Origin of the sequence: Streptomyces javensis (assembly GCF_039525925.1) — a bacterium.
Lineage (GTDB): Bacteria > Actinomycetota > Actinomycetes > Streptomycetales > Streptomycetaceae > Streptomyces > Streptomyces asiaticus.
Genome location: NZ_BAAAIF010000056.1, coordinates 1 through 57,671, shown reverse-complemented (window position 1 = coordinate 57,671; position 57,671 = coordinate 1). Strand labels below are relative to the sequence as shown.

The 57,671-nt window shown below is 70.9% G+C and carries 44 protein-coding genes and 2 tRNA genes (1 of these 46 running past the window's edge); 18 read left to right on the top strand and 28 right to left on the bottom strand.

The window, feature by feature from the left end:
• The 5 genes from ndk to ABD329_RS35110 all read right to left on the bottom strand — a co-directional run.
• Positions 1 to 188, bottom strand: partial view of a nucleoside-diphosphate kinase gene (gene ndk, locus ABD329_RS35130; RefSeq protein WP_198275450.1) — the 5' end (the start) only. Its footprint begins 226 nt before the window's first position; only the first 188 of its 414 coding nucleotides appear in the window; its start codon is at positions 186 to 188; its stop codon lies off the left edge, out of view.
• Positions 189 to 262: 74 nt separating this feature from the next.
• Positions 263 to 616 carry a DUF4233 domain-containing protein gene (locus ABD329_RS35125; protein WP_037945949.1) on the bottom strand — a complete coding sequence of 118 codons (354 nt, stop codon included), beginning with the start codon at positions 614 to 616 and terminating at the stop codon, positions 263 to 265.
• A gap of 1 nt (position 617) precedes the next feature.
• Positions 618 to 2,123, bottom strand: a complete 1,506-nt coding sequence (gene folC, locus ABD329_RS35120; protein ID WP_198275449.1) for a bifunctional tetrahydrofolate synthase/dihydrofolate synthase — start codon at positions 2,121 to 2,123, stop codon at positions 618 to 620.
• Positions 2,124 to 2,177: 54 nt separating this feature from the next.
• Positions 2,178 to 3,638: a peptidoglycan D,D-transpeptidase FtsI family protein gene (locus ABD329_RS35115; RefSeq protein ID WP_198275448.1), complete on the bottom strand. Its 1,461-nt coding sequence runs from the start codon at positions 3,636 to 3,638 to the stop codon at positions 2,178 to 2,180.
• Between the two features lie 250 nt (positions 3,639 to 3,888).
• Entirely contained in the window at positions 3,889 to 6,576 is a 2,688-nt protein-coding gene (locus ABD329_RS35110; RefSeq protein ID WP_198275447.1) for a valine--tRNA ligase, read from the bottom strand.
• A 118-nt stretch (positions 6,577 to 6,694) separates the two neighbouring features.
• Here ABD329_RS35110 and ABD329_RS35105 point away from each other — a divergent pair, with 118 nt between their 5' ends.
• From ABD329_RS35105 to ABD329_RS35095, 3 genes are read left to right on the top strand one after another with little or no spacing between them, the layout of a single operon-like run.
• Positions 6,695 to 7,630, top strand: a complete 936-nt coding sequence (locus ABD329_RS35105) for a hypothetical protein (protein ID WP_198275446.1) — start codon at positions 6,695 to 6,697, stop codon at positions 7,628 to 7,630.
• Positions 7,631 to 7,683: 53 nt separating this feature from the next.
• The gene (locus ABD329_RS35100; RefSeq protein WP_198275445.1) at positions 7,684 to 8,673 is read left to right on the top strand and encodes a hypothetical protein; all 990 of its coding nucleotides are present in this window, start codon (positions 7,684 to 7,686) and stop codon (positions 8,671 to 8,673) included.
• Positions 8,674 to 8,731: 58 nt separating this feature from the next.
• On the top strand, positions 8,732 to 9,574 hold the full coding sequence (locus ABD329_RS35095; RefSeq protein ID WP_198275444.1) for a hypothetical protein: 843 nt from the start codon (positions 8,732 to 8,734) through the stop codon (positions 9,572 to 9,574).
• Between the two features lie 132 nt (positions 9,575 to 9,706).
• On the opposite strand, the gene clpX is transcribed toward ABD329_RS35095, so the two are convergent.
• From clpX to ABD329_RS35070, 5 genes are all read right to left on the bottom strand, one after another.
• A complete protein-coding gene (clpX, locus tag ABD329_RS35090; protein WP_037945935.1) occupies positions 9,707 to 10,993 on the bottom strand; it encodes an ATP-dependent Clp protease ATP-binding subunit ClpX in 1,287 nt (428 codons plus the stop codon).
• A gap of 181 nt (positions 10,994 to 11,174) precedes the next feature.
• Positions 11,175 to 11,831 carry an ATP-dependent Clp protease proteolytic subunit gene (locus ABD329_RS35085; RefSeq protein ID WP_037945933.1) on the bottom strand — a complete coding sequence of 219 codons (657 nt, stop codon included), beginning with the start codon at positions 11,829 to 11,831 and terminating at the stop codon, positions 11,175 to 11,177.
• Positions 11,832 to 11,892: 61 nt separating this feature from the next.
• Positions 11,893 to 12,495, bottom strand: a complete 603-nt coding sequence (locus tag ABD329_RS35080; protein WP_171072767.1) for an ATP-dependent Clp protease proteolytic subunit — start codon at positions 12,493 to 12,495, stop codon at positions 11,893 to 11,895.
• Positions 12,496 to 12,784: 289 nt separating this feature from the next.
• On the bottom strand, positions 12,785 to 14,221 hold the full coding sequence (gene tig, locus ABD329_RS35075) for a trigger factor (RefSeq protein WP_198275443.1): 1,437 nt from the start codon (positions 14,219 to 14,221) through the stop codon (positions 12,785 to 12,787).
• 155 nt (positions 14,222 to 14,376) lie between these two features.
• Positions 14,377 to 14,453: transfer RNA gene (locus ABD329_RS35070), tRNA-Pro, on the bottom strand.
• A 179-nt stretch (positions 14,454 to 14,632) separates the two neighbouring features.
• Between ABD329_RS35070 and ABD329_RS35065 the strand changes: the two genes are divergently transcribed.
• Positions 14,633 to 14,706 (top strand) — tRNA-Gly (locus ABD329_RS35065).
• Positions 14,707 to 14,859: 153 nt separating this feature from the next.
• Here ABD329_RS35065 and ABD329_RS35060 read toward each other — a convergent pair.
• Positions 14,860 to 15,054: a hypothetical protein gene (locus ABD329_RS35060; RefSeq protein ID WP_037945927.1), complete on the bottom strand. Its 195-nt coding sequence runs from the start codon at positions 15,052 to 15,054 to the stop codon at positions 14,860 to 14,862.
• 616 nt (positions 15,055 to 15,670) lie between these two features.
• Here ABD329_RS35060 and ABD329_RS35055 point away from each other — a divergent pair.
• Positions 15,671 to 16,852 (top strand): acyltransferase family protein, encoded by a 1,182-nt coding sequence (locus tag ABD329_RS35055; RefSeq protein ID WP_344317411.1) that lies wholly within the window; start codon positions 15,671 to 15,673, stop codon positions 16,850 to 16,852.
• A gap of 89 nt (positions 16,853 to 16,941) precedes the next feature.
• On the opposite strand, the gene ABD329_RS35050 is transcribed toward ABD329_RS35055, so the two are convergent.
• The 3 genes from ABD329_RS35050 to ABD329_RS35040 form a co-directional block, all read right to left on the bottom strand.
• Positions 16,942 to 19,473: an ABC transporter permease gene (locus tag ABD329_RS35050; protein WP_198278857.1), complete on the bottom strand. Its 2,532-nt coding sequence runs from the start codon at positions 19,471 to 19,473 to the stop codon at positions 16,942 to 16,944.
• Positions 19,470 to 20,288, bottom strand: coding sequence for an ABC transporter ATP-binding protein (locus ABD329_RS35045; RefSeq protein WP_198278858.1), 819 nt, complete (start codon positions 20,286 to 20,288; stop codon positions 19,470 to 19,472). Before ABD329_RS35045 ends, ABD329_RS35050 begins: the two co-directional genes overlap by 4 nt.
• 193 nt (positions 20,289 to 20,481) lie before the next feature.
• Positions 20,482 to 21,624, bottom strand: coding sequence for a PP2C family protein-serine/threonine phosphatase (locus ABD329_RS35040; RefSeq protein WP_198278859.1), 1,143 nt, complete (start codon positions 21,622 to 21,624; stop codon positions 20,482 to 20,484).
• A gap of 128 nt (positions 21,625 to 21,752) precedes the next feature.
• Here ABD329_RS35040 and ABD329_RS35035 point away from each other — a divergent pair, with 128 nt between their 5' ends.
• Positions 21,753 to 22,985, top strand: coding sequence for a GNAT family N-acetyltransferase (locus tag ABD329_RS35035; protein ID WP_198278860.1), 1,233 nt, complete (start codon positions 21,753 to 21,755; stop codon positions 22,983 to 22,985).
• A 4-nt stretch (positions 22,986 to 22,989) separates the two neighbouring features.
• Here the strand turns inward: ABD329_RS35035 and ABD329_RS35030 are convergent, their stop codons facing one another.
• Positions 22,990 to 23,799, bottom strand: a complete 810-nt coding sequence (locus tag ABD329_RS35030; protein ID WP_198278861.1) for an Fpg/Nei family DNA glycosylase — start codon at positions 23,797 to 23,799, stop codon at positions 22,990 to 22,992.
• Positions 23,799 to 24,287, bottom strand: a complete 489-nt coding sequence (locus tag ABD329_RS35025; protein ID WP_198278862.1) for a ribose-5-phosphate isomerase — start codon at positions 24,285 to 24,287, stop codon at positions 23,799 to 23,801. The genes ABD329_RS35030 and ABD329_RS35025 overlap by 1 nt, the downstream gene beginning before the upstream one ends.
• Before the next feature lie 181 nt (positions 24,288 to 24,468).
• Here ABD329_RS35025 and ABD329_RS35020 point away from each other — a divergent pair, with 181 nt between their 5' ends.
• Positions 24,469 to 25,941, top strand: coding sequence for an amino acid permease (locus ABD329_RS35020; protein ID WP_198278863.1), 1,473 nt, complete (start codon positions 24,469 to 24,471; stop codon positions 25,939 to 25,941).
• Positions 25,942 to 26,065: 124 nt separating this feature from the next.
• Here the strand turns inward: ABD329_RS35020 and ABD329_RS35015 are convergent, their stop codons facing one another.
• Both ABD329_RS35015 and ABD329_RS35010 read right to left on the bottom strand, forming a co-directional pair.
• A complete protein-coding gene (locus ABD329_RS35015; protein ID WP_086879868.1) occupies positions 26,066 to 26,899 on the bottom strand; it encodes a hydrolase in 834 nt (277 codons plus the stop codon).
• A gap of 127 nt (positions 26,900 to 27,026) precedes the next feature.
• Positions 27,027 to 28,175 carry a DUF5937 family protein gene (locus tag ABD329_RS35010; protein ID WP_198278864.1) on the bottom strand — a complete coding sequence of 383 codons (1,149 nt, stop codon included), beginning with the start codon at positions 28,173 to 28,175 and terminating at the stop codon, positions 27,027 to 27,029.
• 113 nt (positions 28,176 to 28,288) lie between these two features.
• Here ABD329_RS35010 and ABD329_RS35005 point away from each other — a divergent pair, with 113 nt between their 5' ends.
• Genes ABD329_RS35005 through ABD329_RS34995 form a run of 3 tightly spaced genes read left to right on the top strand, consistent with a single transcriptional unit; the run spans position 28,289 to position 31,385 of the window.
• Complete coding sequence (locus ABD329_RS35005) at positions 28,289 to 29,302, top strand: Bug family tripartite tricarboxylate transporter substrate binding protein (RefSeq protein WP_344317410.1); 1,014 nt, start codon at positions 28,289 to 28,291, stop codon at positions 29,300 to 29,302.
• Entirely contained in the window at positions 29,299 to 29,868 is a 570-nt protein-coding gene (locus ABD329_RS35000) for a tripartite tricarboxylate transporter TctB family protein (protein WP_246619035.1), read from the top strand. The genes ABD329_RS35005 and ABD329_RS35000 overlap by 4 nt, the downstream gene beginning before the upstream one ends.
• A 2-nt stretch (positions 29,869 to 29,870) precedes the next feature.
• Positions 29,871 to 31,385, top strand: coding sequence for a tripartite tricarboxylate transporter permease (locus tag ABD329_RS34995; RefSeq protein WP_198281094.1), 1,515 nt, complete (start codon positions 29,871 to 29,873; stop codon positions 31,383 to 31,385).
• Positions 31,386 to 31,480: 95 nt separating this feature from the next.
• On the opposite strand, the gene ABD329_RS34990 is transcribed toward ABD329_RS34995, so the two are convergent.
• A complete protein-coding gene (locus tag ABD329_RS34990) occupies positions 31,481 to 32,422 on the bottom strand; it encodes a methyltransferase domain-containing protein (protein WP_246619034.1) in 942 nt (313 codons plus the stop codon).
• Between the two features lie 89 nt (positions 32,423 to 32,511).
• The gene (locus tag ABD329_RS34985) at positions 32,512 to 33,294 is read right to left on the bottom strand and encodes a class II aldolase/adducin family protein (protein ID WP_198281092.1); all 783 of its coding nucleotides are present in this window, start codon (positions 33,292 to 33,294) and stop codon (positions 32,512 to 32,514) included.
• 154 nt (positions 33,295 to 33,448) lie between these two features.
• On the opposite strand from ABD329_RS34985, the gene ABD329_RS34980 reads away from it, so the two are divergent.
• A complete protein-coding gene (locus tag ABD329_RS34980) occupies positions 33,449 to 35,485 on the top strand; it encodes a ricin-type beta-trefoil lectin domain protein (protein WP_344317409.1) in 2,037 nt (678 codons plus the stop codon).
• Positions 35,486 to 35,599: 114 nt separating this feature from the next.
• Here the strand turns inward: ABD329_RS34980 and ABD329_RS34975 are convergent, their stop codons facing one another.
• Positions 35,600 to 36,241 (bottom strand): superoxide dismutase, encoded by a 642-nt coding sequence (locus tag ABD329_RS34975; protein WP_037945901.1) that lies wholly within the window; start codon positions 36,239 to 36,241, stop codon positions 35,600 to 35,602.
• Between the two features lie 183 nt (positions 36,242 to 36,424).
• Between ABD329_RS34975 and ABD329_RS34970 the strand changes: the two genes are divergently transcribed.
• Both ABD329_RS34970 and ABD329_RS34965 read left to right on the top strand, forming a co-directional pair.
• Positions 36,425 to 36,847, top strand: coding sequence for a hypothetical protein (locus tag ABD329_RS34970; protein WP_198277099.1), 423 nt, complete (start codon positions 36,425 to 36,427; stop codon positions 36,845 to 36,847).
• Positions 36,844 to 39,045 (top strand): tetratricopeptide repeat protein, encoded by a 2,202-nt coding sequence (locus ABD329_RS34965; RefSeq protein ID WP_198277098.1) that lies wholly within the window; start codon positions 36,844 to 36,846, stop codon positions 39,043 to 39,045. The genes ABD329_RS34970 and ABD329_RS34965 overlap by 4 nt, the downstream gene beginning before the upstream one ends.
• On the opposite strand, the gene ABD329_RS34960 is transcribed toward ABD329_RS34965, so the two are convergent.
• Positions 39,046 to 40,473, bottom strand: coding sequence for an amino acid permease (locus ABD329_RS34960; RefSeq protein ID WP_198277097.1), 1,428 nt, complete (start codon positions 40,471 to 40,473; stop codon positions 39,046 to 39,048).
• A 254-nt stretch (positions 40,474 to 40,727) separates the two neighbouring features.
• Between ABD329_RS34960 and ABD329_RS34955 the strand changes: the two genes are divergently transcribed.
• Positions 40,728 to 41,321: a biotin transporter BioY gene (locus ABD329_RS34955; RefSeq protein ID WP_198277096.1), complete on the top strand. Its 594-nt coding sequence runs from the start codon at positions 40,728 to 40,730 to the stop codon at positions 41,319 to 41,321.
• A 103-nt stretch (positions 41,322 to 41,424) separates the two neighbouring features.
• Here ABD329_RS34955 and ABD329_RS34950 read toward each other — a convergent pair whose 3' ends face one another.
• Positions 41,425 to 42,060 carry a mycothiol-dependent nitroreductase Rv2466c family protein gene (locus tag ABD329_RS34950; RefSeq protein WP_164428820.1) on the bottom strand — a complete coding sequence of 212 codons (636 nt, stop codon included), beginning with the start codon at positions 42,058 to 42,060 and terminating at the stop codon, positions 41,425 to 41,427.
• Between the two features lie 170 nt (positions 42,061 to 42,230).
• Between ABD329_RS34950 and pepN (ABD329_RS34945) the strand changes: the two genes are divergently transcribed.
• Complete coding sequence (gene pepN / locus ABD329_RS34945; protein ID WP_198277095.1) at positions 42,231 to 44,876, top strand: aminopeptidase N; 2,646 nt, start codon at positions 42,231 to 42,233, stop codon at positions 44,874 to 44,876.
• Positions 44,877 to 45,052: 176 nt separating this feature from the next.
• Positions 45,053 to 46,078, top strand: coding sequence for a hypothetical protein (locus ABD329_RS34940; RefSeq protein WP_198277094.1), 1,026 nt, complete (start codon positions 45,053 to 45,055; stop codon positions 46,076 to 46,078).
• A 17-nt stretch (positions 46,079 to 46,095) separates the two neighbouring features.
• On the opposite strand, the gene ABD329_RS34935 is transcribed toward ABD329_RS34940, so the two are convergent.
• Entirely contained in the window at positions 46,096 to 47,838 is a 1,743-nt protein-coding gene (locus tag ABD329_RS34935; protein ID WP_198277093.1) for a TIGR03767 family metallophosphoesterase, read from the bottom strand.
• A 337-nt stretch (positions 47,839 to 48,175) separates the two neighbouring features.
• On the opposite strand from ABD329_RS34935, the gene ABD329_RS34930 reads away from it, so the two are divergent.
• The gene (locus tag ABD329_RS34930; RefSeq protein WP_198277092.1) at positions 48,176 to 49,201 is read left to right on the top strand and encodes an aspartate-semialdehyde dehydrogenase; all 1,026 of its coding nucleotides are present in this window, start codon (positions 48,176 to 48,178) and stop codon (positions 49,199 to 49,201) included.
• Between the two features lie 148 nt (positions 49,202 to 49,349).
• Entirely contained in the window at positions 49,350 to 51,920 is a 2,571-nt protein-coding gene (pepN, locus tag ABD329_RS34925; protein ID WP_198277091.1) for an aminopeptidase N, read from the top strand.
• 291 nt (positions 51,921 to 52,211) lie between these two features.
• On the opposite strand, the gene ABD329_RS34920 is transcribed toward pepN (ABD329_RS34925), so the two are convergent.
• The 4 genes from ABD329_RS34920 to ABD329_RS34905 all read right to left on the bottom strand — a co-directional run bounded on the left by ABD329_RS34920 (position 52,212) and on the right by ABD329_RS34905 (position 57,395).
• Complete coding sequence (locus ABD329_RS34920; protein ID WP_309142717.1) at positions 52,212 to 53,939, bottom strand: tetratricopeptide repeat protein; 1,728 nt, start codon at positions 53,937 to 53,939, stop codon at positions 52,212 to 52,214.
• 51 nt (positions 53,940 to 53,990) lie between these two features.
• Positions 53,991 to 54,965: an acyl-ACP desaturase gene (locus tag ABD329_RS34915; RefSeq protein ID WP_198277090.1), complete on the bottom strand. Its 975-nt coding sequence runs from the start codon at positions 54,963 to 54,965 to the stop codon at positions 53,991 to 53,993.
• Between the two features lie 271 nt (positions 54,966 to 55,236).
• The gene (locus ABD329_RS34910; RefSeq protein WP_014060726.1) at positions 55,237 to 55,479 is read right to left on the bottom strand and encodes a hypothetical protein; all 243 of its coding nucleotides are present in this window, start codon (positions 55,477 to 55,479) and stop codon (positions 55,237 to 55,239) included.
• Between the two features lie 161 nt (positions 55,480 to 55,640).
• Complete coding sequence (locus tag ABD329_RS34905; protein ID WP_344317407.1) at positions 55,641 to 57,395, bottom strand: alpha-L-fucosidase; 1,755 nt, start codon at positions 57,393 to 57,395, stop codon at positions 55,641 to 55,643.
• Positions 57,396 to 57,671 lie beyond the last annotated feature (276 nt).

The following is a 57,671-nucleotide window of genomic DNA, read 5'->3' as shown; positions in this document are numbered from 1 at the left end:
AGCGGCTCGTAGAACGGCTTGCCGACGTGCTCGGCGTAGTGCTGCTCGAGGACCTCACGGTCCAGCCGGCGCAGCTCGAGGGCGCTGATCGTCCAGTCCGCCTTCTTCTCGATCCGCCCCAGAATCTCGCCCACCAGTCCACGTCGGACGGCGTCGGGCTTGAGCAGGACGAGCGTGCGCTGGCTCACGGTGGGGGCTCCTTCGGGAAAAGACCTGCGGCGGGGCTGTGAGGCAGAGGCTACATGGGGGAACGAGGGCCACGTCACGCAGTGTCAGGCGAGGCGGCCGAGGACGCCGCGAACCGCGCCTTGGCCTCGTCGACCTTGCGGCCGAAATGGACCGAGGCCCACCACAGCGCGGCGAAGACCGCCCCGAGGAAGAACATGGTGGGCACCACGAAACCGCTCAGCACCAGCCCGATCTGGAGGGCCCAGCCGATCTGCACCGCACCCGGACGGCTCAGCAGCCCGCACAGCAGCACACACAGCCCCATGGCGATTCCGCTGACCGTCCAGACGGTGCCCGTGGACAGCCCGGACGTCTTCATCGCGACCAGCCCGGCGAAGCCGATCACGAAGAACTCGCCGATGAGGGTGGAAGCGCACAGCGTTCGCATATCAGCCCTTTCCCAGGAGGAGCCGGGCCTCGCCGACCGTGATCACCGACCCGGTCACCAGAACGCCCGCTCCGGCGTATTCGCCCTCTTCCTCCGCCAGGGTGATGGCGGCCTCCAGAGCGTCGTCCAGCCGCGGCTCGACCTGGACCCGGTCGGAGCCGAAGACCTCGACGGCGATCGCGGCCAGCTCGTCCGGGTCCATGGCGCGGTGGCTGGAATTGCCGGTCACCACGACCTCGGCGAAGATCGGCTCGAAGGCTTCCAGCAGACCGCGGACGTCCTTGCCGTCACTCGCCCCGACCACCCCGATCAGCCGGCTGAAGTCGAAGGACTCGGTGACCGCCGCCGCGGCGGCACGGGCGCCCGCGGGGTTGTGCGCGGCGTCCAGCACCACGGTGGGGCTGCGGCGCACGACCTCCATCCGGCCGGGCGAGGTCACGGAGGCGAAGGCGGAGCGGATGGTGTCGATGTCGAGCGGACGGGCGTGCTGGGAGCCGACGCCGAAGAACGCCTCCACGGCCGCCAGCGCCATCGCCGCGTTGTGCGCCTGGTGGGCGCCGTGCAGCGGGAGGAAGACATCGGTGTACTCCCCGCCGAGGCCGCGCAGGGTCAGCAGCTGACCGCCGACCGCCACCTCCCGGGACAGCACACCGAACTCCATGCCCTCACGGGCGACCGTGGCGTCCACCTCGACCGCGCGCTTGAGCACCACCGAGGCGGCCTCCACCGGCTGCTGCGCGAGCACCACGGTGGCGTCCTGCTTCACTATCCCGGCCTTCTCGACGGCGATCTGCTCCGGAGTGGTGCCGAGCCGGTCGGTGTGGTCCAGCGAGATCGGCATGATCACCGCGACGCCCGCGTCGATCACATTGGTGGCGTCCCAGGAGCCGCCCATGCCGACCTCGACCACCGCGATGTCGACCGGCGCGTCCGCGAAGGCCGCGTACGCCATTCCGGTGAGCACCTCGAAGAAGGACAGCCGGTGCTCCTGCTGGGCGTCGACCATCTCGATGTACGGCCGGATGTCCTGGTACGTCTCGATGAACCGCTCGGCGGAGATCGGCGCCCCGTCCAGGCTGATCCGCTCGGTGATCGACTGGACATGGGGGCTGGTGTAGCGGCCGGTGCGCAGCTCGAAGGCGCCCAGCAGCGACTCGATCATGCGGGCGGTGCTGGTCTTGCCGTTCGTACCGGTGATGTGGATCGACGGATAGGCCCGCTGCGGCGAGCCGAGGATGTCCATCAGCGACTCGATCCGCACCAGCGACGGGTCCAGCTTGGTCTCCGGCCAGCGCCGGGCCAGCTCGCCCTCCACCTCCCGCAGGGCGCGGTCCACCTCGGGGTCGGCCGGGCGGGCCGGGATGCCGTCCCCCTGCGGCGGCCCGGACTGCGCACGCAGCGTCCGGCTGCCGGCCTCGATCACCGCCAGATCGGGGTCGCGGTCGGTCTCGGCTCCGATGATCTCTTCGAACTCATCGGACTCGTTCTGGGGGCGCTCCTCGCTCACGCCGACCAGTCTACGAGGGAGGGGTGACAACCCGGCCCAGCGCCATCCCCACGGTCACGAGCCGGTATCGGCCAATGCCGCCTTCATCATCGACTTGGCGATCGGCCCCGCAAGACCGCCGCCGGAGATGTCGGCGCGGGCCGCGTCGCTGTCCTCGACCACCACCGCGACCGCGACCTTGTGGCCGCCGCCGGCGTCCGCGTAACTGATGAACCACGCGTACGGATTGGCACTGTTGTTCTCACCGTGCTGGGCGGTGCCGGTCTTGCCGCCCACCGTCACCCCGGGGATCTTCGCGTTGGTCCCGGTGCCCTGGTCGACGACCGTCCGCATCGCGGACTGGAGCTCGGACGCGGTGTGCTCGGACATCGCCCGGCTGTAGGTCTTGGCCGAGGTCCGGTCCAGGGCGGACGCGCTGCCGTCCGTGGTCCGGTCGACCTCGTACGGGGTCATCAGCTTGCCGTCGTTCGCGATGGCCGAGGAGACCATCGCCATCTGGAGCGGAGTGGCCGTCACATCGAACTGCCCCATACCGGTCAGGGCCGTCTGCGAGTCGTTCATCCCGCTCGGGTAGGTGCTCTTCGCGGCGCGCACCGGGATGTCCAGCTTGGCATCGTCGAAGCCCAGCTTCTTGGCCTCCGCCGCCACCTTGGACTGGCCGAGGTCCACGGCCATCTTCGCGAAGACCGTATTGCACGAGTACTGCAAAGCGGTGCGTATGTTCGCGTTCTCGCAGGGCGCCGACCTGTTCTCGTTGTGCATGTCGGTGACCGTGCCCGGCAGCCGGTACGGATCCGGGCTCTTGGTCGGCTCGTCCACCGACGAGTACAGCCCGTTCTCCAGCGCCGCGGCGGCGACCAGGACCTTGAAGGTCGAGCCCGGCGGGTACGTCTGGCGCAGCGCGCGGTTCAGCATCGGCTGCTTGTCGTCCTTCTGGAGCGCGGTCCACGCCTTCTGGTCCTCCGTGGAGGAGCCCGCGAAGGTGCCGGGGTCGTACGAGGGGGTGCTGGCCAGGCCCAGGACGGCGCCGCTGGTGGGGTCGATCGCCACGGCCGCGCCGGTCTTGTTCCCCAGCCCCTCGTAGGCGGCCTTCTGCACGGCGGGGTTGATCGTGGTGATCACGTCGCCGGGCTTGGACCGCTCCCGCGTCACCGCCTCGAGCGGGTTCTTCAGCCGGCTGTCGGAGCCGTCGAGCACCTGCCGCTCCAGGGCCTCCACCTGAGTGCTGCCGTAGGACTGGGAGGCGTAGCCGGTGATCGGCGCCCAGAGCTTCCCGTCCGGGTAGGTGCGCTTGTACTTCAGGTCGCCCTTGGTGGCGGCCGAGCCGGTGACCGGCTTGCCGCCGGCGATGATGTCGCCCAGCGGCCCGGCGTACTCGGAGATCGCCACCCGGGCGTTGCGCGGGTCTTCCCGGAGACTCTCGCCTCTCGCCAACTGCACATAGGTGGTCCAGGCGAGCAGGGCCAGGACGAGCAGCAGCGAGAACACCGATGCCCTTCTCAGCGGCTTGTTCATGGAGGGGGAGCTCCTTCCGGGACGTACGGCCGGATAACTCCCTGAAGGCAGTGTTTGGTTCCCGGTGGGGCATTGCTGTGTGGTGCCTGTGAGGCGTCTGTGGGGCTTCTCCGGGGCGCCTGTGGCACATCGCACACACCGGTCGCGCCGCGGCGCCCCTGCCGGATTCCGGCGGGGGCGCCGCGGTGCGACCGGTGCTCCTCGGTGGTCGGCCCTTGGCCCTCGGTGGTCAGCCCTTGGTCCTCGGTGGTCAGCCCTTGGGGAGGGCCGCCAACTGGGCGGTGATCCGGGCGATATCGGCATCGGCGGTCGCCTGCCGGGTGCGGATCTTCTCCACGACATGGTCGGGGGCCTTGGCCAGGAAGCCCTCGTTGGACAGCTTCGCGGTCGTCTGCGCCTTGTCCTTCTCGGCCGCGGCGAGGTCCTTGGCCAGCCGCTTGCGCTCGGCCTCGACGTCGATCGCGCCGGACAGGTCCAGGGCCACGGTCGCGCCCGCCACCGGCAGCGACGCGGTGGCCGTGAAGTCCTCACCGGCCGGCTGGAGGCGCAGCAGGGAGCGCATCGCGTCCTCATGGGCGGCCAGCGAGGTGCCGGAGAGCTCGAGCCGGGCCGGGACCCGCTGACCGGGCTGGAGGCCCTGGTCGGCGCGGAACCGGCGGACCTCGGTGACCACCTGCTGGAGGTTCTCGATCTCCCGCTCGGCCGCCTCGTCCCGGAAACCGCTGTCGCCCGGCCAGTCCGCGATGACGACGGACTCCTGGCCGGTCAGCGAGGTCCACAGCTTCTCGGTGACGAACGGGACCACCGGGTGCAGCAGCCGCAGCGTGACGTCCAGGACTTCGCCGAGGACGCGCCGCGCGGCGTCGGCCTCCGCGCCGCCCTTGGCGAAGGTGGTCTTGGACAGCTCGACGTACCAGTCGAAGACCTCGTCCCACGCGAAGTGGTAGAGGACGTCGGAGAGCTTGGCGAACTGGTAGTCCTCGTAGTACGCGTCGACCTCGGCGACCACCGCGTTCAGCCGGGACAGGATCCAGCGGTCGGTGGCCGACAGCCGCTCGGGGGCGGGCAGTTCGCCCTCGACCGTGGCGCCGTTCATCAGCGCGAAGCGGGTCGCGTTCCAGATCTTGTTGGCGAAGTTGCGGGACGCCTGGACCCAGTCCTCGCCGATCGGGACGTCCACGCCGGGGTTGGCGCCCCGGGCCAGGGTGAAGCGGACCGCGTCGGAGCCGTACTGGTCCATCCAGTCCAGGGGATTGACGACATTGCCGAACGCCTTCGACATCTTCTTGCCGTTCTCGTCCCGCACCATGCCGTGCAACGCGATGGTGTGGAACGGCGGGGTGCCGTCCATCGCGTACAGGCCGAACATCATCATCCGGGCGACCCAGAAGAAGAGGATGTCGTAGCCGGTGACCAGGACCGAGTTCGGATAGAACTTCTCCAGACTCTCGGTCCGATCGGGCCAGCCGAGCGTGGAGAACGGCCACAGGCCGGAGGAGAACCAGGTGTCCAGGACATCGGTCTCCTGGTGCCAGCCCTCGCCGCTCGGCGGCTGCTCGTCCGGTCCGACGCAGACGACCTCGCCGTTCGGCCCGTACCAGACCGGGATCCGGTGGCCCCACCACAGCTGGCGCGAGATGCACCAGTCGTGGAGGTTGTCGACCCAGTCGAAGTAGCGCTTCGACATGTCCTCCGGGTGGATCTTCACCCGGCCGTCACGGACCGCGTCGCCCGCGGCCTTGGCCAGCGGGCCGACCTTGACCCACCACTGCATGGACAGCCGCGGCTCGATGGTGGTCTTGCAGCGCGAGCAGTGGCCCACGGAGTGGGTGTACGGGCGCTTCTCGGCCACGATCCGGCCCTCGGCGCGCAGCGCGCCGACGACGGCGCTGCGCGCCTCCAGCCGGTCCAGACCCTGGAAGGGACCGTGGGCGGTGATGACCGCGTGCTCGTCCATGACGGTCAGGTTCGGCAGGCCGTGCCGCTGACCGATCTCGAAGTCGTTGGGGTCGTGGGCCGGGGTGACCTTGACCGCGCCGGTCCCGAACTCGGGGTCGACGTGCTCGTCGGCGACGACCGGGATCCGGCGGCCGGTGAGCGGCAGTTCGATCTCGGTGCCGACCAGGTGGCGGTAGCGCTCGTCGTCGGGGTGGACGGCGACCGCGGTGTCGCCCAGCATCGTCTCGGCGCGGGTCGTCGCGACGACAATGGAAGTGCCCGCCCGTCGCCCGCCACCACCCTCAACCGAGGCGCTGCGCGCCGCCCCTTCTTCCAGGTCGCCGTACCGGATCGAGACGAGCTCGCCGTCATCGTCGTCGTACTCCACCTCGATGTCCGAGATGGCCGTAAGACAGCGCGGGCACCAGTTGATGATGCGCTCGGCGCGGTAGATCAGCTCGTCCTCGTAGAGCCGCTTGAAGATCGTCTGGACGGCCTTGGAGAGCCCCTCGTCCATGGTGAAGCGCTCGCGGTTCCAGGCCACGCCGTCGCCCAGGCGCCGCATCTGGCCGGAGATCTGCCCGCCGGACTCGCTCTTCCACTGCCAGACGCGCTCGACGAACGCCTCGCGGCCCAGGTCGTGGCGGGAGACGCCCTCCTTGGCCAGCTCGCGCTCGACCACGTTCTGCGTGGCGATACCGGCGTGGTCCATCCCCGGCTGCCAGAGCGTCTCAAAGCCCTGCATTCGCTTGCGCCGGGTGAGCGCATCGATGATCGTGTGCTCGAAGGCATGGCCCAAGTGGAGCGAGCCGGTCACATTGGGGGGCGGGATGACGATGGTGTAGGGCTCTTTGTCGCTCTTCGCGTCCGCCTCGAAGTAACCGCGCTCTACCCAGCGCTCGTACAGCGGCCCCTCTACATCGGCCGGCGCGTACTGGGTCGGCAGTTCGGGGTGGCTGTTCGGCCCGCTCGCGGGGCGCTGCGAAGAGTTCTCGGTCACGCCCGCAGTCTAAAGGGCCGCGGCCTTCCGTTACGAACCCGTTGTGGCCCCGGCGCCGAGGCGCCCGAGGGCGTCGGGAAGGATGTTTGGTACCTGTCATGCGCATAAGGAGAGGCACATGAGCCATCAGCAGCCGCCGCCGCAGCCCGGCCCCTATGGGGGCCAGCCAGGGCCGTACGGCGCCGGTCAGCCTCCCGTGCCCAATCCGTACGCGCAGCAGCCCGGTCCCTACGGACAGCCGCCGCAGCCGCCCCAGCCCGGCTACGGCTACCCCGGGCAGCCGCAGGGCCAGCCGAACCCCTACGGACAGCCGCCGAACCCGTACGGCCAGCCGCCCCAGCAGGCCCCCGCGCCCCAGCAGGGCCCGGGCTACTACGGCGGGCCCCAGACGCCGCCGCCCCCGGGGCCGGCGGCCGGTGGCAACGGTAAGGGCAGGAAGGTGGGTCTCGCGGTCGGCGCGGTGGTGGTCGTGGCGGCGCTGGGGGCGGGGGCGTTCGCGCTGTTCGGCGGCGGCAGCGGCGGCCCGTACAAGCTGACCACGCCCGAGACCGTGGCCTCGGACTACGAGCGCCAGGGCTCGGGCACGGACGACAGCGATCTGTCCGCGGCGGGCCGGAAGGACCTCCAGCAGGTGCCGGTGGTCAAGGACCCGCATCTGGTGGCGGCCGACTACCAGACCTCCGGTAAGGAGATGCTGAAGTTCACCGGCGTATGGGGCGAGGTGACCGACCCGGAGCGGGGCGCGGACCTCGCGCTGGCGGTCATCGTCAAGACGCTCCAGGACAACGGCACCGCGCAGGCCAAGGGCAGTCCCCAGACGTTCTCCCCGGACGGTTTCGACGGGGACGTTTTGAAGTGCCAGTCCATGAAGTTCACCTCGGATCAGGGATCCATGGAGGCCCCCGCGTGCGTCTGGGGCGACAAGGACACCCTGGGCGTCACGGTCATGGCGGATCCGGCGGCCGCGGTGCTCGGTGGTGGCATGTCCCTTGAGGACGCCGCCGGCATCACGGCCAAGGTGCGCAAGGACGCGCGCGTCGAGGTCGAGGGCTAGCCCGCGGTCGGCGCACAGCAACACAACAGCACGATTTCTAACGAGGGATACAGATGAGCTACAACCAGCCGGGCCCCTACGGCCAGCAGCCCCAACAGCCGGGTCCCTACGGGCAGGGTGGAGCGGCCGGCCAGCCCGGCTACGGCTACCCGCAGCAGCCGGGTCAGCCGGGTCCCTACGGACAGCCGCAGCAGCCGCCCCAGCCCGGCTACGGCTATCCCGGGCAGCCGCAGGGCCAGCCGGGCCCCTACGGCCAGCAGCCGAACCCGTACGCCCAGCAGCAGCCGTACGGCCAGCCGGGCATGCCGGGGCCGTACCAGCCGGGCCCGGGCCAGGGCGGCGGCAACAAGAAGGGCCTGGCGATCGCGATCGGCGCGGTGGTCGTGGTGGCCGCGGTCGTCGGCGGTGTCCTGATGTTCAAGGGCGGGGACGACAGCGGTGGCGGCGGTAAGGTCGCCGACGACGGCAAGCGGTACAAGCTCACCACCCCCGCGACGGTGGCCGGCGACTACACCAAGAGCTCCTCCGGCGGGGGCGGGCTCACCTCCTCGGACGCGGATGACTTCGAGAAGTTCGGCGTCACCAACCCCAAGACCGAGAGCGCCGAGTACAAGTCCGGCGAGGGCATGAGCGCCAAGCAGTTGCAGCTCAACGGCGTCTGGGGCGAGGTGAAGGACCCCGAGGCGGTCGTCGACGGCGCCTTCTCGAAGATCGCGCAAGAGGCCGAGAAGGACCCCTCCACCAGCAATGGGATGAAGGCCGAGCTCGTGGGCGACCCCGAGACCGTGACGCCCAGCGGCTTCGAGAACGCCGTGATGAAGTGCCAGAACACCAAGTTCACCCCGACCGGGGACTCCGGCTCCAGCGGCATACCCACCAAGGGCTTCTCGATCCCGATCTGCATGTGGGGCGACAACAGCACGGTGGCCTATGTGGTCGTCTCCGACGCGGCCGCGGCGCTGTCCGGCAAGAGCATGTCGCTCGACGAGGCCGGTGAGATCACCGCGAAGGTCCGCACCGACGCGCGCGTGGAGATCAAGTAGCCGAGCGGGCCGCGCAGTCCACAGGCCACAGCCGATCCGGAGGGGGACCCCCACAGCCATGAGCCACAACCAGCCACCGCCGCCGGGGCCCTACGGCGGCGGACCCGGCCCGTACGGGGGCGCCCAGCCCCATCCGTACGGCGGGGGGCAGCAGCAGCCCGCGGGGCCCAACCCGTACGCGCAGACACCGGGGTACGGCTATCCGCAGGCGCAGCCCCCGCAGGGCTACGGCTACCCGCAGCAGGCGGGTCCCTACGGCCAGCCGCCCTACCCCGCGCCGCCCGCGGCCGGCGGGGGCGGCAACCGCACCAAGATCATCGCGGTGACGGTGGCCGGGCTCGTGGTGGTGGGCGCGATCGTCACCGGCGCCGTGGTGCTGTCCGGCGGTGACGACGGCCCGAAGGCGATGAAGCTGGTCACGCCCAAGGAGCTCGCCGACGGCACCTACACGCTGGACAAGGGCACGGACGACCTCGACAACGAGGGCACCAGCGTGCAGGGCAGCATGCCCGAGGGCGCGACCTCGGTCCTGGCCCAGTACAAGCGGTCGGACGACGACAATTCGGGGCTCGCCTTCTCCGGTATGTACGGCGACATCAGCGACCCGGACACGGTCCGCGACGAGATGTTCAAGGGCTTCGCGGGCGGCGACGGCTCCCCCACGGTGGAGCGGAAGCGCAAGCGGTTCCAGCCGAAGGGCGCTGACGGCCCGTCGGTGGAGTGCGAGGTGGTCAAGCTCTACGACCGGATCTACGCCCCGGCCTGCGTCTGGGCGGAGGAGACGGACGCGGCGATGGTGCTCGACGTCAACGCGGAGAACACCTCGGCGTCCGACGCCGACATGGAGTCCTTCGCCAAGGTGACCGCGGGCATCTACCAGGACACCCGCAAGCCCGCCTGAACCGCCCGCAAAGCGGCCACAGGGCGCGTACGACACGAAGAGGGCCCCGGGGGACCGGGGCCCTCTTCGTATGCCCTCAGCGGGGCGGCTACGCATCCGGCCGCCAGGGGGCGGCTACGCGTGCGGGTGCGGCTATGCGCTCTTCTCGTGCCGCTCGCCCGGCTCGGTGCCGCGGGTGCGGGGCACCAGCGTGGGGTTCACATTGGAGTGCACGACGTCCTCGGTGATGACGACGCGGGCCACGTCCTTGCGGGAGGGCACCTCGTACATCGCCGACATCAGCACCTCCTCGATGATCGCGCGCAGGCCCCGGGCCCCGGTGCCGCGCAGGATCGCCTGGTCGGCGATGGCCTCCAGGGCCGGGCGGTCGAAGTCCAGCTCCACCCCGTCGAGTTCGAACAGCCGCTGGTACTGCTTCACCAGGGCGTTCCGCGGCTCGACCAGGATTTGCAGCAGCGCCTCGCGGTCGAGGTTGTGGACGGAGGTGATGACCGGGAGACGGCCGATGAATTCCGGGATCATTCCGAACTTCACCAGGTCCTCGGGCATGACCTCCTGGAACTGGTCGCTCGCCTCGATCTCGCGCTTGGAGCGGATCGTGGCGCCGAAACCGATGCCCTTGGCGCCCGCCCGCGCCTCGATGATCTTCTCCAGACCGGCGAAGGCGCCGCCCACGATGAACAGCACATTCGTGGTGTCGATCTGGATGAACTCCTGGTGCGGGTGTTTCCGGCCGCCCTGCGGCGGCACCGACGCCGTGGTCCCTTCCAGGATCTTCAGCAGCGCCTGCTGAACGCCCTCGCCGGACACATCGCGGGTGATCGAGGGGTTCTCGCTCTTGCGGGCCACCTTGTCGATCTCGTCGATGTAGATGATGCCCGTCTCGGCCTTCTTGACGTCGTAGTCGGCGGCCTGGATCAGCTTGAGGAGGATGTTCTCCACGTCCTCGCCGACATAGCCCGCCTCGGTGAGCGCGGTGGCGTCGGCGATGGCGAAGGGCACGTTGAGCATCCGGGCGAGGGTCTGCGCGAGCAGGGTCTTGCCGGAGCCGGTGGGGCCGAGCAGCAGGATGTTGGACTTGGCCAACTCGATGCCGTCGTCCCGGTTGTGGCCGCCGTTCTCGCCCGCCTGGACCCGCTTGTAGTGGTTGTAGACGGCGACCGAGAGCGCCTTCTTGGCGGCCTCCTGGCCGACCACATAGCCCTCGAGGAATTCATAGATCTCGCGCGGCTTGGGGAGTTCCTCCCAGCGCACTTCGGAGGTCTCGGCGAGCTCCTCCTCGATGATCTCGTTGCAGAGATCGATGCATTCATCGCAGATGTACACGCCCGGGCCCGCGATGAGCTTCTTCACCTGCTTCTGGCTCTTCCCGCAGAACGAGCACTTGAGCAGGTCGCCGCCGTCACCGATGCGTGCCACGAGGTGCTTCCCCTTCGCCTTGGATCCGCTTTGCTCCGCGGAACCGGGTGCTTGCGCTGCGCTTTCTGCTTCTTTCCCGTGGGCCGGGGCCCTCAGCCCTCTATGACGGTACCTTGCCGGGCCCCCGGTTCGGGCCCCCCTTGGACCTACTCGGTCCAAGGGGGGTGTTTCCACCGAAGATTCAGCCGAGACCGACCGAGGTCTTACGGGTGGAGACGATCTGGTCCACAAGACCGTACGCCAGGGACTCCTCGGCCGTGAGGATCTTGTCCCGCTCGATGTCGTCGCGGATCTTCTCGATGGGCGTCGTGGAGTGCTTGGCCAGCATCTCCTCGAGCTGCGAACGCATCCGCAGGATCTCGTTGGCCGCGATCTCCAGGTCGGAGACCTGACCGCGCCCGGTCTCACTGTACGGCTGGTGGATCAGGATCCGGGCATTGGGCAGGGCCATCCGCTTGCCCGGCGTACCGGCGGCGAGCAGCACGGCCGCGGCGGACGCCGCCTGGCCCATGCACACCGTCTGGATGTCGGGCTTGACGAACTGCATCGTGTCGTAGATGGCGGTCAGCGCGGTGAACGAGCCGCCGGGAGAGTTGATGTAGACCGAAATGTCACGGTCCGGGTCCATCGACTCCAGGCACAGCAGCTGCGCCATGACGTCGTTGGCCGAGGCGTCGTCGATCTGGACACCCAGGAAGATCACGCGCTCTTCGAAGAGCTTGGCGTACGGGTCGTACTCGCGGATGCCCTGGGAGGTGCGCTCGACGAAGCGCGGAACGACATAGCGGGATTCGGCCATCGGGCCGGTGTACAGGCCGCTGCCGGGGAAGTTGCTCATCTGGGTCTTCACCATCCTGTGGCGATCTGAGGGCTGGAGGTCGGCTACGGGACGGCGGGCCTCAGGCCCCGGTGCCGCCCCCGCCCGGAACGCTGGAGGCGGACGTCATGACGTCGTCGACCAGGCCGTACTCCTTGGCCTCGTCGGCGGAGAACCAGCGGTCGCGGTCGGAGTCACGGACGATCTGCTCAACCGTCTGACCGGTGTGGAAGGCGGTCAGCTCGGCCATGCGCTTCTTGGTGTGCAGCAGCCGCTCGGCGTGGATCTTGATGTCCGAGGCGGAACCCGCCAGACCCGCGGAGGGCTGGTGGATCAGGATCTCGGCGTTGGGGAGCGCGAAGCGCTTGCCCGGGGTCCCCGCGCTCAGCAGGAACTGACCCATGGAGGCGGCGAGGCCCATCGCGATGGTGACCACGTCGTTCTGGATGTACTGCATGGTGTCGTAGATCGCCATGCCCGCCGAGATCGAGCCGCCCGGGGAGTTGATGTAGAGGTAAATGTCCTTTTCAGGATCGGCGGCGAGCAGGAGCAGCTGAGCCGTGATCTTGTTGGCGATGTCGTCGTCGACCGGCTGGCCGAGGAAGATGATCCGCTCGCCGAGCAGCCGGTTGTAGACCTGGTCGCCGAGGCCACCGACGGTCGGCTCGCCGGCGGCGGAAGGCATGGTATTCGTCACGTATCCACCTGCTCGTCTCTGACGGCTAACTGGCCGTCTCAGCGTCTTCTTCTGGGGTGTGGGAGCCTGGCCGCCGATGTGGTCGGCGGGCTCGCGAGACTCCCCTGCCCTCGTATCTACGGACCCTAACGCGCTGGTCGGCGGGCGCCATCCCGCATCAGGAACTGTTCGCTCTGAGCGCATGTCCCGGCGCCGGACCGGCGTCGCGGAACACGAACGGGCCCGGACGCGTGCAGACGTTCGGGCCCGTTCGTACGGGCTGTGGAGCGGACCGGGATCAGCTCTCGGCCTTGTCCTGCTTCTCCTCGGACTCCGCGGGCGCCTCGGCGGCCTCCGCCTCGGCCGCGGCGGGCTCCTCGGCGGTCTCGGAGGTGGCCTCGACCGTCTCGCCGGTCTCGTCCTCCTCGTCGTCCAGGTCCACGGTCTCGCCCTTGTCGTCGACGACCTTGGCGGCCTCGACCACCACGGCCAGCGCCTTGCCGCGGGCGACCTCGCCGACGAGCATCGGCACCTGGCCGCCCTCGACGACGGCCTGGGCGAACTGGTCAGGGCTCATGCCGGAGGACTGCGCACGGCGCATGAGGTGCTCGGTGAGCTCCTCCTGGCCGACGGACAGCTGCTCCTTGTTGACCAGCTCGTCGAGGACGAACTGGGTCCGGATGCCCTTCTCGGCCTGCTCCTTGAGCTCGGCGTCGAACTCCTCGGCGGTCTTGCCCTGCATCTCGAGGTACGAGTCGAGGTTCAGGCCCATCTGGCCGAGCTGGTGGTGCTCGAGGTTGTGCTTACGGGTGTTGATCTCGTCCTGGAGGAGCTTCTCCGGGATCGGCACCTCGACCAGCTCCAGCAGGGCGTCCAGCACCTTCTCCTGGGCCTGGGTGGCCTGCTCGAACTTCTTCGACCGCTCCAGGCGGGTACGGCTGTCGCCGCGCAGCTCCTCGAGGGTGTCGAACTCGCTGGCCAGCTGGGCGAAGTCGTCGTCGAGCTCGGGCAGCTCACGGGCCTTGACCTCGGAGACCTTGACCGAGACCTCGGCCTCCTTGCCCTGGGCGGAGCCGCCCTTGAGCTCGGAGGTGAAGGTGGCCTCGCCGCCCGCCTCCAGGCCGGTCACGGCCTCGTCGATGCCGTCCAGCAGCTCGCCCGAGCCGATGGTGTAGGTGACGCCGGTGGCGACACCGTCCTCCAGGACCTCGCCGTCGACCTTGGCCTCGAGGTCGATCACGACGATGTCGCCCTCGGCGGCGGCGCGCTCCACCGGGCTGGTGGTGGCGAAGCGCTCCCGCAGCTGCTCGACGGACTTGTCGATGTCCTCGTCCGAGACCTCGACGGCGTCGACGGTGACCTCGATGCCGGAGTAGTCCGGGATCTCGATCGCCGGGCGGATGTCCACCTCGGCGGTGAAGGTCAGCAGCTCGTTGTCCTTGAGCTCGGTGATGTCGACCTCGGGCTGGCCGAGCGGGTTCAGCTCACCCTCGTTGACCGCGTCGGTGTAGAACTTCGGGAGCGCCTCGTTGACGGCCTCCTCCAGCACGGCGCCACGACCGAACCGCTGGTCAATGATGCGGGCCGGGATCTTGCCCTTGCGGAACCCAGGCACCGTGACCTGCTGGTTGATCTTCTTGTACGCCGCGTCGAGGCTGGGCTTGAGCTCCTCGAAGGGCACCTCGACAGTGAGCCGAACCCGGGTCGGGTTCAGGTTCTCCACGGCGCTCTTCACGGTTCGGTCTCCTTGGGGGCTGACGTGTGGTGTTCAGCTGCGGTGCGCTGTCGCGTCGCAGCGGATTCGCGTCCGGTTAAAAAGACACAGACACGCAGCTTGCATAGTAACCGCAAGCATGTCGGGCCCCACAACGCGATCTTGACGTCTGTGGCTGGTCGGGGTGGCCGGATTCGAACCGACGACCTTCCGCTCCCAAAGCGGACGCGCTACCAAGCTGCGCCACACCCCGTCGGTGCGACACGTAGGGTACATGCCCGCGGACGCCCCGGCTGCCGGTTATTCGACTGGTGGGCAAGGGTGTGCGGGGAACGGTCGGGAACCGCTACGATGCATGCCGTGCCGCGAACCGGGTGATCATGCCTGGGCGGGGGTGTCCGGGAGACCGGTGCATCCGCGTACGCGGCGTGTGCGGGCGTAGCTCAATGGTAGAGCCCCAGTCTTCCAAACTGGCTACGCGGGTTCGATTCCCGTCGCCCGCTCCATGGCTTTCGGCCCGGCCCGGGGTTTTCCCGGAGCCGGGCCGTTCGCTTTCGCGCACACTCGCGCGCGTCACGGGCACCCGCTCCCCGGGACGCGGGGGCGGATGCCTCGGGAGTCGATGCCGGGGGTCGGCGATCGGATGCCGGGGTCGGCGATCAGGGGTTGATGTCGGCGATGGCCTCGGCGGCCGAGTCGAGGAACTTCTGGATGTCCGGTGCGACATTGGACGAGGCGAGCAGGAACCCGAAGAGGATCGCGACCAGGGCCGGCCCCCACTTGACCCGGCCATTGCGGATCATGAACACCAGGATGATGCCCACCAGCAGTACCAATGACAGGGAAATGGCCACAACATCCCACCCTCGGTCGCACACGTCTCACAGGCCCCGGAAGCACGCGACCCCGCACACCCCCGCAGCCACCATCGTGCCATCAACTCCCGCCGCTCAGCAGTGGGGTGGAGCGATAAACGGTCACATGTGCACACGGCACCCACCCCTCCGGTACCCGTCCGGGAACCGTTCATTCAAAGGGTTACGGGTGACACTCCCCACAACTCGGCGAGCCGCCCGAGCGGTGAATTCCGATCACTCCGGATGGCCCCGGGCAGGAATTCGGAATTCACTCGGTGGTCACTCGACAGGGTGACAAAACATCAATGAATCAGACATTCCGCCAGAGCCTCCTGCGGGGCATATGCCCCAATTAAGCGGGATGAAAGCCATCAGAACGGACAGTCTGCGTCCGGATATCGAATGATCGCATCGCTTTGTCGACTCCTCGGTCGACTTACCGGGAACGACTATCGGCCGCGATGCGAAGACTATGAACGGAAAGCAAACTCAACGAGGTTTTACGCAATACAGGTTTCGGCGCTATCGTGCCTCAGATGTTTCACGCTGCCATGACTCCCCCACGCGCGGTGAGGTGTCGGGTGGTCTCCCCCAGTTCCTGGTGGGAGGGCCTGTGACCAACTCCCTGCGCCCGCACGGTTATCAGCGGACCCCGCTCCCCCAGGAGGCGGCGCCCACTCCCCCCTCGCCGCGGGCCGACGAACCAGGGCAGCAGGCGACCACCCCGCCCGCCGCCTCCCCCGCCGGGCAGCAGCCCAAACAGCGGGACGCGTTCTTCGACAACGCCAAGTACCTCGCGATCGTGCTGGTCGCGATGGCCCACTCCTGGGAGCCGCTCACCGACACCAGCCGCACCGCGGAAGCGCTGTACATGGTCGTGTACACCTTCCACATGCCGGCCTTCATCGTGATCTCCGGCTACTTCTCGCGCAGCTTCGACATGCGGCCGGACCGGCTCAAGCGCCTGATCACCGGCATCGCGGTGCCCTATGTGATCTTCGAGGTCGCGTACACGCTGTTCAAGCGCTGGGCGGACGACGATCCGACATATGACTTCAGCCTGCTGGACCCCTGGTACCTCACCTGGTTCCTGATCGCGCTGTTCGTATGGCGGCTGACCACTCCGATCTGGAAGCTGGTCCGCTGGCCGCTCCCGCTCGCGCTCGCCGTCGCCACGCTGGCCGCGGTCTCGCCCGACATCGGCGACGACCTGGACATGCAGCGGGTGCTCCAGTTCCTGCCGTTCTTCATCCTCGGCCTGTGCATGAGGCCCGAGCACTTCCAGATGATCCGGCGCCGCTCGGTGCGGATCGCGTCGGTGCCGATCTTCGCGTGTGCCCTCGTGTTCGCCTACTGGGCGGCACCGCGGATGAACTCGGCGTGGTTCTACCACCGCGACAGCGTCCAGGAGCTGGGTGCGCCGCCGTGGACCGGCCCGGTGATGACGCTCGCCCTCTTCGGCTGCTCGGTCGTGCTCGTCAGCTGCTTCTTCGCCTGGGTGCCACGACGCCACATGTGGTTCACGGTGCTGGGCGCCGGAACGCTGTACGGCTATCTGCTGCACGGCTTCCTGGCCAAGGGCTCCCGGTTCTGGGGCTGGTTCGACGACTACCAGTGGCTGCACAAGCCGCTGGGTGAGATCGCGGTCACGATCATCGCCGCCAGTGTGGTCACCGTGCTGTGCACGCCCCCCGTTCAGCGCGCCTTCCGCTTCGCCATGGAGCCGAAGATGGCCTGGGCCTTCCGTAAGGACCCCGCCGAACAGGCCCGCAGCCGTACGACGACGGCGGCCTAGCGCGCCAACGGCCGCCACGACACGAAGGGCTGGACCGCGGATCCCCACGGGCCAGCCCTTTCTCGGCTCCGGCGCCGGGCCGGCGCCTTTCACGGCTTCGGCGTCGTGCGGCGCAGCGCCGCGCGGGCCGGGAGTGCCGTCGCCGCGAGGCCCAGCGCCACGGCGGTGCCCGCGAAGCCCGCGTAGGTGAGCGGCGGGACGTACGGGTCCTCGCCGGTCAGGCCGCGCATCATCGGCACGAGCGTGGCCAGTGCGATAGCCGTGCCCAGGCCGATGCCCGCCGTGGCCACCAGCAGCGCCTCCCAGCGCACCATCCCGAGCACCTGCCGCCGGGTGGTGCCGATCAGCCGCAGCATGCCCAGCTCGCGGCGGCGGTCCAGCACGGTCATCACCAGGGTGTTGACGGCGGCGACGGCCGCGAAGCCGCCGAGAACGCCCGCCATGACGGTGTTGGCCCAGGCGTTCAGCTTCCGCTCCTCGTCCTGGGCCGCCGCATAGCCGTCCCGGTCCGTGACGTCCTCGCCGAGCCGCCTGCCGAGCGCGGTGGCGACGGCCTTACGGTCGGCGCCTTCGGTGTCCCGCACCAGCACATCGCTGTCGAACGCCGATGTCACATGGCCGGACAGCGCCGTACGGGGCAGCGTGAGCTCGGCGATCCCCAGACCGCGCCCGTAGATCGCGACCACGGTGGGCGAGACCGTCGTACCGTCCGGGAGATGGAGGGCGAGCCGCTGGCCGATACGGGCGTGCGCCGCCTTCGCCAGCAGCCCGTCCACGGCCACCCGGCCCGGTCCCAGGGCGTCCAGGCGCCCCTTACGGACGTCCAGGTCCTGTACGGCCGCCAGGTCACGGCCGCTCCCGGAGACGCCCTGCGCCGACGCGGTCCGCAGCCAGCGGCCGTCGCCCGAGCCCACCGGGACCAGCACCCCGGTGCGCAGCAGCCCCACGGACGCGGCCACGCCCCGTACGGAAGCGGCGCGGGCCGCCGCGCCGGACGGCAGCCCCTCCGGGGCGGAGATCACCTGGTCGGCGACGATGCCCGCCCGCCGCTGGCGGGCGCCCGTGTGGTCCTCACTGGTGTGCATGAAGACCAGGGTCGAGGCGAACGCCATGGCCAGCACGATCGGGGTGATCGCCGAGGCCAGGCGGCGGGCGTTGGCCCGGCTGTTGGCCGAGGCCAGATGGGCGGGCGCCGACCCGGCGCGCAGCGGCAGGCCGATCAGCCAGGCACACAGGCGGGCGATGACCGGGCCGAGCAGGGCCACGGCGAGCATGAAGAGCATCACGACCCCGAGGGCCGCGTTGGCCGCGTCGTCGCCGGAAGCGGAGGCGGCGACGCCGGTCATGATGATGCCGCCGACCAGGGCCGCGACGCCGAGGACCGTACGGATCACACCGGGCCGCAGCCGCTCCACGGCCGCCTCGCCGAGCGCCCGCCCCGGCGGGATCCGCGCCGGGCGGCGAGCGGCCATCAGGCCGGCCAGGAGCGAGGTGAGGAGGCCCGCGCCGACGGCGACGAGGAGCGGGATCCAGGAGACCGAGAGCTCCACGGGCCCGGGGACGGCGCCCTTCGCCTTGAGCTGTCCGAACCACCAGCGGGCGAGCGCGTAGCCGGGCAGCAGACCGGCCGCGCCCGCGAGCGGGGCGACCAGCAGCGCCTCGGCCGCGACGGAGCGGCGGATCTGGCGCGGGGTCGCGCCGATCGCCCGCAGCAGGGCCACCTCGCGGCCGCGCTGGCCAACCGAGAGGGCGACGGTGCCCGCGGTGGTGAAGACGGCGACGGCGGTGGCGATGCCGCCGAAGGAGCCGCCGAGCCCCATGAGCGTCTCCCTGGCGTTCGCGAGCGCGGGCTCCTCGATGGCGCCGCGGCCGCCGCCGGTGTGCACGCGCGGGGAGTGCGCCGCGCCCTTCACGGCCCGCTCCAGTCGGTCGGCCAGCCGGTCGGCGGTGGTGCCGGGGCGGGGGCGGACGAGGACGGCGTCCACGGTGGTGGGATGGCCGCTCAGCGCCCGGGCCCGGTGGTCGGTGAACCACGCCGTAAGGCCGTCGCCGTCGGCGCCGCCCGCCTTACGGGTCACACCGGAGACCCGGAACGTGTGGCGGCCGTCCGGCGCCGTCACCGTGATCCGGCCGCCGACGCCGGTACCCGCCGCACGGGCGGCCCCGGGGCTGAGGACCGCCTCGCCGTCCCGGGGCGCCGCGCCCGAGGCGAGCGCCACCCCCGTGAACGGCGCCGCGCCCCAGCCATGGCCGGTGAGCGCCCCATGGGCGGTGCGGAGCGGGAAGGTCACATCCGGGGCCGCGGCCGCGGCCCCGGGAGTGCGGGCGGCGGTGGCCACCAGGGAGGCATCGAGCCGGGCGCGGTCGGGGACCTGCTCGGATTCGTCCGAGCGGCCGTCGCCGTGGCCGATGACGTAGTGCACCCGCTGGTCGGCGGCGACCACGACCGGGGCGCCCGCATAGCGCTGCGGCGGGACGGAGGCCCGGATCCCGGTCTCCAGCAGGATGCCGCACGCGGACACGATCGCCGCGGCCACGGCCAGGGCGACGAAGGTGCCCGCGAAGGCGGACGGCTTGAAACGGACGGCGGCGCGGGCCAGTCCGTTGGTGAACGGCCTCACCGGACCACCTCCGCGGCCCAGGCCGTGGCGGGGGCCGGAGTGCGGGCGGTGAGGCGGGTTATCCGCTCGGCGATCTCGTGGGCCGGGGAGCGGAGGAGCCGGTCGGCGATCGCGCCGTCGGCGAGGAAGAGCACGCGGTCGGCGTAGCTCGCGGCGACCGGGTCGTGCGTGACCATCACCACGGTCGCGCCCAGCGTGTCCACGGCCTGCCGCAGGAGGGTGAGCACCTCGGCGGCGGTGTTGGTGTCCAGGGCGCCGGTCGGCTCGTCGGCGAAGACCACGTCGGGGCGGGTGACGAGGGCCCGGGCGATGGCCACGCGCTGCTGCTGGCCGCCGGAGAGCTCACCGGGCCGCCGCCGGGCCTGCTCCCCAAGACCGACCTGGGCGAGCACCTCATGGGCCCGGCGGCGGTCGGGGCGGGCGCCCGCGAGCCGCATCGGGAGCAGCACGTTCTGCTCGACGGTCAGGGAGGGGAGGAGGTTGAAGGACTGGAAGACGAACCCGAGGCGGGCGCGGCGCAATGCGGTGAGCTTGTTCTCACTCATTCCGGTGATGTCGGTGCCACCGAGTTTGACGGTCCCCGCGGTCGGCCGGTCGAGCCCGGCAGCGCACTGGAGGAATGTCGATTTGCCGCAGCCGGAGGGGCCCATGACGGCGGTGAAGCTGCCGTGCGGAAGGGCCAGGTCGATGCCGCGCAGGGCGTGGACGGCGGTGCGGCCCCGCCCGTAGCGGCGCTGGACGCCGTGGAGTTCGATGGCATGGGCGTGGTGCGGGGGCGGTGCCGCCGCTGTCTGTCGCCGCTTGCGCAGCCCCATGGTGGTGACCCTTCCGAGGAGTTCGCCCGATTCCCCTCGAACGTACGGATCGCGGCCCCTCGGCAGCCATGACGGCCACCGGCGTATCCGGGGTGGGGCTAACCCCCGCCGGGCGGGCCGATCGGGCCGTAAGGCGTCATGGGGCAGTCCGGCGCGGCCGTAAGGCGGCCGCACCGGCCGCGGAGAGCCGCCCTTACTGGCGGCAGATCAGCAGCAGGGCCCGGTCGTCGTTGACGTCCTTGGCGACCGTCTCGATGAGGTGCCAGGCCGCGCCGTGGAAGCCCGACCCGACATAGCGGTCCGCCTCGCCGGTGAGCCGGTCGATGCCCTCGCTGATGTCCCGGTCGGCGGTCTCCACGAGGCCGTCGGTGAAGAGCATCAGGACGTCGCCGGGCCGCAGCGTGCCCTTGGTGGGGTCGAATTGGGCGCCGTCGTAGACGCCGAGCAGCGGGCCGTCGGCCGACTTCTCCTCCCACTTGCCGGTGCCCGCGCTCAGCTGGAGCGCGGGCAGATGTCCGGCGGAGAAGAGCTCGAAGTCGCCGCTGTCGAGGTCGAGGACGAGGTGGATGGAGGTCGCGAAGCCCTCGTCCCAGTCCTGGCGCAGGAGATAGCCGTTGGCGGCCGGGAGGAAGCCGTGCGGGGGCAGGGAGCCGAGGAGGCCGCCGAAGGCGCCGGAGAGCAGCAGGGCGCGCGAGGCGGCGTCCATGCCCTTGCCGGAGACGTCGGTGAGGACGACCTCGAGGGTGCGGCCGCCGCCGGTGCGGGCGGCCACGACGAAGTCACCGGAGAAGGACTGCCCACCGGCCGGGCGCAGCGCCATCTCGCGGTGCCAGCCGCGCGGCAGGTTGGGCAGCTTGCTCTGGACGCGGATGCGCTCGCGCAGGTCGAAGAGCATGGTGCCGCCGCGCCGCCAGGGCACCCCGACACGGCTGCGGAACTGGGCGATCAGCAGGCCGAAGAAGCCGACGGCGGCGACGACCAGGATGGTGCCGGGGGTGACCCGGGAGGAGGCGTCCTCCTCGGTGTACGGGCCGAGCACCGCGGACTCCACGATCAGGGCCGTGGCGGCCGCCGCGTACAGGGCGAGCAGGCTGGCGGGGCGCAGCAGCAGCCCGCCCGCGACGATGGGCAGGACGAGGGCGGACGGGGAGCACCAGTCGGGCTGGGCGATGGTGCCTCCGGCGATGGCGGGGACGCCGAGGAGCAGCGCGGTCAGGGCGAGCCGGTCGGAGCCCTCGCCCCGGAAGTAGTCCACTCCGGCTTTGCGCACGCCTGTGCGAGCCCGGTGCAGAACTCTGCGCATCCGGGCCCACGGAGTGTCCACGCCGCCATTCATTGCATCGGGACCCTACCCACCCGTTCGGACGCGCGTCGATTCGTGGCGCGTTGAACCACCCAGCCAGGGGGGCAATCGTAAGCGAAATTCGTTCGCGTGTACGGGAAACGGCTGCTAGGGATGGGAATATGAGGACTGAGCTGCGTGTGCTCGACCCATCGATTTGGGATGATTGGTACGGAAAACTGGTACTCGCATTCGGCGGAGTTCCCGAAGCGCCGGAGGAATCCGCGCTCTGGCGGGAGTTGACCGAATGCGAGCGCTCGATCGGCGCCTGGGACGGCGCCGACATCGTGGGCACGGCGGGGCTGTTCAGCTTCCGGCTGTCGGTCCCGGGCGGCGGGATCGTCCCGGCGGCCGGGGTCACGATGGTGAGCGTCCAGGCCACGCACCGGCGGCGCGGGGTGCTCCGGGCCATGATGCGGCGGCAGTTGGACGACATCCGCGCGGCGGGCGATGAGCCGCTGGCCGTCCTGACCGCGTCGGAACCGGACATCTACGGACGGTTCGGCTATGGGGCGGCCACGCAGAACGCCTACGCCGAGATCGACACCACCCGGGTGCGGCTGACCGTCCCCGAAGGCGTGGACGACGTACGGCTGCGCGCCGTGCCCCTGGAGTCCGCCGTCGAGGCGTGCGAGGCCGTCTACGCCCGGCGGGTGCGCACCCGGCCGGGGATGCTCGAGCGGATCCCCGGCTGGGAGCGGGTGCCGCTGCTGGACCCGCCGGGCGACCGCGAGGGGGCGTCCCCGCTGCGCTGTGTGCTGGCCGAGTCGGGCGGCGAGGTCAGCGGCTATGTGCGGTTCGCGGTGAAGCCCGACTGGGATCTGGCCGGGCCGAAGGGCACGGTCGTCCTGCGCGACCTGGAGGCCCTGGACCCGGCGTCCTACGCGGCGCTGTGGCGCTTCCTGTTCGACCTCGACCTGACCTCGGTGATCCGGACCGGTCCCCGCCCGGTCGACGATCCCTGGCAGCTCCTGGTCTCGGACATCCGGCGGTGCGCCGTAAGGCTGCGCGACTCGCTGTTCGTCCGTCTGGTGGATGTGGGGGCCGCGCTCGAGGCACGGACGTACACCACGCCCGTGGAGACCGTCCTGGAGGTCACCGACCCCTTCTGTCCCTGGAACGAGGGGCGCTGGCGGCTGAGCGGCGACGCCAAGGGCGCCTCCTGCGAGCGCACGGACGACGCTGCCGACCTCCGGCTGGGCGTGCGGGAACTGGGAGCGGCGTACCTCGGTGGCGTCTCGCTGACCGCGCTGGCGGGTGCGGGGCGCGTCCAGGAGGTCCGTCAGGGCGCCCTTACGGAGGCCACGACCGCGTTCGCCACCCCGGTCGCCCCGTGGCTGCCCCACGGCTTCTGATGCCTCAGGCGCTCTGGCAGTCAGGGCACCAGAAGAGATTGCGGGCGGCGAGATCGGCGGTGCGGATCTCGCCACCACAGATATGGCAGGGCTGTCCGGCGCGCCGGTAGACATAGACCTCGCCGCCGTGGTCGTCCACGCGCGGCGGGCGGCCCATCGCCTCGGGGGTGTGCTCGGGGCGGACCGTGTCGATCCGGTTGTTCCGCACCCCCTCGCGCATCAGCGCCACCAGATCGGCCCATATCGCGTCCCATTCGGCGCGGGTCAGCGCGCGGCCGGGCCGGTAGGGGTCGATCCCGTGCCGGAAGAGCACCTCGGCGCGGTAGACGTTCCCCACCCCGGAGATCACCTTCTGGTCCATGAGCAGCGCGGCCACGCTGACCCGGCTGCGGGAGATCCGGGCCCAGGCCCGCTCGCCGTCGTCCGCCGGACGCAGTGGATCGGGGCCCAGCCGGTCGTGGATCACCTGCTTCTCCCCGTCGGTGATCAGGGCGCAGGCGGTCGGGCCGCGCAGATCCGCGTACCCCCCGGGGTTCGCCAGCCGCAGCCGGACGGTGTCGGTGGGCGGCGGGGCGGGGGCCGGGCCGAAGGCGTACGTGCCGAAGAGCCCCAGGTGGACATGGACCCAGCCGGTGGCCGCGAAGTCCAGGAAGAGGTGCTTGCCGTGCGCCTCGGCGTGGCGCAGCGGCTGGCCGTCGATCAGCCCGGCGCCGTCGGCGAACTTCCCCTGTGGGCTGGTGGCCCGGACGGGCCGGCCGCCGAAGGTCTCGAGGTGATCGGCGGCCAGCCGGTGGATGGTGTGCCCTTCGGGCATCAGTCGCCTTGCGGATGGTGGGCCGGGATGGGCGGCAGCTCGCCGGTGGCCTCGTAACCGCTGAGCATCTCGATGCGGCGGGTGTGCCGCTCCTCACCCGAGTACGGGGTGTTCAGGAAAATCTCGACAAACTTGGTGGCCTCGTCCTGGGTGTGCATCCGGGCTCCGACGCTGACCACGTTGGCGTTGTTGTGCTCACGGCCGAGGGCCGCGGTCTCCTCGCTCCAGGCCAGCGCCGCGCGTACCCCCTTGACCTTGTTCGCCGCGATCTGCTCACCATTGCCGGATCCGCCGATGACGATGCCGAGGCCCTGCGGGTCGGCGGCGGTCCGCTCCGCGGCGCGCAGGCAGAACGGCGGGTAGTCGTCCTGGGCGTCGTAGATGTGCGGGCCGCAGTCGACGGGCTCATGGCCGGCCGCCTTCAGCCACTCCACGAGGTGGTTCTTGAGTTCGAAACCGGCATGGTCGGAGCCGAGGTACACGCGCATGTACCGAGTGTGTCATGGCCGTGTGACCCGCGCCGCCCAGGGTAGGCATCGCATAAATCTCTGTAATGCCAAAGAACCTCATGAAAACCTCAAGTAACAATCTGGATTCAAAGGTTCAACTGGCCGACCTCCTGAGATTCACTGGCGTCGCTCGTAACGCGAGAGCAAAGGAATCGAGCACATGAGCGCACAACCTGCGACCACGCCGGAGCAGCAGCGGCCCCCCGGCGACCCGGGCTCGCCCGACGGCCTCAAGGCGGGACTCAAGAACCGCCATCTTTCGATGATCGCGATCGGCGGCGTGATCGGCGCCGGCCTCTTCGTCGGCTCCAGTGCGGGTATCGCCAAGGCCGGCCCCGGCATTCTCGTCTCGTATGCCCTGGTCGGCCTCATGGTCGTTTTCGTCATGCGGATGCTCGGCGAGATGTCCGCCGCCAACCCCACCTCCGGCTCCTTCTCCGCCTACGCCGACCGGGCGCTCGGCCGCTGGGCCGGTTTCTCCATCGGCTGGCTGTACTGGTTCTTCTGGGTCGTGGTGCTGGCGGTCGAGGCCACCGCCGGCGCCAAGATCCTGGAGGGCTGGTGGCCGGCCGTCCCGCAGTGGGGCTGGGCGCTGATCGTGATGGTGGTGCTCACCGCGACCAACCTGGTCTCGGTCGGCTCCTACGGTGAGTTCGAGTTCTGGTTCGCCGGGATCAAGGTCGTGGCGATCGGCGCGTTCATCGTGGTCGGCGGGCTCGCGGTGTTCGGGCTGCTGCCGCATTCGGACAACGAGGGCGCGGGCCTGGCCCACCTCACCGACCACGGCGGCTTCCTGCCGAACGGGCCGGGCGCCATCCTCACCGGTGTGCTGCTGGTGGTCTTCTCCTTCATGGGCAGCGAGATCGTCACCCTCGCGGCCGGTGAGTCCGAGGACCCGCAGCGGGCGGTCACCAAGGCCACCAACAGCGTGATCTGGCGTATCGCGGTCTTCTACCTGGGCTCGATCTTCGTCGTGGTCACCCTGCTGCCCTGGGATGCCAAGGCGATCGCCGACAAGGGCAGCTATGTCGCGGCGCTCGACTCGGTCGGCATACCGCACGCCGGCGACATCATGAACGTGATCGTGCTGACCGCCGTGCTCTCGTGTCTGAACTCCGGCCTCTACACCGCCTCCCGCATGGCCTTCTCGCTCGGCCAGCGCGGCGACGCCCCGGCCGCCTTCGCCCGCACCAACTCCCGCGGCGTCCCGCAGGCCGCGATCCTCGGCTCGGTCGTCTTCGGCTTCGTCGCGGTGTGGTTCAACTACCAGTGGCCGGACACCGTCTTCACCTTCCTGCTGAACTCCTCGGGTGCGGTCGCGCTCTTCGTCTGGCTGGTGATCTGCTTCAGCCAGCTGCGGATGCGCGGGATGATCCTGCGCGAGAACCCCGAGAAGCTGATCGTCCGGATGTGGCTCTTCCCGTATCTGACCTGGGCGACTATCGCGATGATCTCGTTCGTCCTGGTCTATATGCTCACCGACAAGGACGGGCGCGAGCAGGTGATCCTCTCCGCGCTGGTGGCCGTGCTCGTGGTGGCCCTGGCCCTGGTCAAGGAGCGCCTCACCGCGGGTCGCTCCACCGCACCGGCCGCCTCCTCGGAGCCCGCCCCCAAGGAGCGCGCGGCCCCGTAGGAACGCGCTCAGCCGACTCTGATTCCCCTGTGCCCCCGGGCGGCCGATGTGTCGCCGCCCGGGGGCAGCCATATCGCCGCCCGGGGGCGCGGCCGTGTCCGTGGGCGTATCGGGCCCACAGGGCTCAGACGACGCGCGGGAGGACCCGCTCCGCGAAGCGCCGGACCGCGTCCAGCACCCCCATCCCCCGGTGCCCGACCCCGGGCACGATGTCGAGGGTGACGTCGATGCCCAGCTCGGTGTAGTTGTCCCGCAGCGCGGTGATGCGCTCCACGCGGGTGCGCCCGACGGCGTCGGCGCCGTCCATCCAGTTGGAGTCGCCGGGGTTGTTGATCTCCCAGGTCTCGGTGTCCTCCGCCCCGACCACCATGTGCACCGGCACCTTACGGATGTCCTCCAGCCGCAGCGGGGCCCCGAAGCGCTGCTCGAACCCCTTCGTGCCCAGCCACCACTCGCGGTCCGGGTCGATCAGCGTGACCCGGCCGGGCGCCCCGATGGACACTCCGCACAGCCGGTCGGGGTGCAGATACAGGAAGCGGTGCGCGAACTGCCCGCCGCCCGAGAAGCCCTGGAGCAGAAAGCGCTCGGTGTCGATGTGGAACCGCTCGCCCGCCTCGGCCACGATCGCGAGCAACTGCTCGTCGTAGCGGATGCCGCGGTATTCGATGAACTTGAAGTTGTGCAGGTCCTCCGGGTCGTCGATGCCCGCCGGGAACATCGGGGTGAGCACCACACAGCCGTGCCGCTCGGAGAACTCGGCCATCGCGTCCCGGTACTGGGACGCGGTGCGCCCGGTGCCGTGCTGGATCACCATGAGCGGCAGCGGGGTGTCGGTGGTCTCGTGGACGGACGGGATGTGCAGGCCGTACGAGAACCGCTGGTCGTGCCGGGAGGCGAACCAGGTGGTGGAGCCGGTGCGGTAGAACGCCTTGGTGGTCTTGACGCGGGGGGTGGTCACGTATCGCTTCCTTCTGCCGTCGCGGGTGCCGCCACGATCCGCAACGGTCGGCGCACGCTCAAGATGATTGCCGCCTGAGCGTCAATACCTCCGCCGGTACGCCCATCGCCCCCTCCGCCGATATCTCTCACCGGTGCAGCGCGGAGAGCAGGTCGACGCCGAGATTGCGCACCGCCGCCTCGTCCAGCTGGTAGTGCACCCGCGCGCCCTCCCGGTGGGTGTGCACCATCCCGGCCTCCCGCAGCTTGCGCAGATGCCGCGACATCTGCGGCGGTGTCATCTCGAACTGGGTGGCCAGCTCCGTCGTCGTCATCGACTGCCGCAGCAGCGCCCGGCACATCCGGATGCGCAGCGGCTCGTCCAGCGCCCGCAGCCCGCGCATCACCACGTCCAGGGCGGTGGGCTCCGCGCCCGCGCCGTCGCGCACCGGGTACTGCACCACGACCGGGTAGCCGGGGTAGTGCTTGATCGCGAGATGCGGGTTGATGTGCAGCGACGGCACCAGCAGACAGGGGCTGTCGGCGAGGCTGGCCCGCGCGTTGTAGAGCTTGTCGAAGACCACCCGGGGCGGGTCCTGCTCCATGCGGGCGGTGGGGAATCCGGCCAGCACCGCCGCCCCGTAGCGGGAGTGTTCATGGGAGCGGACCCGGGCGTCGGCCTCCAGGGTGGGGCGCAGCCGCGTCCACTCCGCCTCGAAGACCTCCTCGGCCACGGCGGACAGGAAGGCGAGGAGGCCGTCGCGGAATCCGGAGGGATCGGCCAGCAGCCGCAGCCCCAGGGCGAACCGGCGCTCGGAGAGCTGCCGCAACCGGGCCAGGAAGCGCTCCGGCGCGCGGCCGCCGCGCCGGGACCCGGAAGCCGGGCGGTGACCGGGCCCCGGACCGTGGCCGGAGCCCAGGCCGTGACCGTGACCGGAACCGGGCCCCGGACCGTGGCCGTTCTTGCCGACGAGCGCCTGCTCGGTCATGGTCGTGAACGTCTCCTCGTCCAGCCGAGCGACCGCCGCCAGCTCCTCCTCCAGCTCGCGCTCCGGACCCGGGGCGAGGGGCAGCAGATAGCGGGCGCGGAAGGCGCCCCACAGCGGCGCCCATCCGCCGGCCCGCTCCAGCAGCCGCTCGTCCGCGCCCTGAAGGACCGCGCTCACCCAGCGCCTGCTGGCCGGATGGTGGCGTGGCCCGTCCAGCGCGTGCAGACAGGCGCACAGCTCGGCGAGCGGGGACAGACGGGTGCTGATGCGGTGCTCCGGGGCGGACCCCAGCTCGATCACGACGGGCATCCGGGCAGCGTCGGCCATTGATGCCTTCGAGTCAATCGTCTTGTACGGGCCGTCGGCGGAGGCGCAAGCTCCAGCCCACTTCGCTTCCCCTCCCTCCGCCTGGAGCGTCCCCCATGCCCCCTCTCCTCAGGAACGGCCCTCGTCTGGCAGTGGTGGTCGCCCTCGTGGCCACGGTGAGCAGTGCGTGCACCATCGGTTCGCTGGACGACTCGGGCGCCGTCGCCGACTATCCGTCCCGGGGACTGTCGATCCTCGCCCCCGGGAGCGTCGGCGGCGGCTGGGACTCGCGGGCGCGCGGCGTCGGTTCCGCGCTCACCAGCTGCGAGGTCATCGACGAGGACGTCACGGTCACCAACGCCCCGGGCGCGGGCGGCACCATCGGGCTCGCCCGGATGGCGGGGCGTAAAGGCGATCCGTACCAGCTGATGACCATGGACACGGTGACCATGATCGGCGGCGCCATCCAGAACCACTCCCCCGTGAAGCTGTCCGAGCTCACCCCCGTGGCGGGGCTCACGGTGAGCACCTCCGCGATCGTGGTGCCCGCCCGCTCCCCCTTCCACGACCTGCGCTCGGTGCTGGCCGCCATGCGGAAGGACCCCAAGCGGACGTCCTGGGTGGGCGGTTCGCTGGGCGGCCCGGACCACATCACGGTCGCCGGGCTCGCCAAGACCGAGGGCATCTCGGCGCGCAAGATCACGTACGTGCCCACCGGTGGCGGCGGGGAGGTGCTCAACCTGCTGCTGAGCGGGGCCTCGAAGGTCGGCCTCTCCACGCTGACGGAGCTCAGGCCGCAGATCGAGGCCGGGAAGCTGCGGGTCCTCGCGGTCAGCGGCGACAAGGCTCCCGAGGGCATCGACGCTCCCACCCTCGGCGCACTCGGCTACGGGGACGAGTCCGTGGTGAGCGTCGGCGGGGTCATGGCCACGCCCGGGCTGAGCGACGACGAACAACGGGCGATCGTGAGGGTGGTGGACCGGATGCGCCGGACTTCGTGCTGGAAGCGGGCGTTGCGGCAGAACGACTGGAAGGACGTGTGGGTGCCGGGGAAGAAGTACGGCGCCCTGATCGACAAGCAGCAGCGCCAGGTCGGCCAGGCGCTCACGTCCGTGGGGCTCGGGTCATGAGCGCGCGGGACGAGGCGAAGACGATGCGGCCGAGGGATGCCACGGCGAACCCGGCGAACGACGCCGCGGACAGCACGGCCCCGCCCGACGAGCGGCCCTGGAGCCCCCGGATAGCCGCGCTGCTCTTCCTCGCGGCGGGCGTTGCCGTGCTGGGCTGGGCCTTCGCCATCCCCGAGGGGACCATCGATCAGGACGTGGGCCCCCGGGCGTTCCCCCTGCTGGTCGGCGTGGGGCTGTGCGTGGCGGCTTCGGTCGCCGTCGTCCAGGCGTTCCGCGGCAGCGACCCGGCGCTGACCGAGCAGGCGCGCGAGGAGGCCCGGCTGACCGAGTGGCGCCCGGTGGCGGCCCTGCTCGCGCTGCTGGTCTGCTATCTGTTCGCGCTCGCGCCCTGCGGCTACTGGCAGTCGACCGCCGTGCTCTTCACGCTGGTCGCGCGGGTGCTCGGCAGCCGGCGGATCCTCCGTGACGCCCTGATCGGCCTGGTGCTCGCGCTGGCCGTGTACTTCCTCTTCGACCGTCTGCTGGGCATCCATCTGCCGCCCGGCATCGTCCGATTGGCGTTCTGACCATGGATGTCCTCAACGACCTCATGGGCGGTTTCGGCAGCGCGTTCAGCCCCCTGCACCTGCTGCTGGCGTTCGCGGGCTGCACGCTCGGCTCGCTGGTCGGCGTGTTGCCCGGCCTGGGCCCGGCCACCACGGTGGCGCTGCTGCTCCCGCTCACCTTCGTCTTCGACCCCACCGGCGCGCTGGTGCTCTTCGCCGGCATCTACTACGGCGGGATGTACGGCGGCTCCACCACGGCCATCCTGCTGAACGTGCCCGGGGAGACGGCGTCGGTCCCCACCACCCTCGAGGGCCATCCGATGGCCCGCTCCGGGCGCGCCGGGGCCGCGCTCGCCACGGCCGCCATCGGCTCGTTCGTGGCGGGCACGATCTCCACCGTCGGGATCACCTTCGCGGGCCCGGCCATGGCGCGGATCGCCGAGAAGATCCAGCCCGCGGAGTACTTCGCGGTGATGGTCCTCGCCTTCGCCACCGTCACCGCGGTCGTGGCCGACGCCCCCGCGCGCGGGCTGTGCAGCCTCTTCCTGGGCCTGGCCATCGGGCTCGTCGGCATCGACAGCCTCACCGGCCAGGCGCGCTACACCTTCGGGGTGCCGGAGCTGTACGACGGCGTCCAGATCGTGGCCGTCGCCGTCGGCCTCTTCGCGATCGGGGAGGCGCTCTACACCGCGGCCCGGATGCGGCGGGCGCCCGAGGAGCGGATGCTCCCGGTGGGCGGCAGGATCGGGATGAGCCCGGAGGACTGGCGCCGGTCCTGGAAGCCGTGGCTGCGGGGTACGGCGATCGGGCTGCCGATCGGCGCCCTGCCCGCGGGCGGCGCGGAGATCCCCACGTTCCTCAGCTACAACGTGGAGAAGCGGCTGTCCCGGCACAAGAAGGAGTTCGGCAAGGGCGCCATCGAGGGCGTGGCCGGCCCCGAGGCCGCCAACAACGCCGCGTTCTCCGGGGTGCTGATGCCCCTGCTGACGCTGGGCATCCCCACCTCGGCGACCGCCGGTGTGCTGCTGATCGCGTTCCAGATGTACGACGTGCAGCCCGGCCCGCAGCTGTTCGAGACCCAGTCGGCGCTGGTCTGGACGCTGATCGCCAGCCTCTACATCGGCAATGTGATGCTGCTGGTGCTCAACCTGCCGCTGATCCCGCTGTGGGTGAAGCTCCTCCGGCTGCCCCGCCCGCTGCTCACCGCGGGCATCCTGGTCTTCGCCGCCCTGGGGGTGTACGCCCTGTCCCAGAACGCGGTCGACCTCGGCATCGCGGTGCTCTTCGGCCTCCTGGGCTTCGGCATGCGCCGCACCGGCTATCCCGTCGCCCCACTGATCCTGGGCGCCGTACTGGGCCCGATGGCGGAGACCCAGTTCCGCCGTGCGATGGCCTTCAGCGAGGGCGACTGGACGATCTTCTTCACCCGTCCGCTCTCCGCGGCGATCCTGTTCCTGTCCCTGATCGCCCTGGCCGGCCCGGTGGCCGCCCGAGCGCTGCGCCGCAACCGGGGACGCGAGCCGGAACCGGTGGGCTGAGCCCCGAAGCCGCCAGGCTGAACCCCGCGAGCTGATGCCGGGCCCCGCGCGAGTCGACCGCGCGGGGGCCTTTTCTGACATGACTGCCTTCGGACTCAGCCGCGCGACCGCCGCCCGCCAAGCCAGCGGATGACCTGCCCCTCGTCCGGCGTCACGGTGATCTCGAAGCGGTCCAGCCCCGGTGCGCCGTCTGCGCACCAGCGCGCGACGTGGCCCTCCACCGCGTCCCAAAGCCGGGTGGGCCCACCCTGCCGGACCTTCCAGCCTCTGTCGGCCTCCGTCAGTACCGCCCAGGCTCCGGCCTGCACGTCGATGAGGACCTGGTGCGTCCGCCCCTCGCCGGACAGGGTGATGTGCTGGGCGCGGGGTGCCGCCAGCTGGGCGACGAACCGGGTCGTCCAGTCCGACGTCAGCAGGTCCGGGCCGAGCGCCGTCAATCGCTCCTCGCCACTGCCGATATCAGGGAGCAGACCAAGCGGCGGGGGCAGGTGCGAGCGAGCCAGCATGAAGGAGATCTGTCCGCCAAGGAAGCGGCCGGACGCCGTGCCATCGCCGTGAACGGTGAGCCGGGCCAGCTCCGAGGCGTACAGCCAGCCGCCCACCGTGGCGAGCACGATCCCGCCGGGCTTGGTCTGAGCGATCCAGCTCTCCGGCACGGTCAGAACCCCGCATGTGGCGATCACCCGGTCGTACGGAGCGGCATCCACGTGCCCGGCCAGTCCATCGCCGACCACAAGGTTCGGCCGGTAGCCGCAAGCGGACAGGGAAGCGGCAGCCCGCCCGGACAGCTCACGGTCCACCTCGACCGAAACCACCGATCCGTCGCCAAGCCGATGGCACAGCAGGGCGGTTGAGTAGCCGGTGCCGGTGCCGATCTCCAGGACGTGGTGTCCGTCCTCGACCTGTAGCTCTTCCAGCATCTGCTTGCCGGACGCGAAGAACAACGCGTCACGCTCCTGGTCAACCCGCAGACTGCGAACCGTCGCCTGAAAGCGGTCTACGAGTCCTGGGGATACCGCCAGATCGGGACGCAGCAACCGTTTCCCGACTCTCAGGTGTTCGCCGCCATGATGCGCGACCCGATCCGCCCCTGACCGCAGGTCCGCCCTCGACACTCCGGGCCCCATCAGTCCCGGTGGTCGGGTGCGATGCGCTCCACCAGGCGGAGGAGAGCGGACCAGGCGAGGGTGTACGCCTGATCGTCGGCGAAGTCGGAGCCGTGGTCCTCGCCCGACAGCTGGCGGGCGGTGAGCTCGCAGATGTCCGGGTGGGGCGTGGTGAGCTTCGCGCCGCCCGCCATGGCCGTGGTCTGGATCTCGCACGCCTTGTCCAGGTAGTACATCCGCAGGAACGCCTCGCCCGGGGTCTCGCCGACGGTCAGCAGACCGTGGTTGCGCAGGATCATCGCGGGGTGGCCGGCGAGGTCGGCGACGAGGCGGCGCTGTTCGGCGAGGTTGAGGGCGACGCCCTCGTAGTCGTGGTAGCCGACCCTGCCGTAGAACTCCATGGAGATCTGGTTGAGCGGGAGCAGACCGTCCTCCTGCGCGGCGACGGCGCAGCCCGCCCTGGTGTGGGTGTGCAGAACGCAGTGGGCGTCGGGGCGGGCGGCGTGGATGGCGCTGTGGATGACGAAACCGGCGGGGTTGACGGGGTGCGGGGTGTCCTCCACGGGCTGGCCGGAGAGGTCGACCTTGACCAGGTTCGACGCGGTGATCTCCTCGAAGAGCAAGCCGTACGGGTTGATCAGGAAGTGGTGCTCGGGCCCGGGGACGCGGGCGGAGATATGCGTGAAGATCAGGTCGGTCATCCGGAAGTGGGCCACCAGGCGGTAGACGGCGGCGAGCTCGCGGCGCAGCCGCCATTCCTCGTCGAGGGGCGCCTGGTCGGCGGGGCGGGGTGAAGCGGGCACGGTAAGGACTCCCTCGGGGCGGGGTGACGTCAGGGGACAGTTTCCCCACGCACACCTCTTGTCACCGAACGACGGGATCCACAGAATCCTTCGGAGACCAGCTACGGCCCATATCGCGAACACGGTTCGACATATCGAATGGGAGTGGTTCCTGATGCGTCTCGTCCTCCGCCGCCTGTCGCGCTTATCCCGCCCCGAACGGCCACGGCCCAGGCGCCTGGCCGGGGCGCTGCTGGCCGCTCTGCTGACCGCCACCGGGGCGGGCTTCACCGGGCCGGGCACCGTGGCGTACGCGGCACCCTCGGCCGACGCGGTCCCCACCGCCGATGCCGCTCCCGCCACCGGAAGGACCCTGGCCGCCGCCCCGCAGATCGACGTGCCCGCCGCGCCCATGGGCTGGGCCTCCTGGAACAGCCTCGCCAGCCAGATCGACTACGACACGATCAAGGCCCAGGTGGACGCCCTGGTGTCGTCCGGCATGGCCGAGGCGGGGTACGAGTACGTCAACATCGACGAGGGCTGGTGGTGGGGCACTCGCGACAGCAAGGGCAACATCACCGTCGACACCGAGCAGTGGCCCGGCGGGATGAAGGCCATCGCCGACTACATCCACGGCAAGGGGCTCAAGGCCGGGATCTACACCGATGCCGGCAAGAACGGCTGCGGCTACTTCTACCCCACCCCGCCGGGCACCCCGCCCGCCCCGGGCAGCGGCAGCGAGGGCCACTACGAGCAGGATCTGCGGGCCTTCCAGGAGTGGGGCTTCGACTACGTCAAGGTCGACTGGTGCGGCGGCCAGGACGAGGGGCTCGATCAGGAGACCACCTACCGGGCGCTCAGCGAGGCCAACAGGGCGGCGACCGCCGTCACCGGCCGCCGCCTGGTGCTGTCGCTGTGCGAATGGGGCTCGGGGCGGCCGTGGAACTGGGCCGCGGGCGTGGGCGATCTATGGCGTACCAGCACCGACATCATCTACTGGGGCCAGACGCCCTCGGCCACCGCGATGCTGTCCAACTTCGACCAGGGTCTCCACCCCGCCGCCCAGCACACCGGCTACTACAACGACCCGGACATGCTCATGGTCGGCATGAAGGGTTCCAACGCCACGCTCGACCGCACCCATATGAGCCTGTGGGCGGTCTCCGGCGCCCCGCTGCTCGCCGGGAACGACCTCACCACCATGACGCGCGAGACCGCGGGCACCCTCACCAACCCCGAGGTCATCGCCGTCGACCAGGATCCGCGCGGACTCCAGGGCGTGAAGGTCGCCGAGGACGCCGCTGGGCTCCAGGTGTACGCCAAGGTGCTGTCCGGCACCGGGAAGCGTGCCGTGCTGCTGCTCAACCGCACCTCCGCCGCCAAGCCCATCACCGCCCGCTGGACCGACCTCGGGCTGACCGGCGCCGCCGCCTCCGTCCGTGACGTCTGGAAGCGCGCATCGGTGGGCACCCACAGCGGCGGCTACACGGCCACCGTCCCGGCCGGGGAGGCCGTGCTGCTGACCGTCTCGGGCACGGAGGCCCCCGGCACCGCGTACCAGAGCACCACCGGCTCCTTCACCGTCACCGCCAAGACGGCGGGGCTGAAACTGGCCGACATCACCTACGCCAACGGCGGCACCGCCCCGCGCACCGCCACCCTCCGCGTCGGCGGCCAGTACGCGACCACGCTCGCCCTGCCGCCCACCGGCTCCGCCACCGCCCGCCGCACCGTCTCCGTCCTGCTCTCCCTGGCCAAGGGCGCCAACAACGTGACCGTGAGCGGGGGCCCGGACACCATCAGCGTCCAGGACCTCCCGGGCACCGACGGCGTCCAGATCGTCGGCGCCGGCTCCGGGCGCTGCGTCGATCTGGACCAGAACACGATCGCCAACGGCGCCCAGGCCCAGCTGTGGGACTGCCACGGCGGCCAGAACCAGCTCTTCCGGCACACCTCGCGCGATGAGCTGACCGTCTACGGCAGCAAATGCCTGGGCGCCGAGAAGGACGGCACCGCCGACGGTACGAAGGTCGTGATCGGCGACTGCACGGGTGCCACCGGCCAGAAGTGGACGGTGAACGCCTCCGGGACCCTTGTCCACCAGGGGTCCGGCCGCTGTCTGGACGCCTACGACAACGGGGTGGGGAACGGCACCCGGCTGGTGCTGTGGAGCTGCCACAACGCCCCCAATCAGCGCTGGACCCTCACCTGACCGAGGAAGGGGCGGGCCCCCGCGCGAGTCGACCGCGCGGGGGCCCCTTTTCCGCCTGCCCGGTGTTCGGTGAGAAGACGATCACGCAAGCAGGGGCCTGGTGGGCGCTCCGGGCTACGGGGCGAGCAGCAGGTTGTTGGCGCGCTCCTTGGCGGCCGTGTAACGGCGCGCGACATCCTGCCAGTTGACGACCTTCCACATGGCTTCGATGAAGTCCACCTTCTGGTTCTTGTACTGCAAGTAGAAGGCGTGCTCCCAGGCGTCGAAGACCAGGATCGGCACCGAGCCCTGCCCCACGTTCCCCTGGTGGTCGTAGACCTGCTCGACCACCAGCCGCCCGCTGACCGGCTCATACGCCAGCACGCCCCAGCCCGAGCCCTGGGTGGTGGCGGCGGCCTTGGACAGCTGCGCCTTGAAGCCCGCGAACGAGCCGAAGTGCTCGGCGATGGCGTCGGCCAGCTCGCCGACCCCGTCCCGCTCCAGCGGCTCGCCGCCGCCGTCGCCGGTCATGTTGTGCCAGTAGATGCTGTGCAGGATGTGGCCGGACAGATGGAAGGCCAAGTTCTTCTCGAGCCCGTTGATCGAGCCCCACTGATCCTTGTCCCGCGCCTCCGCGAGCTGCTCCATCGTGTCGTTCGCGCCCTTGACGTACGCGGCGTGGTGCTTGTCGTGGTGCAGCTCGATGATCTCGGGGCTGATGACCGGTGCCAGCTCCGAGTAGTCGTACGGAAGTTCAGGAAGTGTGTAGATGGCCATGCGAAGCCCTTCGGACCGCTTATTGCAATTGACTTGCAAGTACACGCTAGCAGCAAGAGCGATTTCCGCCACAGCGGGCGGCCGGGCGGGCACCGGGTGCCATGCGCCGGGAGTGGCCTGATCCGATCCCTGCGCGGGGAAAGCGGCGGCCCTATGATCAAAGGTCGCTCGAAGGGGGAGGGCATGGATCCGCAGATCGCCGATCTCGCCAGGACGGCGGGCACCACCATGGTCACGCTGATGGCCACCACTGCCTGGGAGTCGGCCAGGGACGGCCTGGTCTCGCTCTGGCAGCGGTTCCAGCCCAACAGTGCGGACGGCATCGGCGAGGAGTTCGAGGCGAGCCGCGACGATCTGCTGCTCGCGCGCGAGACGGGCGACGCGGAGTCCGAGGCGGAGCTGGCCGCCGAGTGGCAGGGCCGGGTGCGTCGACTGCTGCTGGCCCAGCCGGAGGTGGCGGACGAACTGCGCCGCATCCTGGGCGAGTTGAGCCCTCACCTCGCCGATCAGCGCCCCGCCGTCGGTGAGATCCGCATGACGGCCGAGGCGTCCGGCAGCGGCCGGGTCTACCAGGCAGGCCGCGACCAGCACATCAGCGAACGGTGAGCGACCCCATGCCGATCGACGGCCGCGCGTCCGGTCAGGGCCGGGTCTTCCAGACCGGCGGCGACCAGTACATCGAGGAGCACCACCACCACTACGGGGCCGGAACGGGGTCCCTCCTCGCACAGCCGGTCGGCCCGCGGCCGCCCCAGGGCGCGACGGTCCCCGACTCCGTAAGGGTGCCGCTCGTCGGCCGGGCACCGGGCATCCTGCGGGACCGCGCCGACCTCATGGAGCGCCTGCGAGCGGCCGTCACCGGGTCCGGTGGCGACGTCCACGTCCTGCACGGCCTGGGCGGCTGCGGCAAGACGGCGGTGGCGCACGAGCTCTTCACGGAAGCCGTAAGGGACCACGGACGCGTCGGGCTCTGGGTGAACGCCTCGGAGCGGATCTCCCTGCGCGCGGGCATGCTCGCCGTGGCGGGCGACCGGGGCGCGACCACCGGTGAGCTGGCCGCCGCGGCCGGCGGCCAGCGCGCCGCGGCCGACCTGGTCTGGCACTACCTGGACCACTCCGCGCAGCGCTGGCTGCTGGTCCTGGACAACGCCGACGACCCGACGGTCCTGGAGGAGGGCGGCTGGCTGCGCACCAGCCCGCTCGGCACGGTCCTGGTGACCACCCGGCACGCGACCTCGCCGCTGTGGCGGGGCGCCGGATCGGCCCGGCACCCCGTCGGCGTCCTTCCGGAGGCCGACGCCGCGCAGGTCCTGTGCGACCTGGCCCCGGACGCGGGCACCGCCGAATCGGCGCGGAAGGTGGCGCGACGGCTGGGCTGTCTGCCGCTGGCCCTGACCCTGGCGGGCTCGCATCTGTCGCACCAACTTCTGGAGTCGTGGTCCATGGACGAATACGACCGGAAACTGAGCGAGGACTCGACGGCACTCGTCGACCAGGGCGCGGCGAGCACCGGCAGCGGCCAGTCCCGCCACCTGGTCGGCCGCACCTGGCAGCTGTCCCTGGACGCCCTCGCCGGACAGGGCCTGCCGGAGGCCACGACCCTGCTACGGCTGCTGTCCTGCTGGGCGGCGGACCCGGTGCCGCTCTCTCTGCTCATGCCGGTGGCCCGGGGTGAGATGGATTTCGGCCACCTCGACCCGCCGCTCGCGCCGGACCGGGTCGAGCCGGCGCTGCGCGGGCTGCTGGACCACTCGCTGATCGGGATGGTCGAGGCGGACGGGCGTCGGTGCGTACAGGCTCACGGGGTGCTGCTGGACAGCGTCGCGGCGGGGATTCCGGACGCGCGACGCGCGGCGCTGGCCGAGGCGGCGGGGCGGTTGCTGGAGGCGGCGCTGCCACCGGACGAAGCCGTGCCGTCCGAGATATACACCGGTTGGGAACTGCTTGCCCCGCACGTCACCCAGCTGCTGCGGGCAGCCCCGGGGGAATGGTCGGCCGGACTGATGGTGCGCATCGCACGGCAGATGCAGCACGCGGGAAACTTCGCGGGCGCTGCGCGGCATGCCCGATACGCCGCGGACGTCGCCGAGCGGAGTTTGAGCGAAGAGCACTCCGTCACCCTGGCCGCGCACGACGCCGAGGCGCGGGCGTTGCTCTTCCTGGCGCGGCGCGCGGATGCCGAAGCGCTGCACCGACGGATTTGGACCACGCGCAAGCGCGTGCTCGGCGGGGATCACCCCGAAACGCTGTGGAGCTGTGCGGGCCTGGGGATGTCGCTGAGGCTACTCGACCGCCTGGAAGAGGCTGAGCAGCTGCTTCGTCAGGCGACCGCCGCCCAGCGCCGGGTGCTGGGCCCGGACGCGCTGGAGACCTTCGTCAGCCGGTCCATGCTGGTCCTGACGCTATCCGCGCTCGGCAAAAGGGAGGAGTTCGACGAGGAGGCCCGTGTCGTCGAGGACTGCGAGCGGTTCCTGCCGCCGGATCACCTCACGGCCCTCCTGGTTCGCCATGACTACGGCGACGGGCTACGGGCGCTCGGTCGCTACGCGGAAGCCGAACCGGTGGCTCGCCGCGTGTTGACCGACCGCGCCCGCGTCCAGGGAGCAGATCACCCCTTGGCACTCGCCGCGCTCAGCCTCACCGCCAGGGTCGCGCACGGGCTGGGCAAGTACGACGAGGCCATCGCGGCGCTCGAGGAACTCATCGAACGCCGCGAACAGGTGCTCGGATCCGAGCACCTGTTCGTCGTCGAGAACCGCGAGTGGCTCGCGGAATGGCAAGCCCAGGCCCAAGCCCAGCCCTGATCAGCCCTCCTGTCGGGCCACCGACATCCGCTGCCGCGCGAAGCCGATGATCGCCAGGGCGATCGCCATCACGGCCGTGGCGTACAGCTGACTGCGGGTATCGGCCTCGCGCAGCATCAGCAGCAGGACCCCGACCGTGGCGGCCAGCGCGACCCAGGTCAGATACGGGAAGAGCCACATCTTCACGACGAGCTTCTCCGGGGCCTCGCGCTGCAAGCGGCTCCGCATCCGCAGCTGGGCGGCGGCGATGAAGCCCCAGACCACCAGCACCGCGGCGCCGACCATGTTGAGCAGCCACTTGAAGATGGTGTCCGGCCACCAGTAGCTGAGCAGCACCGCGACGAAGCCGAAGAAGGAGGAGGCGAGCACGGTGAGGCGGGGCACGCCGCCGGTGACGCGGCCCAGGAAGGCGGGGCCCTCGCCGCGGGTGACCAGGGAGTAGGACATCCGGGAGGCGCCGTAGATGTTGGCGTTCATCGCGGAGAGCAGCGCGATCAGCACAATCACGTTCATGATGTCGCCGGCCGCGGGGATGTCGAGGTGGTTGAGCACCGCGACGTACGGGCCCTTCTCGACCACGGACTTGTCGTTCCACGGGATGAGCGTGACCACGACCAGCATCGAGCCGACGTAGAAGAGGGCGATGCGCCACATCGCGGTGCGCACCGCGCCCGCGACGCTCCTGACCGGGTTCTCGGACTCGGCCGCCGCGATCGTCACCGTCTCCAGGCCGCCGTACGCGAAGACGGAGGCCAGCAGGCCGACGACCAGGCCGTTCACACCGTTGGGCAGGAAGCCGCCGTCACCGCTGAGATGGGCGCCGCCCGGGGCGTCGGTGCCCGGGAGGACGCCGAGTATCGCGAGCACGCCCAGGACGAGGAAGATCGTGATCGCGGCGATCTTCAGCGCGGCGAACCAGAACTCGAACTCGCCGAAGTTGCTGACCGCCGCGAGGTTCGTGCCGCAGAACATCGCCATGAAGAGGGCGACCCACATCCAGGATTCGCTGCCCGGGAACCACTGGACCATGATCCCGGCCGCGCCGATCGCCTCGGCGGCGATGCCCACGCACAGCAGGATCCAGAACATCCAGCCCACCGTGAACCCGGCCCACGGCCCGATCGCCCGCTCGGCGTGCACGGAGAACGAGCCGGAGGCCGGGTTGGCCGCCGACATCTCGCCGAGCATCCGCATCACGAGCATCACCAGCAGCCCGGACACCGCGTAGGCGACCACGATCGACGGACCGGCGGCGGCGATTCCGGCGCCGGAGCCGACGAACAGCCCCGCTCCGATCACACCGCCAAGGGCGATCATCGACAGATGGCGCTGCTTGAGACCGTGGGAGAGCGGCGGCGTGGCGGTCGCGCCCGTGCCGGTCGCCTCGGCGGCGCCGGATGGCGCCGAGGACGCGGATGTCCGGTTCATTCTTCTTCTCTGTCCCTTACGAGCGCCGGTGACGGATGCAAAACGTCCCTAGTGTGAAGGGCGTGCCCTGTGGGGACAACATCGCGGACAATCTTTTCTGGATATCGGACACCCGCGTCACGCTCCGTATCAAGGAGCTCTGCAAGAAGCTGCCAAGCCGATGCGTCCGGCTTTGTGGCCATCCGACGGTGTCCGCGGCCCCCACGCTGGGTTAGCGTCGCGGTATCCACCCCCCTGACCTGGGAGCATCGCTGATGAGCACTGTTTCTGCCGCCGCCACACCCGGTACGGTCCTCGCGGACGCGGTCTTTCCCGCCCGGCGCGTCCTGGCCCGCGACACCGCGCTGGTCATCGGGGGCGCCGTGCTCACCGGCCTCGCGGCGCAGATCTCGGTGCCCGTCCCCGGCTCGCCGGTGCCGGTGACCGGTCAGACCTTCGCCGCCCTGCTGGTGGGCACCTCGCTGGGCGCCCGCCGCGGCTTCCTGTCGCTGGCGCTGTACACCCTGGTCGGCATGGCGGGCGTGCCGTGGTTCGCCGAGGGCAGCTCCGGTGCCGCCATGCCGTCGTTCGGCTATGTGCTGGGCATGCTGCTGGCGGCCACCGTGGTGGGCGCGCTCGCCCGGCGCGGCGGCGACCGCGGGGTGCTGCGCACCGCGGGCACCATGGCGGTCGGCTCGGCGGTCACCTACGCCGTGGGCGTCCCCTACCTGGCACTGGCCACCCACATCTCCCTCAGCGAGGCGATCGCGGCCGGGCTCGCCCCGTTCCTGATCGGTGACGCGCTGAAGGCCGCCCTGGCGATGGGCGCGCTGCCGGCCGCCTGGAAGCTGGTGGGCCGCCGCGGCTGAGCCCCGGAAGCCGGCAGAGAAGCCCCCGGAAGCCGCCAACGGCAGGGCCCCCGCGCGGTCGACTCGCGCGGGGGCCCTGCCGTTGGCGGCGGCGGACAGAGGGTCAGTCGAAGATCGGGCCGACCGTACGGGTCCGCTTGATCTCGTAGAAGCCGGGGATCGAGGCGACCATCAGGGTGCCGTCCCAGAGCTTGGCGGCGTCCTCGCCCTTGGGGGCCGGGGTGACCACGGGGCCGAAGAAGGCGATCTGCTCGCCGTCCGCGCCCGGGACGGCGATGACGGGGGTGCCCACGTCCTGGCCGACCAGGTCGATGCCCTCCTTGTGGGAGGCGCGCAGCTCGGTGTCGTACGCGTCGGAGTCGGCGAAGTCGGCGAGCTCGGCGGGGAGACCGGCCTCCTCGAGGGCGGCCACGATCGTCTCGCGGTTCTTCTCCAGGCCCTGGTTGTGGAAGCGGGTGCCGAGGGCGGTGTAAAGGGCCCCGAGGACCTCGCTGCCGTGCTTCTGCTCGGCGGCGATGCAGACCCGGACCGGGCCCCAGGCGGTCTTCAGCAGCTCGCGGTACTCCTCGGGCAGCTCATCGAGCTTGGGCTCGTTGAGCACGGCCAGGCTCATGACGTGCCAACGCACCTCGACCGGGCGCACCTTCTCCACCTCGAGCATCCAGCGCGAGGTCATCCAGGCCCAGGGACACAGCGGATCGAACCAGAAATCGGCGGGCGTCTTGGCAGTCTCGGTCACGGTTTCTCCTCAAGCGGGCGTGTTGGTATCGCAAACGAATAGAGAGCTGGTTGCTTCAACCAACGCACGCGGAAGTGGGCTCATTCCCCGATGCCGCGTGTCGGTGCCCCGTGACATGATTCCCGCTGTCCGATATCCGAGATGCGAGACATTGGCGAGGGAGCCGCGTCGTGCCCGGTGAGAACCTGACCCGTGACGAGGCCCGTGAGCGGGCGAAGCTGCTGGCCGTCGAGGGTTACGAGGTGGCGCTCGATCTGCGGTCCGCGGTGGGTGAGCACACCGGGTCCGGGCCGCGCACCTACCGCTCCACCACCACGATCCGCTTCCGCTGCGCCGAGCCGGGCGCGGCGACCTTCGCCGATCTGCTGGCGCCCTCGGTGACCTCGGTGCGGCTCAACGGGCGGGAGCTGGACCCGGCGGCGGTCTTCGACGGCTCCCGGATCGCGCTGGAGGGCCTCGCCGCGGAGAACGAGCTGGTGGTGGACGCGCAGTGCGCGTACAGCCGGACCGGCGAGGGGCTGCACCGCTTCGTGGACCCGGAGGACGGCGAGGTCTACCTCTACACCCAGTACGAGCCGGCCGACGCCCGCCGGGTCTTCGCCAACTTCGAACAGCCGGATCTCAAGGCCCCGTTCACCTTCTCGGTGACCGCCCCGGAGGGCTGGACGGTGCTGAGCAACGGGGCGGTGGACCGGGTGGAGCCGTCCGGCGCCGACGATGCCTCCGCGACCAGCCACTTCGTGACCACCCGACCCATCTCGACCTACATCACGGCCGTGGTCGCCGGTCCGTACCACTACGTGAGCGACCTCTACCGCCGCACACTGCCGGACGGCTCGGCGCTGGAGATCCCGCTGGGCGCGCTGTGCCGCAAGGGGCTGGCCAAGCACTTCGACGCGGATGACATCTTCACCGTCACCAAGCAGGGTCTGGACTTCTTCCACGACCACTTCGACTACCCGTACCCGTTCGGCAAGTACGACCAGGCGTTCGTGCCGGAGTACAACCTCGGCGCGATGGAGAACCCGGGCTGTGTGACCTTCCGGGAGGAGTTCATCTTCCGCGGCAAGGTCACCCAGGCGTCGTACGAGGGCCGGGCGAACGTCATCCTGCACGAGATGGCGCATATGTGGTTCGGCGACCTGGTGACCATGGAGTGGTGGGACGACCTGTGGCTCAAGGAGTCGTTCGCCGACTTCATGGGGGCCTTCTCGCTGGTCGGGGCGACCCGCTTCACCGACGGCTGGATCACCTTCGCCAACCGCCGCAAGGCGTGGGCGTACCGCGCCGACCAGCTGCCGTCCACCCATCCGATCACGGCCGACATCCGTGACCTGGAGGACGCCAAGCTCAACTTCGACGGGATCACCTACGCCAAGGGCGCGTCCGTGCTCAAGCAGCTGGTGGCCTATGTCGGGCAGGACGCCTTCCTGGAGGGCGCGCGGCGCTACTTCAAGCGGCACGCGTACGGCAACACCCGGCTGTCGGACCTGCTGGCGGTGCTCGGCGAGACCTCCGGGCGCGACATGGCCACGTGGTCGCGCGCCTGGCTGGAGACCGCGGGGGTCAACACGCTGACCCCGCAGGGCACCTATGACGCCGAGGGGCACATCACCGAGCTGGCGGTGGTCCAGGAGGCCGCCGACAGTGCTGGTTCCGATGGTGCGGCTCCGCCGCGTGGCACTTTGCGGCCGCACCGAGTGGCCGTCGGGCTGTACCGCAAGGAGGCTCCGGCCGGCGAGCGCCCCGGGGCGCTGGTGCGCTACGCCCGCGCCGAGGTGGACGTCGACGGCCCCCGTACGGTGATCCCCGAGCTGGTCGGCGCCTCCCGGCCCGATCTGATCCTGGTCAACGACGACGACCTCACCTACTGCAAGATCCGCTTCGACGAGGGCTCGCTGGACACGCTGCGCGAGCACCTCGGCGAGCTGACCGACCCCCTCGCCCGCGCCCTGAGCTGGTCCGCGCTGTGGAACCTCACCCGCGACGCGCTGCTGCCCGCCCGCGACTACCTGGAGCTGGTGCGGCGGTTCGCCGGGGCCGAGAGCGACATCGGGGTGCTCCAGATGGTCCAGGCGTGGGCGCTGTCCGCCCTGCACCACTACTCGGCGCCGGACGCGCGCGAGGAGGCCGCCGCCCGGCTGGCCGAGGGCGCGCTGAGCGAGCTGCGGCTGGCCGAGCCGGGCAGCGGCCACCAGCTGGCCTGGGCGCGGTTCTTCGCGCAGGTCGCCGTCGCCGACGCCGAGCTGCGGCTGCTGCGCGGGCTGCTGGACGGCACGGCCCGGATCGACGGGCTGGATGTGGACCAGGAGCTGCGCTGGACGTTCCTGGCCGCGCTGGCCTCGAGCGGTCAGGCCGACGAGGCGCTGATCGCCGCCGAGCTGACCCGCGACGACACCGCCTCCGGCAAGCGCCACCAGGTGCGGTGCCTGGCCGCCCGGCCCTCCGCCGCGGTCAAGGCCGAGGCGTGGGACGCGGTGGTGGAGTCCGACCGGCTCTCCAACGCCCTGGTGGAGGCCACCATCTCCGGTTTCGACCAGCCGGGGCAGCGGGAGCTGCTGGCGCCGTACGCACCGCGCTACTTCGAGGTGATCGAGCGCGTCTGGCAGGAGCGGTCGATCGAGATCGGGATGGCGATCGTGCGCGGTCTGTTCCCGGCCGCCCAGGGCGACACCCGCGCTCTGGACGCGGCCGACACCTGGCTCGACGGCCACCCGGACGCGGCCCCCGCGCTGCGCCGGCTGGTCCTGGAGGCCCGCGACGACCTCGCCCGCGCCCTGCGCGGCCAGGAGTGCGACGCGCGAGCGGCCGGCTGACGCACACGTTCGACCGAAGCGGGAGCTCCCCCGGGAGAAGCGGGGAGCTCTTTCGGGAGAAGCGGGGAGCTCTTTCGGCATTCGAACTGCCGTACTTTAGTACGGTGTTGTCCGCTTTTGTCGACGACTGTGTAACAGCGGTTAGCGGGTGGAGCGGGCGCGGGAATGGCGGTGGCATGAGTCACAACACGCCGCTGTCCCCCCGCCCCCTCCACCACCTCTCGGACGTCCAGCGCCGGGTCCTGACGACACGCCAGCTGCGCGAGCACGGTGTGACCGCGTCCGTCGCCGCCGAGCGCTGCCGGGCCGGCGGGCCCTGGCAGCAGATCCTGCCGGGCGTCCATCTGCTCCACCCGGGCCCGGCGACCAGCGAGGAGCGGCTGCTGGCCGCGCTGCTGTACACCGCGAGCCGCGGCCAGGCGGCCGACGGGTCGGCGCCGGGCGGCGGCGAGCCGGGCGGCGAGGCGATGATCACCGGGTTGGCGGCGCTCGCCCTGCGCCACTTCTCCTCCGCTCCCCCGCTGGCCTCCCTCGACCACATCGACGTCCTGGTGCCGCGCACCCGGCGGCTGCGCGCCACCGGCTTCGTCCGCTTCGTCCGGGCCGGCACCCTGCCCGCCCCCCAGTACCTCGCGGGGGTGCCCACCGCCCCGGTGGCCCGCGCCCTCGCCGACGCCGTCGCCCGGCTCACCGACGCCGTACTGGTCCGCAGGCTGCTCACCGAGTCCGTGCGCCACGGCCACTGCGAGGCCGCGGCCGTCGTCGCGGAGCTGAACTCGGCCCGGCTGCTGTCCCGGCCGCATGTCGTGGACGCCGTGGACGCGCTGCTCGCCGAGGGCCGGGCGATCGCCGAGGGGCGGCTGTACGACATGGTGCGCGGCCACCACCTGCCCGAGCCGCTGTGGAACGTGGAGCTGCGGCTGCCCGGCGGGCCCGCCCTCGGCGGGGTGGACGCCTACTGGCGCGAGCAGGCGGTGGCGGTGGAGATCGACGCCCGGGCGCCGCGCCAGGACGAGGAGGTCTGGCGCGGCGGCTTCGGCCGCAAGCGCGAACACCTGGAGCGGCTCGGGATCACGGTCGTGCGCGTGACCCCGAAGCGGCTCCGGGAGTCACCGGAGGAGCAGGCCGCGGTGGTCCGTACCGCCCTGATCGCGGCGGCCGACCGCGAACCGGCCCCCTACCTGGTGGTCCTGCCGCGCTGAAGCGCCCGCCGGACGGCTCAGGGCTTGCGCAGCAGCAGCTCGGTGTTGCGGTCCGTCGAGTCGCCGGCCAGCTTCTGGCTGGCGCCGGGCGCGTTGAAGGACAGCTCGCGGTAGAGGGCCGCGAGACCGGTCTGGGACAGGTCCGAGAAGTCGGTGCGGTGCGGCGCGGCCGACTCGATGAGCGTGGTGAACAGGGAGATCGTGCCGTCGTGGTTGTCCACGACCTCGAACACCCGGGCCAGCTGGGGGAAGTCCACATGCGAGGCGGTGGTGATCTCCCAGAAGGTGTCGTGCGGAGTGATCTCGTTCTGGTGGCTGTGGCCGTTGATCCAGGCCAGCACCTTGGGGTGGCGCTGGAAGAGGGCGACGACCTCGTCCCCGCCGTGCCGGGCCTCGCCCGGACGGTCCGGGTCGTGGTTCATGTTGTTCAGGCTGCGGCTGTAGTGGTGGCTGAAGACGATCACGTAGTCGTCCTTGTGCGCCTTCAGCGTCCGCTCCAGCCAGCGCAGTTGGGCGGTGCCGAGCGAACCGGTGTAGTGGCCGCCCGGGTCGGTGGTGTCCAGGCTGATGCCGATCATGTTCTCGGAGATCCGGAACGAGTAGTAGAGCGTGCCCTGCTCGAGGTTGGCCTTGGTGTAGCCGTGGCCGACCGGACCGGAGCCGGTGGCGGCCGGGTCGAGGTGCGCGGCCAGGTACTCGGACTGGGTGAAGGGCGCGCGGCGCTCATCGGGGGTCACCGTGCGCATGTCCTTGGCGTGCGCGTCCAGCAGAGCCTTCAGGTCCGCGCCCTTGGGGTCGGCCCCCTTGCGCGTCCCCTTGTAGATCGTCTCGGCCTCCGCGGCCGGGATGATCTCCAGCTTGCGCTTCCCGGTGGCGAAGTCCGTGTAGTAGTCGTGGCCGAGCGAGTAGACACCGCCCGCCAGATCGTCGTGGTTGCCGATGGTGGAGTACCACGGCAGCCGCAGCCCGGGGCTGTTGACGGTGCGCAGCGCGGCCTCGAGGAAGCCGTCGATGCGCGGGAAGCCGGCCTTCTTGTCGGCGTCGCGCAGCGCCTCCTCGGGGTGCCAGAACTCCTTGAGCCCGCTGTTCTGGACGCCCTCGTAGCGGCGCGGATCGCCGGTGTTGGGGGTGATCCGGCCGCCGTTCATGGCGGTCAGGAACCAGTCCAGCTCGATCTTGGCGTTGTTGTCGGTGTTGTCGCCGGTGGTCATGACGAACGACAGCGGCGCCCCGGTGGCCGGTCCGCCGCGCAGCCCGTTGATCCGCTCGATGAGCGAGGCGACCCCGGCGATGGTCAGCGCCTCGTGCGGCCGCCACGCCCCGGCGCGCCCGGAGCGCAGGAACTCGTAGCGCATCGGGTGCTGGACGTCGGTCAGATGCAGATCCGTGAGCTGGACGAACGAGGCGAGCGCGGTGCGCCGGTCCTCGCGGCCGCCCTTGGCGCCGGTGATCTCGGTGCGGACCTCGCGGGCCCAGGCGGGGCCGTCGGCGAGCCGCCGGTAGCCGGTGGCGCCGTGTGCGGCCGAGAACGTCTCCAGCGTCGTACCGGCCGTCGAGGGCGCCGCCGGGGCCTGCACCACCCGGCGGCCCGCGGCGTGCGCGGTGGCGGGCTGCGAGGCACCGGCCGAGCCGCTGCCGGGACCGAAGGCGATTCCCAGGCCGGCCGTGGCACCGGTGGCGGTGGCGGCGGCGAGGAAGGTGCGCCGGTCGAGGGTGGCGACGGCAGCTGCGGCGGACCGTACGGACCGTATGCGGGACATGCGCGATCTCCCCGAGTGGACACGCGGTGACGGGCGGGCAGCGACGCTGCCCTCACCTCGGATCGTTGGCATCGGGGATGGCTTGGGAGTGAACGAGACGGCAACGCGGGTCGCCGATCTCCACACGTGGATCTTGGCGGTGGCAAACGGTCATCGCGCCCTTGTGAACAGGAATTCTTCCGCTCACTCGGCGTTCATCGGATCTGGGAACCGCCCCCGCCATATCCGGGATCAGCCCCCGCCGTGGGAAAAATCACGGGACGGTAACGGACCCGCCTGAGACACTTGCCAGGAGGGTAGGCGCCTCGAACAGGCACAACCAAGGAAAAGGGCTGATATGAGGATCGGAATCGTCGGAGCGACCGGCCAGGTCGGCGGAGTGATGCGCAGGGTGCTCGCCGAGCGTGATTTCCCGGCCGAGCAGCTGCGGCTGTTCGCCTCCGCCCGCTCGGCCGGCCGTACGCTCCCGTGGCGCGGCACCGAGATCACCGTCGAGGACGCCGCCACGGCCGACTACTCCGGTCTGGACATCGTCCTGTTCTCCGCGGGCGGCGCCACCTCCAAGGCGCTGGCCGAGAAGGTCGCCGCCCAGGGCCCGGTCGTGATCGACAACTCCTCGGCCTGGCGGATGGACCCCGAGGTGCCGCTGGTCGTGGCCGAGGTCAACCCGCACGCCGCGGTGGACCGCCCCAAGGGCATCATCGCCAACCCGAACTGCACCACGATGGCCGCCATGCCGGTGCTGCGCCCGCTGCACGCCGAGGCCGGGCTCACCGCCCTGGTGGCCACCACCTACCAGGCCGTCTCCGGCTCCGGTCTGTCCGGCGTGGCCGAGCTCGACGGCCAGATCCGCAAGACCGCCGACCGCGCGGCCGAGCTGACCCACGACGGCGCGGCGGTGGACTTCCCCGAGCCCGGGGTGTACGCCCGCCCGATCGCGTTCAATGTGCTCCCGATGGCCGGGAAGATCGTCGACGACGGCCGGTTCGAGACCGACGAGGAGCAGAAGCTCCGCAACGAGAGCCGCAAGATCCTGGAGATCCCGGAGCTGAAGGTGTCCGGCACCTGTGTCCGGGTCCCGGTCTTCACCGGCCACTCGCTCCAGGTGAACGTCCGCTTCGAGCGTCCGATCAGCGTGGAGCGCGCCTACGAGCTGCTGGCCGCGGCCCCGGGCGTGGCGCTCTCGGAGATCCCGACCCCGCTCCAGGCGGCGGGCCAGGACCCCAGCTATGTGGGCCGGATCCGGGTGGACGAGACGGTCGAGCACGGTCTCGCGCTGTTCCTGTCCAACGACAACCTGCGCAAGGGCGCGGCGCTGAACGCGGTGCAGATCGCCGAGCTGGTGGCGGCCGACCTGAGCTGACGCCCGCGTCTCGGCTCACCGGGGGAGCGGCCCGGCGGCCACTCCCCCGGTGGGCGAAATATCCACCGGCACTGACCGTCCGACGTGCGAGGATGGCCATCCGCCTGACGCATGGCGTACCGCACATGACGAACGGGAGTTAGCCGACGTGCCTGGCACCAACCTCACAAGGGAGGAAGCGCAGCAGCGGGCGCGCCTCCTCACGGTGGACGCGTACGAGATCGAACTGGACCTGAGCGGCGCCCAGGAGGGCGGTACCTACCGCTCCGTGACCACGGTGCGCTTCGACGCCGCCGAGGCGGGCGCGGAGTCGTTCATCGACCTGGTGGCGCCCACGGTGCACGAGGTGGTGCTGAACGGCGACGCGCTCGACCCGGACGAGGTCTTCAAGGACTCGCGGATCGCCCTGCCGGGGCTGCTGGCCGGGCGCAACGAGCTGTGCGTGGTCGCTGCTTGCGCGTACACCAACACCGGTGAGGGGCTGCACCGCTTTGTCGACCCCGTCGACCAGCAGGCGTACCTCTACACCCAGTTCGAGGTGCCCGACGCCCGCCGGGTGTTCGCCAACTTCGAGCAGCCCGATCTGAAGGGCACGTTCCAGTTCACCGTGACGGCGCCCGAGGGCTGGACGGTGATCTCGAACTCGCCGACGCCGGAGCCGAAGGACAACGTCTGGCGGTTCGAGCCGACCCCGCGCATCTCGACGTACATCACCGCGCTCATCGTCGGCCCGTACCACAGCGTGCACAGCTCCTACGAGAAGGACGGCCGCTCGGTGCCGCTGGGCATCTACTGCCGTCCCTCGCTCGCGGAGTACCTCGACTCGGACGCGATCTTCGCGGTGACGCGGCAGGGCTTCGCGTGGTTCGAGGAGAAGTTCGACTACGCGTACCCGTTCGCCAAGTACGACCAGCTGTTCGTACCGGAGTTCAACGCGGGCGCGATGGAGAACGCGGGCGCGGTGACCATCCGCGACCAGTACGTCTTCCGCTCCAAGGTGACGGACGCGGCGTACGAGACGCGCGCCGAGACCATCCTCCACGAGCTGGCCCACATGTGGTTCGGCGACCTGGTCACCATGGAGTGGTGGAACGACCTGTGGCTGAACGAGTCGTTCGCCACCTACACCTCGATCGCCTGCCAGGCCCACGCCCCGGGCAGCAGGTGGCCGCACTCGTGGACCACCTTCGCCAACTCCATGAAGACCTGGGCCTACCGGCAGGACCAGCTGCCGTCCACCCACCCGATCATGGCCGACATCAACGACCTGGACGACGTCCTGGTCAACTTCGACGGGATCACGTACGCCAAGGGCGCCTCGGTGCTCAAGCAGCTGGTCGCGTACGTCGGGATGGACGAGTTCTTCCGTGGCGTCCAGGCGTACTTCAAGCGCCACGCCTACCAGAACACCCGGCTGTCGGACCTGCTCGGCGCGCTGGAGGAGACCAGCGGGCGCGATCTGAAGACCTGGTCCAAGCAGTGGCTGGAGACGGCGGGCATCAATGTGCTGCGGCCGGAGATCGAGACGGACGCGAGCGGCACGGTGACCTCCTTCGCGGTGCGGCAGGAGGCCCCCGCGCTGCCGCCGGGCGCCAAGGGCGAGCCAACGCTGCGGCCGCACCGCATCGCCATCGGGCTCTACGACCTGAACCCGACCGGCAAGCTGATCCGCTCCGAGCGCATCGAGCTGGACGTGGACGGCGAGCTGACCCAGGTGGAGCAGCTGACCGGCACGAAGCGGTCCGCGGTGATCCTGCTCAACGACGACGACCTCACCTACGCGAAGGTCCGGCTGGACCCGGACTCGCTGGCCGTGGTCACCGAGCACCTCGGCGACTTCGAGGAGTCGCTGCCGCGCGCGCTGTCCTGGGCCTCGGCCTGGGACATGGTCCGCGACGGCGAACTGGCCACCCGCGACTACCTCGCGCTGGTGCTCTCGGGCATCGCCAAGGAGTCGGACATCGGCGTCGTCCAGTCGCTGCACCGCCAGGTGAAGCTGGCCCTGGACCTGTACGCGGCGCCGGACTGGCGTGAGACGGGCCTGGCCCGGTGGACCGAGGCCACGCTGGACCACCTGCGGGCGGCGGCGCCGGGCAGTGACCACCAGCTGGCCTGGGCGCGGGCCTTCACCGCGACCGCCCGCACCGACGCACAGCTGGACCTGGTCTCCGGGCTGCTCGAGGGCACCGAGACGATCGAGGGCCTGACCATCGACACCGAGCTGCGCTGGGCCCTGCTGGAGCGGCTCGCCGCCACGGGTCGGGCCGACGAGGCCGCCATCGCGGCGGAGCTGGAGCGCGACAAGACCTCCGCGGGCGAGCGCCACGCCGCGACGGCGCGGGCCGCGCGGCCGACACCACAGGCCAAGGCGGAGGCGTGGGCGTCGGTCGTGGAGAGCGACAACCTCCCGAACGCGGTGCAGGAAGCCGTGATCGGCGGCTTCATCCAGACCGATCAGCGGGAGCTGCTGGCGCCGTACACGGAGAAGTACTTCGCGGTGGCGAAGGACGTCTGGAACAGCCGCAGCCATGAGATGGCGCAGCAGATCGTGGTGGGCCTGTACCCGGCGCTCCAGGTCTCGCCGGAGACCCTGGACGCCACGGATGCGTGGCTCGCGTCCGCCGAGCCGACGGCGGCGCTGAGGCGTCTGGTGACGGAGTCGCGGGCAGGCATCGACCGCGCCCTCCGCGCGCAAGCCGCGGACGCGGCGGCGGGCTGACCGGGTGCGGCGCCGTGCGAGGCCATACGCCCCGCACGGCGCCGCGAATGCGTTGTTTCGTGTTGTGGGCAATCGTTCCGCGAGGGGGCACCTCCCAGCGGTAGCTGGGGGAGGGACGGGTGGGCACAACCCACCCACCGGGCCGCACCCGGAAGCGATGCCTCAGCCAGGGATTAGCGCAGCCGGTGCGGGCACGCCCATCTCTGGTCAACGTTTCGTTGCCGGGTACCGGCCGGTGGCCGGTTTGTGCCCACCCGTTCCGCCCCGGCGGAACGATTGCCCACAAACCGGCTAGCTGGGGTCTCGTAAGGCCAGGCGGGCCATTTCGCCGTATTGGTGGAGGAGGTCCGGGTACGCATCCGCGGCGACCCGGAGCCAGCGCTCCGCCTCCTCCGTGCGGCCCAGCCCCCGCAGGGCTTGCGCCAGCCAGTACGGCGCCTCCTCATGCTCCCCCTCACACGCCATCCGCAACAGCGGCTCCGCCTCCGCACACGCACCCCGCCGCACCATGCTCCGCCCCGCCAGAAACGCGGGCGGAACGAGACCGCTGCGCGCGGCGCGCACATACCAGCGCTCGGCGTGCTGCGGATCCCCGCCGCGCTCCTCCGACGTCCAGCCCAGCCACCACGCGGCGCGCCCGTGCCCCAGGTCGGCCGCCCGGCGGAACCAGATCTGGGCGGTACGCCGGTCCCCGGCCTCGTCGTGGATCCGGCCGATGTCGTACGCCGCACCGGCGTCGCCCTCCGCCGCCGCGGGCTCGTAGTACGGCACCATCCGCAGCCCCTTGGCGCCGCCCCCTTCGTACAGCATCCGTCCGAGGGCGAGCAGGGCACGCGGGGTGCCCGCCTTGCGGTACCACTCGGCGGCCTCCGGGAGCCGGTACAGCCGGTCCAGGGCGTCGGCGTACGCGAACCAGGCGTCCGGGCCGCCCTCCTCGGCGCGACCCCGCAGCCCGGGCAGCCGCTCCTGCCACTCGGCGGGCGGCATCCGCTCGGGGTCGGCCCGGATCGCGGCGATGTCCCGAAGCGCCGCGGCGATCCGCTCCTCACTCTCGTCGACACCGTCGACACCGTCGACCCCCGTGGCCCGCAGCCACCGCTCCGCCTCCGCCAGCCGCCGCTGCCGCACACACAGCACCCCGAGGTTGAAGCAGGCCCACATATGGCCGCCGTCCGCCTCGTCGGCCGTGCGGTACCACTCCTCGGCGGTGCGGAGCTCGCCGTTCTCCTCCGCCCAGACGCCGAGGACGTACGCCGCGCCGTCGTAGCCCCGCTCATGGGCGCGTTCCACGAGGGCGCGGGCCTCGGCCCAGCGGTTGTCGTCGCGGGCGATGAAGAGGGCCTGGTCCACCAGCGCCTTGGCGCCGCCCACCGCGGCCGCGCGGGCGTACAGCGCCTCGGCCTCCGCGACCATCCGGGGGTAGCGCTCGAACATCGCCCTGCGCTCCGGGTCGAGCAGCTCGCGCAGCGCCTCGTACGCCTCCTCGGGGTCGCCCTCGGCCTCCGCCCGGGCGAGGGCGGCGCGCCAGCCCTCCAGGTCCCTCAGCATGCCCTGGATGGCCCGCCGGCTGTGGGCGGCGACGTCGTCGCCCTCGGCGGACGCCTCGGCCAGCCGCGCGAGCGCGGTGTCCCATTCGCCGCGCGCGGCCAGCAGCACGGCGCCGTTGGTCTTGCACTCCACGCTGCCGAGCGCGGCCCCGTGCTCGTACCACCGCTCGGCGCCGGCCGTGTCACCGGCCTCCTGAAGCAGCCGGGCCAGACCGAACGCACAGCCGCCGTCGCGATCGGCGGCCGTGCGGTACCACCGCTCGGCCTCGGCGAACTCGCCGCGGTCCTTGTGGCAGATCGCGAGCGTGCGCGAGGCTTCCGCGTCCCCGGCGTCGGCGGCCCTGGCCCACCAGGGCAGGGCCTCGTCCAAGCGGCCCCGGCCGGTGAGGAGTTCGGCGTAGGCCCGGTACGCGCCCGGCTTCCCGGCCGCCGCCGCGGCCCTCAGCCGGGCCGCGTCGGCTTCCGGATCCACCGCCGCATCTTGCGATGAATGTTCGACCATCACCCGATGGTGCCAGAGTGATCAAGCCCGTTCGGCACGGGCCCTGCGCCGGGCCAGCAGCGCCTCGCGCTTCTCGTCGAACTTGGTGGCCTGGTCGTCCAATCCGCCCATGTAGAGCCCCAGTTCCTCCTGCGCCTTGAGACCCTCGGGACCGAGCCCGCCGATCTCCAGGACCTTCAGGAAGCGCAGCACCGGCTGGAGGACGTCGTCGTGGTGGATGCGGAGGTTGTAGATGCCGCCGATGGCGATCTGGGCGGCGGCGCGCTCGAAGCCGGGCATCCCGTGGCCCGGCATCCGGAAGTTGACCACCACATCGCGGACGGCGCACATGGTCTGGTCGGGGGCCAGCTCGAACGCCTTCCCGAGCAGGTTCCGGTAGAAGATCATGTGCAGGTTCTCATCGGTGGCGATGCGCGCCAGCATCCGGTCGCAGACCGGGTCGCCGGAGTGATGGCCGGTGTTGCGGTGCGAGATGCGGGTGGCCAGCTCCTGGAAGGCGACATACGCCACGGTGTGCAGCATGCTGTGCTGGTTGTCCGATTCGAAGCCCTCGGACATGTGCTCCATGCGGAACCGCTCCAGCTGCACCGGGTCGACGGCGCGGCTGGTCAGCAGGTAGTCGCGCATCACGATGCCGTGGCGCCCCTCCTCCGCCGTCCACCGGTGCACCCAGGTGCCCCAGGCGCCGTCCCGGCCGAAGAGGGTCGCGATCTCGTGGTGGTAGCTGGGGAGGTTGTCCTCGGTGAGGAGGTTGACCACGAGAGCTATCCGGCCGACCTCGCTGACCTTGGACTGGTCGGGCGCCCATGCCTCGCCGCCCATGATCCCGTCGAAGTTCCGGCCGTCGCTCCACGGGACGTACTCGTGTGGCATCCACTCCTTGGCGACCTTCAGATGCCGGTTGAGCTCGGTCTCGACGACCTCTTCGAGTGCGTACAGGAGCTGGGTGTCGCTCCAGACGGCCTGACCGTGGCGGTGGGAAGGGGCAAGTGTCACGGTGGGGGCTCCAGGGGACGGGGGCGACGGGCTATACCTACGGCCCCGTAGGTTACGACACCGTAGGTTAAAGCGAAAATAAACAGGCCAGGGCCTATGGATGGCACGCGGTGAACTCGGTGTGACGCGCCCCCACTTGGCGGTCCGGCCCGACGGGCCGCACACGACAAGGCCGACGGGGCCGCACACAACAGCCGCACACGACAAAAGCGCCCCGGCCGGATGGCCGGGGCGCTCCGCAGCGGCGTGCGCGCTTCGTCGATCGATCGCGTCAGTCGGTCTGCTTACGGGACTTCCTGTCTCCCGCCATCACCAGACCCGCGATCACCAGGAACAGGATGATCGGAGCAGCGACATAGAGGCCCAGTGTCTCGGCGACACTCAGGCCCGGACCCGGGTCGTCACCGTCGTCGCGGGTGAGCGCGAACGCGGGAGACGACATCAGCAGCATCGCCGTCGTCGCGGCGATGACTGCACCGGCGCGCACGGCGTTCTTTTTGACCTTGTTGCTCACGGACTCAAGTTATCCGACGCCCTCCGGCGCCGCGTGTCCGGGGTGGCCTTAACACGGTGCTGAGATGGCCATGACACGGTGCCGTTATGGCCATGACACGGTGCTGTGGTGGCGATGACACGGTGCTGTGGTGGCCATGACGCGACCCCGGGATCGTCGGCTCAGCGGCGGGCCGCCTCGCTGAGGTGGACCGTGGGCGGCAGCAGCCGTGGCGCGGCGCGGGAGGCGAGGACGCGTATCCGCAGCCCGTCGGCGGTGACGGGCGCGGCCAGCGGAAGGATCCGCCGGGCCCCGATGGTCGTCCCGGAGGCGATGTCGCGCCACGTTCCCGCCACCCGGGCCTGCACGGTGAACTCCTCCACCCGCTGTCCCTGGCGGATGTCCTCGCCGAGCCGCACCCGGTCGAAGGTCACCGGATGGCCGGCCGTCGGCCGGGAGCCGGTGCCGTATGTCGTCCTTACGGCCTTGCCGAAGGCCGTAAGGGAGGCAATATCGGCGTCGTCGATCCGGCCGTTCTTGGCGGGCCCCACGTTGAGCAGCAGCGAGGCGTTGCGGCCCACGCTGCGCTCGTACAGCGACATGAGCTGGTCCGGGGTCTTGGGCCGCTCCGCGGGGTCGTGGAACCAGCCGGGGCGGATCGAGACATCGGCCTCGGCCGGGTACCACTGGAGGTAGCGCACGCCCGGCGCGGTCAGCTTCGCGCGCGAGCCGATGTCGGCGTCGGTGGAGTCATTGGGCAGCCCGCCGCCGATGACCGTCCACGGGTCGACCGCGGACGGGGTCACCGACCACTCGGTCTCCCGGGCGATGCCGTCCTCGTTGCCCACCCAGCGCACGCCCTGGGCGCCCTGGAAGATCACGGACTTCGGGGAGAGCGCGTGTATCAGCTCGAACCAGTTCCTGACGTTGTAGTTCTGGGTCACGCCCGCACCGCCCCAGGGGTTGGCGCCGTCCATCCAGAACTCGTCGATGGGGCCGTACTGCGTCAGGATCTCGTAGATCTGGTTGAGGTAGTACGCGTCGTAGTCGTCGGCGGCGAAGCGGAAGCTGGGCAGCGCGCCGGAGGCGACCTTGTCCGCCCGGTCGTCACCGGGGACGAGGGTGGGGATGGTGCGCTCGGTGGGCCTGCTGCCGTTGCCGTAACGGCCCTGACCGGCGGGCGCGCGGTCGCCGTCCTCCAGGGCCATCCGCTCGGGCAGCGACAGCTCCTCGCCGTTCTGCTGCTTCTCGCGGATCTTCTCGACCCACTGGGCGTGCCAGGCGTGCGGCAGCTCGGCGCCGTCCGCGGGCGAGAGGTACACCCCGACCTTGAGCCCCGCCTTACGCGCGGCCTTGACGTACGCGCCCAGGACATCGCCCTCGGGGTTCCGGCCGCCGGGCCCCTTCGTCCACCAGGGGCTGGCCTCGACGTCGTGGCCGGTGTAGCGGCTCGGGTAGAGCGTGAATCCGTCGTGGTGCTTGGCGGTGAGCATGACCTGCTTGGCCCCGGCGGCCTTGTACGCCCGCATCCACTGGTCCATGGCGAGCTCGGGCGGGTCGAAGAGCTTCTCGTCCTCGGCCCCGGAACCCCACTGGCGGCCGGTCATGGTGTTCATGCCGAAGTGGGTGAAGGCGGTGACCTCACGCTGCTGCCAGGCCCGCTGCCCGGGGGTGGGGACGGTGTGGGCGGCCTTGTCGATGATGCGGGCGGGCGTGTCGCAGTCCTCGACGATCTGCTGCGGTGCGGGGGTGACGGGCCCCTCGCATCCGGCCCGCGCGGGGGCCTGCCCGGCGGCCTGCCCGGCTGCCTGCGCGGGGGCGGGAGGGACGGCGGCGGCCGCGAGGGCGGCCAGGGCGAGGGCGCGAAGCACGAGCAGCGCACGCCGCCGTCCGCGGGTTCCGCGGATGCCGGGCGTTCCGTCCAGAGGTCGGGCCATGGTCCCCTCCAGGTCTCCGATCGGCATTGATCGGATCTCTATGGCGGTGTCCATGACAGCCTGACAGAGGAGAGGCGTTCTGGGGAGACTGCGCACCGCAGAGGTCCCACCTATGGGATGGGGCAGCCACACGCCGGTACCCCACCGCGCGGCAGGGGGCTCCGCCCCTGGCCCCCGCCCGGGGTCCGGACCACGGCCCCTGCGCCCGGGCCGGGGGGACCCCGCTCCGGGGGTGGGGTCCGGGGCGGAGCCCCATTGGCGGGGCCGGGGGCGGAG

What these genes read in the sequence shown, in the direction of transcription:
- ABD329_RS35125 (WP_037945949.1), bottom strand. Translation starts at nt 616, where the DNA reads ATGCGAACGCTGTGCGCTTCCACCCTCATCGGCGAGTTCTTCGTGATC.
- ABD329_RS35115 (WP_198275448.1), bottom strand. Translation starts at nt 3,638, where the DNA reads ATGAACAAGCCGCTGAGAAGGGCATCGGTGTTCTCGCTGCTGCTCGTC.
- ABD329_RS35105 (WP_198275446.1), top strand. Translation starts at nt 6,695, where the DNA reads ATGAGCCATCAGCAGCCGCCGCCGCAGCCCGGCCCCTATGGGGGCCAG.
- ABD329_RS35100 (WP_198275445.1), top strand. Translation starts at nt 7,684, where the DNA reads ATGAGCTACAACCAGCCGGGCCCCTACGGCCAGCAGCCCCAACAGCCG.
- ABD329_RS35095 (WP_198275444.1), top strand. Translation starts at nt 8,732, where the DNA reads ATGAGCCACAACCAGCCACCGCCGCCGGGGCCCTACGGCGGCGGACCC.
- ABD329_RS35085 (WP_037945933.1), bottom strand. Translation starts at nt 11,831, where the DNA reads ATGAGCAACTTCCCCGGCAGCGGCCTGTACACCGGCCCGATGGCCGAA.
- ABD329_RS35080 (WP_171072767.1), bottom strand. Translation starts at nt 12,495, where the DNA reads ATGCCTTCCGCCGCCGGCGAGCCGACCGTCGGTGGCCTCGGCGACCAG.
- ABD329_RS35045 (WP_198278858.1), bottom strand. Translation starts at nt 20,288, where the DNA reads ATGGGGCTGCGCAAGCGGCGACAGACAGCGGCGGCACCGCCCCCGCAC.
- ABD329_RS35040 (WP_198278859.1), bottom strand. Translation starts at nt 21,624, where the DNA reads ATGAATGGCGGCGTGGACACTCCGTGGGCCCGGATGCGCAGAGTTCTG.
- ABD329_RS35035 (WP_198278860.1), top strand. Translation starts at nt 21,753, where the DNA reads ATGAGGACTGAGCTGCGTGTGCTCGACCCATCGATTTGGGATGATTGG.
- ABD329_RS35030 (WP_198278861.1), bottom strand. Translation starts at nt 23,799, where the DNA reads ATGCCCGAAGGGCACACCATCCACCGGCTGGCCGCCGATCACCTCGAG.
- ABD329_RS35025 (WP_198278862.1), bottom strand. Translation starts at nt 24,287, where the DNA reads ATGCGCGTGTACCTCGGCTCCGACCATGCCGGTTTCGAACTCAAGAAC.
- ABD329_RS35020 (WP_198278863.1), top strand. Translation starts at nt 24,469, where the DNA reads ATGAGCGCACAACCTGCGACCACGCCGGAGCAGCAGCGGCCCCCCGGC.
- ABD329_RS35010 (WP_198278864.1), bottom strand. Translation starts at nt 28,175, where the DNA reads ATGCCCGTCGTGATCGAGCTGGGGTCCGCCCCGGAGCACCGCATCAGC.
- ABD329_RS35005 (WP_344317410.1), top strand. Translation starts at nt 28,289, where the DNA reads ATGCCCCCTCTCCTCAGGAACGGCCCTCGTCTGGCAGTGGTGGTCGCC.
- ABD329_RS35000 (WP_246619035.1), top strand. Translation starts at nt 29,299, where the DNA reads ATGAGCGCGCGGGACGAGGCGAAGACGATGCGGCCGAGGGATGCCACG.
- ABD329_RS34995 (WP_198281094.1), top strand. Translation starts at nt 29,871, where the DNA reads ATGGATGTCCTCAACGACCTCATGGGCGGTTTCGGCAGCGCGTTCAGC.
- ABD329_RS34980 (WP_344317409.1), top strand. Translation starts at nt 33,449, where the DNA reads ATGCGTCTCGTCCTCCGCCGCCTGTCGCGCTTATCCCGCCCCGAACGG.
- ABD329_RS34975 (WP_037945901.1), bottom strand. Translation starts at nt 36,241, where the DNA reads ATGGCCATCTACACACTTCCTGAACTTCCGTACGACTACTCGGAGCTG.
- ABD329_RS34970 (WP_198277099.1), top strand. Translation starts at nt 36,425, where the DNA reads ATGGATCCGCAGATCGCCGATCTCGCCAGGACGGCGGGCACCACCATG.
- ABD329_RS34960 (WP_198277097.1), bottom strand. Translation starts at nt 40,473, where the DNA reads ATGAACCGGACATCCGCGTCCTCGGCGCCATCCGGCGCCGCCGAGGCG.
- ABD329_RS34955 (WP_198277096.1), top strand. Translation starts at nt 40,728, where the DNA reads ATGAGCACTGTTTCTGCCGCCGCCACACCCGGTACGGTCCTCGCGGAC.
- ABD329_RS34940 (WP_198277094.1), top strand. Translation starts at nt 45,053, where the DNA reads ATGAGTCACAACACGCCGCTGTCCCCCCGCCCCCTCCACCACCTCTCG.
- ABD329_RS34935 (WP_198277093.1), bottom strand. Translation starts at nt 47,838, where the DNA reads ATGTCCCGCATACGGTCCGTACGGTCCGCCGCAGCTGCCGTCGCCACC.
- ABD329_RS34930 (WP_198277092.1), top strand. Translation starts at nt 48,176, where the DNA reads ATGAGGATCGGAATCGTCGGAGCGACCGGCCAGGTCGGCGGAGTGATG.
- ABD329_RS34905 (WP_344317407.1), bottom strand. Translation starts at nt 57,395, where the DNA reads ATGGCCCGACCTCTGGACGGAACGCCCGGCATCCGCGGAACCCGCGGA.